Origin of the sequence: Halanaerobium saccharolyticum subsp. saccharolyticum DSM 6643, from assembly GCF_000350165.1 — a bacterium.
GTDB lineage: Bacteria > Bacillota > Halanaerobiia > Halanaerobiales > Halanaerobiaceae > Halanaerobium > Halanaerobium saccharolyticum.
The window spans coordinates 1-54,616 of the sequence record NZ_CAUI01000005.1; the positions used below are offsets into that span (position 1 = coordinate 1).

Annotated in this window: 75 protein-coding genes (1 of these 75 cut by a window edge); 74 read left to right on the plus strand and 1 reads right to left on the minus strand. The window is 33.6% G+C overall.

Annotated elements, in window-relative coordinates; genetic code table 11:
- From HSACCH_RS00380 to HSACCH_RS13970, 42 genes are all read left to right on the plus strand, one after another.
- Positions 1–424 (plus strand): EF-Tu C-terminal domain-related protein (locus HSACCH_RS00380; protein WP_040476891.1); only part of this gene is annotated, 424 nt, incomplete at its 5' end.
- 85 nt (positions 425–509) lie between these two features.
- Positions 510–821 carry a 30S ribosomal protein S10 gene (gene rpsJ / locus HSACCH_RS00385; RefSeq protein WP_005486996.1) on the plus strand — a complete coding sequence of 104 codons (312 nt, stop codon included), beginning with the start codon at positions 510–512 and terminating at the stop codon, positions 819–821.
- A gap of 21 nt (positions 822–842) precedes the next feature.
- Complete coding sequence (gene rplC, locus HSACCH_RS00390; protein ID WP_005486997.1) at positions 843–1,463, plus strand: 50S ribosomal protein L3; 621 nt, start codon at positions 843–845, stop codon at positions 1,461–1,463.
- Between the two features lie 25 nt (positions 1,464–1,488).
- A complete protein-coding gene (gene rplD, locus HSACCH_RS00395) occupies positions 1,489–2,118 on the plus strand; it encodes a 50S ribosomal protein L4 (protein ID WP_005486999.1) in 630 nt (209 codons plus the stop codon).
- The gene (gene rplW, locus HSACCH_RS00400; RefSeq protein ID WP_005487000.1) at positions 2,115–2,405 is read left to right on the plus strand and encodes a 50S ribosomal protein L23; all 291 of its coding nucleotides are present in this window, start codon (positions 2,115–2,117) and stop codon (positions 2,403–2,405) included. The genes rplD and rplW overlap by 4 nt, the downstream gene beginning before the upstream one ends.
- A 28-nt stretch (positions 2,406–2,433) precedes the next feature.
- Complete coding sequence (gene rplB / locus HSACCH_RS00405; protein ID WP_005487002.1) at positions 2,434–3,270, plus strand: 50S ribosomal protein L2; 837 nt, start codon at positions 2,434–2,436, stop codon at positions 3,268–3,270.
- An 18-nt stretch (positions 3,271–3,288) separates the two neighbouring features.
- Positions 3,289–3,573 carry a 30S ribosomal protein S19 gene (gene rpsS / locus HSACCH_RS00410; RefSeq protein WP_005487004.1) on the plus strand — a complete coding sequence of 95 codons (285 nt, stop codon included), beginning with the start codon at positions 3,289–3,291 and terminating at the stop codon, positions 3,571–3,573.
- Positions 3,574–3,604: 31 nt separating this feature from the next.
- Positions 3,605–3,946 (plus strand): 50S ribosomal protein L22, encoded by a 342-nt coding sequence (rplV, locus tag HSACCH_RS00415; RefSeq protein WP_005487006.1) that lies wholly within the window; start codon positions 3,605–3,607, stop codon positions 3,944–3,946.
- A 3-nt stretch (positions 3,947–3,949) separates the two neighbouring features.
- Positions 3,950–4,594: a 30S ribosomal protein S3 gene (gene rpsC / locus HSACCH_RS00420; RefSeq protein WP_005487008.1), complete on the plus strand. Its 645-nt coding sequence runs from the start codon at positions 3,950–3,952 to the stop codon at positions 4,592–4,594.
- A gap of 29 nt (positions 4,595–4,623) precedes the next feature.
- Entirely contained in the window at positions 4,624–5,058 is a 435-nt protein-coding gene (gene rplP, locus HSACCH_RS00425; RefSeq protein ID WP_005487011.1) for a 50S ribosomal protein L16, read from the plus strand.
- Positions 5,048–5,251 (plus strand): 50S ribosomal protein L29, encoded by a 204-nt coding sequence (gene rpmC, locus HSACCH_RS00430; protein WP_005487012.1) that lies wholly within the window; start codon positions 5,048–5,050, stop codon positions 5,249–5,251. Before rplP ends, rpmC begins: the two co-directional genes overlap by 11 nt.
- Before the next feature lie 24 nt (positions 5,252–5,275).
- Positions 5,276–5,530 carry a 30S ribosomal protein S17 gene (rpsQ, locus tag HSACCH_RS00435; protein WP_005487013.1) on the plus strand — a complete coding sequence of 85 codons (255 nt, stop codon included), beginning with the start codon at positions 5,276–5,278 and terminating at the stop codon, positions 5,528–5,530.
- A 29-nt stretch (positions 5,531–5,559) separates the two neighbouring features.
- A complete protein-coding gene (gene rplN / locus HSACCH_RS00440; protein ID WP_005487014.1) occupies positions 5,560–5,928 on the plus strand; it encodes a 50S ribosomal protein L14 in 369 nt (122 codons plus the stop codon).
- Positions 5,929–5,943: 15 nt separating this feature from the next.
- Positions 5,944–6,258 (plus strand): 50S ribosomal protein L24, encoded by a 315-nt coding sequence (gene rplX, locus HSACCH_RS00445; RefSeq protein WP_005487015.1) that lies wholly within the window; start codon positions 5,944–5,946, stop codon positions 6,256–6,258.
- A gap of 22 nt (positions 6,259–6,280) precedes the next feature.
- On the plus strand, positions 6,281–6,820 hold the full coding sequence (gene rplE / locus HSACCH_RS00450) for a 50S ribosomal protein L5 (RefSeq protein WP_005487016.1): 540 nt from the start codon (positions 6,281–6,283) through the stop codon (positions 6,818–6,820).
- A gap of 27 nt (positions 6,821–6,847) precedes the next feature.
- Positions 6,848–7,033, plus strand: coding sequence for a type Z 30S ribosomal protein S14 (locus tag HSACCH_RS00455; protein ID WP_005487017.1), 186 nt, complete (start codon positions 6,848–6,850; stop codon positions 7,031–7,033).
- A gap of 20 nt (positions 7,034–7,053) precedes the next feature.
- Positions 7,054–7,452: a 30S ribosomal protein S8 gene (gene rpsH, locus HSACCH_RS00460; RefSeq protein ID WP_005487018.1), complete on the plus strand. Its 399-nt coding sequence runs from the start codon at positions 7,054–7,056 to the stop codon at positions 7,450–7,452.
- Between the two features lie 41 nt (positions 7,453–7,493).
- A complete protein-coding gene (gene rplF / locus HSACCH_RS00465) occupies positions 7,494–8,027 on the plus strand; it encodes a 50S ribosomal protein L6 (protein WP_005487019.1) in 534 nt (177 codons plus the stop codon).
- An 18-nt stretch (positions 8,028–8,045) separates the two neighbouring features.
- Positions 8,046–8,402, plus strand: a complete 357-nt coding sequence (gene rplR, locus HSACCH_RS00470) for a 50S ribosomal protein L18 (protein ID WP_005487020.1) — start codon at positions 8,046–8,048, stop codon at positions 8,400–8,402.
- A 16-nt stretch (positions 8,403–8,418) separates the two neighbouring features.
- Entirely contained in the window at positions 8,419–8,919 is a 501-nt protein-coding gene (gene rpsE, locus HSACCH_RS00475) for a 30S ribosomal protein S5 (protein ID WP_005487021.1), read from the plus strand.
- A 19-nt stretch (positions 8,920–8,938) separates the two neighbouring features.
- Positions 8,939–9,382, plus strand: coding sequence for a 50S ribosomal protein L15 (rplO, locus tag HSACCH_RS00480; protein WP_005487022.1), 444 nt, complete (start codon positions 8,939–8,941; stop codon positions 9,380–9,382).
- A 1-nt stretch (position 9,383) separates the two neighbouring features.
- The gene (secY, locus tag HSACCH_RS00485; protein WP_005487023.1) at positions 9,384–10,652 is read left to right on the plus strand and encodes a preprotein translocase subunit SecY; all 1,269 of its coding nucleotides are present in this window, start codon (positions 9,384–9,386) and stop codon (positions 10,650–10,652) included.
- Between the two features lie 16 nt (positions 10,653–10,668).
- Positions 10,669–11,319 (plus strand): adenylate kinase, encoded by a 651-nt coding sequence (locus HSACCH_RS00490; RefSeq protein ID WP_005487024.1) that lies wholly within the window; start codon positions 10,669–10,671, stop codon positions 11,317–11,319.
- Complete coding sequence (gene map, locus HSACCH_RS00495; RefSeq protein ID WP_005487026.1) at positions 11,319–12,068, plus strand: type I methionyl aminopeptidase; 750 nt, start codon at positions 11,319–11,321, stop codon at positions 12,066–12,068. Before HSACCH_RS00490 ends, map begins: the two co-directional genes overlap by 1 nt.
- An 80-nt stretch (positions 12,069–12,148) precedes the next feature.
- Positions 12,149–12,433, plus strand: coding sequence for a KOW domain-containing RNA-binding protein (locus tag HSACCH_RS00500; RefSeq protein WP_005487028.1), 285 nt, complete (start codon positions 12,149–12,151; stop codon positions 12,431–12,433).
- A gap of 3 nt (positions 12,434–12,436) precedes the next feature.
- A complete protein-coding gene (infA, locus tag HSACCH_RS00505; RefSeq protein WP_005487029.1) occupies positions 12,437–12,661 on the plus strand; it encodes a translation initiation factor IF-1 in 225 nt (74 codons plus the stop codon).
- A gap of 23 nt (positions 12,662–12,684) precedes the next feature.
- Positions 12,685–12,798 carry a 50S ribosomal protein L36 gene (rpmJ, locus tag HSACCH_RS00510; RefSeq protein WP_005487032.1) on the plus strand — a complete coding sequence of 38 codons (114 nt, stop codon included), beginning with the start codon at positions 12,685–12,687 and terminating at the stop codon, positions 12,796–12,798.
- A 20-nt stretch (positions 12,799–12,818) separates the two neighbouring features.
- Positions 12,819–13,202, plus strand: coding sequence for a 30S ribosomal protein S13 (gene rpsM / locus HSACCH_RS00515; RefSeq protein ID WP_005487033.1), 384 nt, complete (start codon positions 12,819–12,821; stop codon positions 13,200–13,202).
- A 19-nt stretch (positions 13,203–13,221) separates the two neighbouring features.
- Positions 13,222–13,623, plus strand: a complete 402-nt coding sequence (gene rpsK / locus HSACCH_RS00520) for a 30S ribosomal protein S11 (protein WP_005487035.1) — start codon at positions 13,222–13,224, stop codon at positions 13,621–13,623.
- A gap of 28 nt (positions 13,624–13,651) precedes the next feature.
- Complete coding sequence (gene rpsD / locus HSACCH_RS00525) at positions 13,652–14,278, plus strand: 30S ribosomal protein S4 (protein WP_005487036.1); 627 nt, start codon at positions 13,652–13,654, stop codon at positions 14,276–14,278.
- A 52-nt stretch (positions 14,279–14,330) separates the two neighbouring features.
- Positions 14,331–15,281 carry a DNA-directed RNA polymerase subunit alpha gene (locus HSACCH_RS00530; RefSeq protein ID WP_005487038.1) on the plus strand — a complete coding sequence of 317 codons (951 nt, stop codon included), beginning with the start codon at positions 14,331–14,333 and terminating at the stop codon, positions 15,279–15,281.
- A 13-nt stretch (positions 15,282–15,294) separates the two neighbouring features.
- Complete coding sequence (rplQ, locus tag HSACCH_RS00535; protein WP_005487040.1) at positions 15,295–15,636, plus strand: 50S ribosomal protein L17; 342 nt, start codon at positions 15,295–15,297, stop codon at positions 15,634–15,636.
- Positions 15,637–15,656: 20 nt separating this feature from the next.
- Positions 15,657–16,478, plus strand: a complete 822-nt coding sequence (locus HSACCH_RS00540) for an energy-coupling factor transporter ATPase (protein ID WP_005487041.1) — start codon at positions 15,657–15,659, stop codon at positions 16,476–16,478.
- A complete protein-coding gene (locus HSACCH_RS00545; protein WP_005487042.1) occupies positions 16,472–17,320 on the plus strand; it encodes an energy-coupling factor transporter ATPase in 849 nt (282 codons plus the stop codon). The genes HSACCH_RS00540 and HSACCH_RS00545 overlap by 7 nt, the downstream gene beginning before the upstream one ends.
- Before the next feature lies 1 nt (position 17,321).
- Complete coding sequence (locus tag HSACCH_RS00550; RefSeq protein WP_005487043.1) at positions 17,322–18,113, plus strand: energy-coupling factor transporter transmembrane component T family protein; 792 nt, start codon at positions 17,322–17,324, stop codon at positions 18,111–18,113.
- Positions 18,114–18,125: 12 nt separating this feature from the next.
- Positions 18,126–18,872, plus strand: a complete 747-nt coding sequence (truA, locus tag HSACCH_RS00555) for a tRNA pseudouridine(38-40) synthase TruA (RefSeq protein ID WP_005487044.1) — start codon at positions 18,126–18,128, stop codon at positions 18,870–18,872.
- A 132-nt stretch (positions 18,873–19,004) separates the two neighbouring features.
- The gene (gene rplM, locus HSACCH_RS00560) at positions 19,005–19,433 is read left to right on the plus strand and encodes a 50S ribosomal protein L13 (protein WP_005487045.1); all 429 of its coding nucleotides are present in this window, start codon (positions 19,005–19,007) and stop codon (positions 19,431–19,433) included.
- 23 nt (positions 19,434–19,456) lie between these two features.
- Positions 19,457–19,852 carry a 30S ribosomal protein S9 gene (gene rpsI, locus HSACCH_RS00565; RefSeq protein ID WP_005487046.1) on the plus strand — a complete coding sequence of 132 codons (396 nt, stop codon included), beginning with the start codon at positions 19,457–19,459 and terminating at the stop codon, positions 19,850–19,852.
- Between the two features lie 325 nt (positions 19,853–20,177).
- Positions 20,178–21,005: an AmmeMemoRadiSam system protein B gene (amrB, locus tag HSACCH_RS00570; protein WP_005487047.1), complete on the plus strand. Its 828-nt coding sequence runs from the start codon at positions 20,178–20,180 to the stop codon at positions 21,003–21,005.
- A gap of 84 nt (positions 21,006–21,089) precedes the next feature.
- Positions 21,090–21,617, plus strand: coding sequence for an AmmeMemoRadiSam system protein A (gene amrA, locus HSACCH_RS00575; protein ID WP_005487048.1), 528 nt, complete (start codon positions 21,090–21,092; stop codon positions 21,615–21,617).
- On the plus strand, positions 21,604–22,602 hold the full coding sequence (amrS, locus tag HSACCH_RS00580; protein WP_235043972.1) for an AmmeMemoRadiSam system radical SAM enzyme: 999 nt from the start codon (positions 21,604–21,606) through the stop codon (positions 22,600–22,602). Before amrA ends, amrS begins: the two co-directional genes overlap by 14 nt.
- A 165-nt stretch (positions 22,603–22,767) precedes the next feature.
- Entirely contained in the window at positions 22,768–22,929 is a 162-nt protein-coding gene (locus HSACCH_RS13970; protein ID WP_005487051.1) for a hypothetical protein, read from the plus strand.
- Between the two features lie 116 nt (positions 22,930–23,045).
- Here HSACCH_RS13970 and HSACCH_RS00585 read toward each other — a convergent pair whose 3' ends face one another.
- On the minus strand, positions 23,046–23,771 hold the full coding sequence (locus tag HSACCH_RS00585; protein WP_005487053.1) for a hypothetical protein: 726 nt from the start codon (positions 23,769–23,771) through the stop codon (positions 23,046–23,048).
- Between the two features lie 125 nt (positions 23,772–23,896).
- On the opposite strand from HSACCH_RS00585, the gene cdaA reads away from it, so the two are divergent.
- The 32 genes from cdaA to tsaD all read left to right on the plus strand — a co-directional run.
- Entirely contained in the window at positions 23,897–24,682 is a 786-nt protein-coding gene (gene cdaA, locus HSACCH_RS00590; RefSeq protein ID WP_040476901.1) for a diadenylate cyclase CdaA, read from the plus strand.
- Entirely contained in the window at positions 24,683–25,072 is a 390-nt protein-coding gene (locus HSACCH_RS00595) for a YbbR-like domain-containing protein (protein WP_005487056.1), read from the plus strand.
- A gap of 30 nt (positions 25,073–25,102) precedes the next feature.
- Complete coding sequence (glmM, locus tag HSACCH_RS00600; RefSeq protein ID WP_005487058.1) at positions 25,103–26,455, plus strand: phosphoglucosamine mutase; 1,353 nt, start codon at positions 25,103–25,105, stop codon at positions 26,453–26,455.
- 345 nt (positions 26,456–26,800) lie between these two features.
- Positions 26,801–28,630, plus strand: a complete 1,830-nt coding sequence (glmS, locus tag HSACCH_RS00605) for a glutamine--fructose-6-phosphate transaminase (isomerizing) (protein ID WP_005487060.1) — start codon at positions 26,801–26,803, stop codon at positions 28,628–28,630.
- 136 nt (positions 28,631–28,766) lie between these two features.
- Positions 28,767–29,147: a holo-ACP synthase gene (gene acpS / locus HSACCH_RS00610; RefSeq protein ID WP_005487061.1), complete on the plus strand. Its 381-nt coding sequence runs from the start codon at positions 28,767–28,769 to the stop codon at positions 29,145–29,147.
- On the plus strand, positions 29,148–30,710 hold the full coding sequence (locus tag HSACCH_RS00615) for a bifunctional ADP-dependent NAD(P)H-hydrate dehydratase/NAD(P)H-hydrate epimerase (protein ID WP_005487063.1): 1,563 nt from the start codon (positions 29,148–29,150) through the stop codon (positions 30,708–30,710).
- A gap of 74 nt (positions 30,711–30,784) precedes the next feature.
- A complete protein-coding gene (gene dcd, locus HSACCH_RS00620; protein WP_005487064.1) occupies positions 30,785–31,327 on the plus strand; it encodes a dCTP deaminase in 543 nt (180 codons plus the stop codon).
- A gap of 16 nt (positions 31,328–31,343) precedes the next feature.
- The gene (locus tag HSACCH_RS00625; RefSeq protein ID WP_005487070.1) at positions 31,344–33,593 is read left to right on the plus strand and encodes an IGHMBP2 family helicase; all 2,250 of its coding nucleotides are present in this window, start codon (positions 31,344–31,346) and stop codon (positions 33,591–33,593) included.
- A gap of 195 nt (positions 33,594–33,788) precedes the next feature.
- Positions 33,789–33,935 (plus strand): hypothetical protein, encoded by a 147-nt coding sequence (locus tag HSACCH_RS13975; RefSeq protein ID WP_005487074.1) that lies wholly within the window; start codon positions 33,789–33,791, stop codon positions 33,933–33,935.
- Positions 33,936–34,030: 95 nt separating this feature from the next.
- The gene (locus HSACCH_RS00630; protein ID WP_235043974.1) at positions 34,031–34,336 is read left to right on the plus strand and encodes a CopG family transcriptional regulator; all 306 of its coding nucleotides are present in this window, start codon (positions 34,031–34,033) and stop codon (positions 34,334–34,336) included.
- Positions 34,317–34,667: a type II toxin-antitoxin system PemK/MazF family toxin gene (locus tag HSACCH_RS00635; RefSeq protein WP_005487077.1), complete on the plus strand. Its 351-nt coding sequence runs from the start codon at positions 34,317–34,319 to the stop codon at positions 34,665–34,667. Before HSACCH_RS00630 ends, HSACCH_RS00635 begins: the two co-directional genes overlap by 20 nt.
- 184 nt (positions 34,668–34,851) lie before the next feature.
- Positions 34,852–35,259 (plus strand): hypothetical protein, encoded by a 408-nt coding sequence (locus tag HSACCH_RS00640; protein WP_005487079.1) that lies wholly within the window; start codon positions 34,852–34,854, stop codon positions 35,257–35,259.
- A gap of 17 nt (positions 35,260–35,276) precedes the next feature.
- Positions 35,277–35,711: an ATP-binding protein gene (locus HSACCH_RS00645; RefSeq protein ID WP_005487081.1), complete on the plus strand. Its 435-nt coding sequence runs from the start codon at positions 35,277–35,279 to the stop codon at positions 35,709–35,711.
- Positions 35,712–35,739: 28 nt separating this feature from the next.
- Complete coding sequence (locus HSACCH_RS00650; protein WP_005487083.1) at positions 35,740–37,074, plus strand: [Fe-Fe] hydrogenase large subunit C-terminal domain-containing protein; 1,335 nt, start codon at positions 35,740–35,742, stop codon at positions 37,072–37,074.
- On the plus strand, positions 37,064–37,393 hold the full coding sequence (locus tag HSACCH_RS00655; protein WP_005487084.1) for a hypothetical protein: 330 nt from the start codon (positions 37,064–37,066) through the stop codon (positions 37,391–37,393). Before HSACCH_RS00650 ends, HSACCH_RS00655 begins: the two co-directional genes overlap by 11 nt.
- Positions 37,394–38,134 (plus strand): PHP domain-containing protein, encoded by a 741-nt coding sequence (locus tag HSACCH_RS00660; RefSeq protein WP_005487085.1) that lies wholly within the window; start codon positions 37,394–37,396, stop codon positions 38,132–38,134.
- Between the two features lie 21 nt (positions 38,135–38,155).
- Positions 38,156–38,638: an NADH-quinone oxidoreductase subunit NuoE gene (gene nuoE / locus HSACCH_RS00665; RefSeq protein WP_005487086.1), complete on the plus strand. Its 483-nt coding sequence runs from the start codon at positions 38,156–38,158 to the stop codon at positions 38,636–38,638.
- A 1-nt stretch (position 38,639) separates the two neighbouring features.
- Positions 38,640–39,197: an ATP-binding protein gene (locus HSACCH_RS00670; RefSeq protein ID WP_005487089.1), complete on the plus strand. Its 558-nt coding sequence runs from the start codon at positions 38,640–38,642 to the stop codon at positions 39,195–39,197.
- A complete protein-coding gene (locus HSACCH_RS00675) occupies positions 39,197–39,556 on the plus strand; it encodes a (2Fe-2S) ferredoxin domain-containing protein (RefSeq protein ID WP_005487091.1) in 360 nt (119 codons plus the stop codon). The genes HSACCH_RS00670 and HSACCH_RS00675 overlap by 1 nt, the downstream gene beginning before the upstream one ends.
- 27 nt (positions 39,557–39,583) lie before the next feature.
- Positions 39,584–41,386, plus strand: a complete 1,803-nt coding sequence (nuoF, locus tag HSACCH_RS00680) for an NADH-quinone oxidoreductase subunit NuoF (protein ID WP_005487093.1) — start codon at positions 39,584–39,586, stop codon at positions 41,384–41,386.
- 24 nt (positions 41,387–41,410) lie between these two features.
- Positions 41,411–43,132 (plus strand): NADH-dependent [FeFe] hydrogenase, group A6, encoded by a 1,722-nt coding sequence (locus tag HSACCH_RS00685; RefSeq protein WP_005487095.1) that lies wholly within the window; start codon positions 41,411–41,413, stop codon positions 43,130–43,132.
- A gap of 253 nt (positions 43,133–43,385) precedes the next feature.
- Positions 43,386–44,825 carry an N-acetylglucosamine-specific PTS transporter subunit IIBC gene (nagE, locus tag HSACCH_RS00690; protein WP_005487097.1) on the plus strand — a complete coding sequence of 480 codons (1,440 nt, stop codon included), beginning with the start codon at positions 43,386–43,388 and terminating at the stop codon, positions 44,823–44,825.
- 97 nt (positions 44,826–44,922) lie between these two features.
- Positions 44,923–45,828, plus strand: coding sequence for a DUF7916 family protein (locus HSACCH_RS00695; protein WP_005487099.1), 906 nt, complete (start codon positions 44,923–44,925; stop codon positions 45,826–45,828).
- A 279-nt stretch (positions 45,829–46,107) separates the two neighbouring features.
- Positions 46,108–46,965 carry a glucose PTS transporter transcription antiterminator GlcT gene (gene glcT, locus HSACCH_RS00700; protein ID WP_005487101.1) on the plus strand — a complete coding sequence of 286 codons (858 nt, stop codon included), beginning with the start codon at positions 46,108–46,110 and terminating at the stop codon, positions 46,963–46,965.
- A 159-nt stretch (positions 46,966–47,124) separates the two neighbouring features.
- Positions 47,125–48,546: a PTS transporter subunit EIIC gene (locus tag HSACCH_RS00705; protein WP_005487102.1), complete on the plus strand. Its 1,422-nt coding sequence runs from the start codon at positions 47,125–47,127 to the stop codon at positions 48,544–48,546.
- A 75-nt stretch (positions 48,547–48,621) separates the two neighbouring features.
- Positions 48,622–49,101, plus strand: a complete 480-nt coding sequence (locus HSACCH_RS00710) for a PTS sugar transporter subunit IIA (protein WP_005487104.1) — start codon at positions 48,622–48,624, stop codon at positions 49,099–49,101.
- A 126-nt stretch (positions 49,102–49,227) separates the two neighbouring features.
- Complete coding sequence (gene proB / locus HSACCH_RS00715) at positions 49,228–50,364, plus strand: glutamate 5-kinase (protein ID WP_005487106.1); 1,137 nt, start codon at positions 49,228–49,230, stop codon at positions 50,362–50,364.
- Positions 50,354–51,610, plus strand: coding sequence for a glutamate-5-semialdehyde dehydrogenase (locus tag HSACCH_RS00720; protein ID WP_005487108.1), 1,257 nt, complete (start codon positions 50,354–50,356; stop codon positions 51,608–51,610). The genes proB and HSACCH_RS00720 overlap by 11 nt, the downstream gene beginning before the upstream one ends.
- An 18-nt stretch (positions 51,611–51,628) precedes the next feature.
- A complete protein-coding gene (gene proC / locus HSACCH_RS00725; RefSeq protein ID WP_005487109.1) occupies positions 51,629–52,432 on the plus strand; it encodes a pyrroline-5-carboxylate reductase in 804 nt (267 codons plus the stop codon).
- The gene (locus HSACCH_RS00730; protein WP_005487110.1) at positions 52,433–52,903 is read left to right on the plus strand and encodes a bifunctional tRNA (adenosine(37)-N6)-threonylcarbamoyltransferase complex ATPase subunit type 1 TsaE/phosphotransferase; all 471 of its coding nucleotides are present in this window, start codon (positions 52,433–52,435) and stop codon (positions 52,901–52,903) included.
- The gene (gene tsaB / locus HSACCH_RS00735) at positions 52,897–53,610 is read left to right on the plus strand and encodes a tRNA (adenosine(37)-N6)-threonylcarbamoyltransferase complex dimerization subunit type 1 TsaB (protein ID WP_005487111.1); all 714 of its coding nucleotides are present in this window, start codon (positions 52,897–52,899) and stop codon (positions 53,608–53,610) included. The genes HSACCH_RS00730 and tsaB overlap by 7 nt, the downstream gene beginning before the upstream one ends.
- Position 53,611: 1 nt before the next feature.
- Positions 53,612–54,616: the 5' portion of a tRNA (adenosine(37)-N6)-threonylcarbamoyltransferase complex transferase subunit TsaD gene (tsaD, locus tag HSACCH_RS00740; protein ID WP_051056311.1), read on the plus strand. It continues 48 nt past the right edge of the window; only the first 1,005 of its 1,053 coding nucleotides appear in the window; its start codon is at positions 53,612–53,614; its stop codon lies off the right edge, out of view.

Below are 54,616 nucleotides of genomic sequence, written 5' to 3' on the forward strand. Positions count from 1 at the left end.
AGTAGTAACAGGAGTAGAAATGTTCCGTAAGATGTTAGACGAAGCAGTAGCAGGAGATAACATTGGAGCATTATTAAGAGGTGTAAAAAGAGAAGACATCGAAAGAGGTCAGGTACTGGCAAAGCCAGGAAGTATTACACCACATACAAAGTTTTATGCAGAGGTATATGTATTAAGTAAAGATGAGGGTGGAAGACACACACCATTCTTTGATGGATACAGACCACAGTTCTACTTCCGTACAACAGATGTAACAGGAAACATTCAGTTACCAGAAGGAGTAGACATGGTAATGCCTGGAGATAACATTGAGATGACAGGAGAACTAATCACTCCAATAGCAATGGAAGAAGGACTACGTTTTGCAATCCGTGAAGGTGGTCACACAGTAGGAGCTGGAGTTGTAACTGAAATTATTGAGTAATTATAAAAAAGCAGAGGAGGTCGTCTCCTCGCTTTTTCTATGCTCCTAACTGAGCTTAAATCGTAAAGATTAAGGAGGTAAGCAAATGGCAAAACATGAAAAAATTAGGATTCGCCTTAAAGCTTTTGAACATGAGCTCCTAGATCAATCAGCAGAAAAGATTGTTGCTACTGCTGAGAGAACTGGTGCAGATGTATCTGGTCCAGTACCTCTACCAACAGAGAAAGAGGTATTTACCGTACTTCGCTCACCTCATGTTCATAAAGATTCAAGAGAACAATTTGAAATGAGAACACATAAAAGGTTGATCGACATTCTCGATCCTACATCAAAAACTGTAGACTCACTGATGAGGCTAGATTTGCCCGCAGGAGTAAATATAGAAATTAAACTTTAATGTCAGGAGGTGTATTAGGCCATGGCGAAAGCTATATTAGGAAAAAAACTGGGTATGACTCAGTATTTTAAAGATAATGGAGAGCTGGTACCTGTAACTGTAGTTGAGGCCGGTCCCTGTGTTGTAACACAGATTAAGACTACAGAAAAAGATGGATATAATTCAGTCCAACTTGGATTTGGAGAAGTTAAAAAGCACAGACTTAACAAACCTGAACTTGGACAATTTGAAAGCCGTGATATAGAACCTAAGAAACATTTAAGAGAGTTCAAAGGTTTAGATATGGAACTAAGTGAAGGTAGTGAAATTAAAGCTGATCTTTTCGAAGTAGGAGAAAAAGTTAATGTTAGTGGTATCTCCAAAGGTAAAGGATTTGCTGGTAATATTAAAAGATGGAATCATCATAGCGGACCAATGACACACGGTTCTCACTTCCATCGTGCACCAGGTTCTATTGGTGCTGTTGATGCAAGAAGAGTATATAAAGGCTTTAAAATGCCAGGAAGAATGGGGCATGATAGAGTAACTGAAAGAAACTTAGAAATAGTGAAAGTTGATTTAGAGCGTAATGTTTTATTAATTGCTGGTCCAGTACCAGGAGCTAAAAAAGCAGTGCTTGAAATCAAATCTGTTAACAATTAAATAAGTTTAGAAAGGAGGATTTTTGATGCCGCAGGTAACAAAATTCAATCAGAGTGGAAAAGAACTCGAAAAAGTAGAATTAAACGATTCTGTTTTTAATGATAAAATCAATAAACATGTTGTACATCAGGTAGTTAATGCACAATTAGCTGCTAGAAGAGGCGGAAATGCTTCTACAAAAACAAGAGGTAAAGTTCGCGGTGGTGGCCGCAAACCCTGGAGACAGAAAGGTACTGGACGTGCTCGTCACGGAAGTATTAGATCTCCTTTATGGGTAGGTGGAGGAATCACTTTTGGACCTTCTCCTCGCAGTTATGATAAAAAACTAACTAAAAAAATGAGAAGATTAGCCTTAAGATCTGTTTTAACTGACAAAGTTGACAGAGATGAGTTAATCTTAGTTGATAAGATTGATCTTGATCAACCAAAAACAAAAGCAGTGGTTAATATTTTAGCTGATTTAAATTTAGAGGATAAAAAAGTTGTTTTAGTAATGCCTGAAAAGGATAAAAACTTATATCTTTCAGCTAGAAATATTCCTAATGTAAAAACTCTGCTGGCCGGTTCAATAAATGCATATGATCTTTTAGATAATGAAATGGTTATCTTCATCGAAGAAGCGGTTAAAATGGTTGAGGAGGTGCTGGGCGAATGAAAGATGCAAGAGATATTATCATAGCACCTATTATTTCTGAAAATACTATGGACCAAATGCAGGAGGCTAATACTTATACATTTAAGGTAGCCAAAAATGCAAATAAAGTTGAAATTAGAAATGCAGTAGAAGAAATTTTCTCTGTAAAGGTAGTAAATGTTAATACAATGAATGTTAGAGGTAAAAAAAGAAGACTCGGCTTCCATGTTGGTAAAAAACCAGACTGGAAAAAAGCTTTAGTTAAGCTGGCTGAGGACGATGAAATAGAAATTTATGAAGGCCTCTAAAAAATAATTAATAAAGGAGGGAAAAAAGATGGCGATTAAAAGTTTTAAACCGACCACACCTTCAAGGCGTTATATGACTGTTGCTAGTTTTGATGAAATTACTACAGATACGCCTGAAAAAAGCCTTTTGGCTCCAATTAAAAGAAAGGGTGGCCGTAACGCAAATGGTAGAATTACCAGCCGTCATCAGGGTGGTGGACATAAGCGCCGCTATCGTATAATAGATTTTAAGCGGGATAAAGATGGAATTCCTGCTAAAGTAAAGACTATAGAATATGATCCGAATCGTTCTGCAAGAATCGCTCTGCTGCAGTATGCAGATGGAGAAAAAAGATATATTCTTGCACCGAATAAAGTAGAAGTTGGTGACACTTTAGATACTGGTTTAGAGGCGGATATTACTGCCGGTAATGCACTTCGGTTAAAAGATATTCCTGTTGGTACAATTGTACACAATGTAGAAATGCAGGCAGGTAAAGGTGGACAAATTGCAAGATCTGCTGGAACAATGGCACAAATTCTTGCTAAAGAAGGTAAATTTGTACATTTAAAAATGCCTTCTGGTGAAGTTAGATTAATTCACAATGTATGTAAAGCTACTGTTGGACAGGTTGGTAATATTGATCACGAAAATATTACTGTTGGTAAAGCTGGACGCAGTCGTTGGAAAGGTAAAAGACCTCATGTACGTGGTGTAGTTATGAATCCTCATGACCACCCACACGGTGGTGGAGAAGGTAAATCACCTGCTGGTAGACATCCTGTAACTCCGTGGGGTAAACCTACTATGGGTAAAAAGACACGCAAACCAAAGCGCTCAGATAAGTATATTATCCGTTCACGTCACGATAAGAAGCGCAAATAGTAGAAAGGAGGATTATTGATGGCTAGATCTATAAAAAAGGGACCTTTCGTCTCAAAGAAACTAATTGCCAAAATCAGAGAAATGAATGAGAGTGGAAAAAAACAGGTTATTAAAACCTGGTCAAGAAGCTCAACCATTTTCCCTGAAATGGTTGGACATACAATTGCTGTTCATGATGGTCGTAAGCATGTACCAGTATATATATCTGAAGAAATGGTAGGGCATAAACTTGGAGAATTTGCTCCAACCAGAATCTTTAGAGGTCACAGCCGCCATACAGAACGTTCAACAGCACTTAAATAAGAAATTTTTTAGATAGTAAGGGGGTTTTAAAATGGAAGCAAAAGCAGTTGCAAAGCACCTGCGTATTACTGCCCGCAAAGCACGTCTAGTAACAGATTTAATTAAGGGTAAGGACGTTGATACCGCAGTTGCAATATTAAAAAGCACACCGAAAAAAGCTGCTAAGATGGTAGAAAAAGTATTAAATTCAGCTGCAGCTAATGCTGAAAATAATCATGATATGTTTGTAGATGACCTTTATGTAAAAAAAGCTTTTGTTGATGAGGGTCCTACTATGAAAAGATGGAAAGCACGTGCACAGGGATCGGCTAGCCCTATTAATAAAAGAACAAGTCATATTACAGTCGTTGTAAGCGACACAAAGGAGGGATAAAATTTGGGTAATAAAATAAATCCACATGGTCTCCGAGTTGGAGTTATAAAAGATTGGGATGCAAAATGGTATGCGGATAAAAAAGATTATTCCAAGCTTTTAAATGAAGATCGTGAGATCAGAAGTCATGTTAAGGAGAAAATGTTTGAAGCTGGAATTTCTAAAGTTGTAATCGAAAGAGCTGCTAATAGATTGAAATTAGATGTACACACTGCCAGACCAGGAATGGTTATTGGACGTGGTGGATCTGAAGTTGAAGCTTTGAGAAATGAAGTTGAAGCTTTAACTGGTAAAACTGTACAGATTAATGTTGTAGAAGTAAAAGATCCAGAAATGAATGCTCAATTAGTTGCTGAAAATATTGCTTCTCAGCTGGTTAGAAGAATTTCTTTCCGTAGAGCAATGAAACAGGCGATGAATCGTGCAATGCGTATGGGAGCTGAAGGTTTTAAAGTTCAAAGTAGTGGACGTCTTGGTGGAGCAGAAATGGCAAGACGTGAAGGCTACAGTGAAGGCAGTGTTCCAATGCATACATTAAGAGCTGATATTGATTACGGATTTGCAGAAGCTGACACAACATACGGAACAATTGGAGTTAAAGTTTGGATTAATAAGGGAGAAATACTTCCAGAATTGGATGATGAATAGATAGATTATGCAGGAAAGGAGGCTCTTTGATGTTAGTACCTAAAAGAGTAAAACATCGTAAGCAAATGAGAGGAAGAATGAAAGGTAAAGCCCATCGGGGAAATAAAATCACTTTTGGTGAATATGGCCTACAGGCCTTAGAACCGGTTTGGATTACCAATAGACAGATAGAGGCTGCTCGTGTTGCCCTTACTAGAAGCATTAAACGTGGAGGGAAAGTTTGGATCAAGATTTTTCCAGATAAGCCTGTAACCGCAAAACCTGCTGAGACACGTATGGGTAGTGGTAAAGGAGCACCTGAGAAATGGGTAGCTGTTGTAAAACCAGGTAGAATTATGTTTGAGTTGGCTGGTGTACCGGAAGAGGTTGCCAGAGAAGCGATGCGCCTTGCATCTCACAAACTGCCTATTAAAACTAAATTTGTAGCAAGAGAGGGAATGGATGGTGAGGCCGATGAGAGCTGATGAATTAAGAAATTTAACAGAAGCAGAGTTAGAACAAAAAGCCCGCGAATTTAAAGAAGAGTTATTTAACCTACGCTTTCAACATGCAACAGCGCAGTTGGATAATCCTATGAGGATTAAAGAGGTTAAAAGAATTATTGCCCGAATTAAAACAGTTTTGCGGGAAAGAGAACTAAATATAGAAAGGGCTTAATTCTTTTTTGAAAGGAGGTTTCTCATGGATAGAAATAATCGTAAAGAAAGAAAAGGTGTTGTAGTTAGTGACAAGATGGATAAAACTATTACAGTCGCTGTAGAACGTAGAACACAGCATCCTAAATATAAAAGAGTTGTAAAGAAAACAAAAAAGTATACAGCTCATGACGAAGATAATGTTTGTAATGAAGGTGACATTGTAAGAATTATGGAAACACGCCCATTAAGCAAGACTAAAAGATGGCGTCTAATCGAAATTATTGAAAAAGCAAAATAAGTCCTGGTAGTAGAAAGGAGGGCCTGAAAATGATACAATCTGAAAGCCGTTTAAAGGTAGCGGATAATTCAGGTGCCCGCGAACTTTTATGTATTAAGGTACTTGGAGGCTCCAAAAAGAAATATGCAAAAGTTGGAGACACTATAGTAGTCAGCGTCAAAGAGGCTATTCCAAACGGAATGGTTAAAAAAGGTGAGGTTGCTAAAGCAGTAGTTGTTAGAACCAAGAAATCCTTAAAGCGCAAAGACGGCACCTATATTAGATTTGATGAAAATGCAGCAGTAATAATAGATGACAATAATAATCCTAAGGGTACACGTATTTTTGGTCCTGTGACCCGTGAATTAAGGGAAAAGAATTATATGAAGATTATCTCCCTTGCACCGGAGGTATTATAGAAGGAGGGGATTGGATTGAGAATTAAAAAAGGTGACACTGTGGAAGTTATTTCTGGAAAAGATAAAGGTAAACGCGGTGAGATTTTAAAAGTTATTCCTAAAAAAGATCGCGTAATCGTGGAAGGTGTAAATATTGTAAACCGTCACGTAAGTCCTACTCAGGATATGCCACAGGGTGGAATTATAGAAAACGAAGCAGCAATTCATGCTTCAAATGTTCAACTCGTCTGCCCCCGTTGTGATGAAAAGACAAGGGTTGGCGCAGAACGTTTAGATGATGGAACTAAAGTAAGAAAATGCAAAAAATGTGATGAAGTAGTTGATAAATAAATAAGCGGAAGGAGGTCCAGAAATGTCAGTATTAGCTAATGAATATAAAGAAGAAATTCTACCTCAACTGATGGAGAAATTTAATTACAATAATGTAATGGAAGCTCCAAAATTAGAAAAAATAGTTGTTAATGTTGGGTTAGGAGATGCTAAAGAAGATACTAAACTTCTGGATACTGTTGTTGATGAGATCGCAAGAATAACTGGACAAAGTCCTACTGTAACTCGGGCAAAAAAATCTATCGCTAATTTTAAAATTAGAGAAGGTATGCCAGTTGGAGTAAAAGTTACTCTTCGCGGTGAGCAGATGTTTGAGTTTTTATATAAATTGATTAATGTTACAATGCCACGTATCCGAGATTTTAGAGGTGTATCTCCTAAATCATTTGATGGTCGCGGTAATTACAGTTTAGGAATAAGCGAACACACTGTTTTCCCTGAAATAAATATTGATGATGTTGATGATGTTCACGGTATGGAGATTACTATTGTAACTTCTGCTGAAACAGATGAAGAAGCATTTGAATTATTATCATTAATGGGAATGCCTTATAAGAAGTAAAGACCTATAAATTAAGGGGGGTTTAGTTTGGCACGTAAAGCTCTAATCGAAAAGGCTAATAAAGAGCCTAAATATGAGACACGTAAAGTGAATCGATGCAGTAGATGTGGACGTTCACGTGGATATATGAGAAAATTTGATTTATGCAGAATTTGTTTCCGAGAATTAGCCCATAAAGGCGAAATTCCTGGAGTTAAAAAAGCAAGCTGGTAAAACTGGAAGGAGGTTTGTAAATGAATTTAACAGATCCAATAGCAGATATGCTTACCCGGATTCGCAATGCTAATAGTGTTGGGAAAGATAGAGTTGATATTCCCGCTTCTAAGGTTAAAACCAGCATTGGTGAACTTTTAAAAGACGAAGGTTTCATTAATGATGTAAAATTAGTTGAAAGAAAACCTCAGAACATGATTCGGGTATATTTAAAATACGGAGATAATGACGAAAAAGTTATAAGTGGAATCAAGAGAATAAGTAAGCCTGGTTTAAGAGTATATGTGGGCAAAGATGAAGTTCCTAAGGTTCTAGGTGGTTTAGGAATCGCAGTGGTTTCTACTTCCCAGGGTGTTATGAGCGATAAAGAAGCAAGAGAAAAAGGAATTGGTGGAGAAGTTCTCTGTTATGTTTGGTAATTAGAGAGCTTCTTTAGATAAAATCTACGGAGGTGAAATTTATGTCACGTATTGGTGATCTACCTATTGAAATACCAGAAAAAGTAGAAGTAGCTGTTAATGATCAAACTATAAAAATTACAGGTCCATTAGGAGAATTAGAAAGAACTTTTAAAGCTGGTATTGATATCAAAGTTGACGATAATGAAATTGTTGTTGAACGCAATGGCGATGATATCGAATCACGCTCCATGCACGGTTTAGTTAGAAGCTTAATTGAAGGTATGGTTGAGGGTGTTAGCAAAGGCTTTGAAAAGAAATTAGAAATGGTAGGTGTAGGATATAACGCTCAGGTACAGGGAGATAAACTTAAACTTGAAGTTGGATATTCTCACCCGGTAATTATTGAAGCTGAAGGTGATATTTCTTTTGAAGTTGAAAAAAACACAAATATCACAGTTAAAGGTATAGATAAACAGCGTGTTGGTGATACAGCAGCTAAGATTCGTGAAGTAAGAAAACCAGAACCTTACAAAGGTAAAGGAATTAAATATGTTGGAGAACATATTAGACGTAAGGTCGGTAAAACTGGTTAATAGAAAGGAGTGAATGTGATGGGAAAAAGAGAAGCAAGACAAAAACGCCATCAGAGAATTAGAAATAAAGTTGTGGGAACACCTTCTCGTCCGAGAATGAATGTAACCCGCAGTTTAAAGCATATTTATGTGCAAATTATAGATGATTTATCTGGAGAAACTATTGCTTCTGCATCTACTTTAGATCCAGCTCTTCGCGATTCAATTGAAGTGGCAAGTAATGAAGAGGCTGCTAAAAAAGTAGGAGAGTTGGCTGCAAGTAGAGCACTGGAAAAAGGTGTGGATACAGTAGTATTTGATAGAAGTGGATATAAATATCATGGCCGAGTAAAAGCTCTGGCTGATGCTGCCCGCGAGGAAGGGCTAAAGTTTTAAATAAGGAGGTAAATTAATGAGTAAAATTAATGCTGATAAACTCGACCTTGACGAGCGCGTTGTTAATATTAACCGTGTTGCTAAGGTTGTAAAAGGTGGCCGTAGATTTAGCTTCAGTGCCCTTGTAGTTGTAGGGGATGGAGAAGGCCATGTTGGTGCAGGTATTGGTAAAGCAAATGAAGTACCTGAAGCCATCAGAAAAGGTATTGATGCAGCTAAAAAAGAATTAATCAAAGTTCCAATTGTAGAAACTACAATTCCCCATGAGAAAACTGGAGTTTTTGGTGCTGGAAGAGTATTACTTAAGCCAGCTGCTCCTGGTACTGGTGTTATTGCTGGTGGACCTGTTCGTGCGGTAATTGAGCTTGCAGGTATTAGTGATATTTTAACTAAGTCTCTGGGAACATCAAATCCAATTAATATGATCAATGCTACAATTACAGGTCTAAGTGAACTTAAGAGTGCAGAAGAAGTTGCCAAATTAAGAGGTAAATCTGTAGAAGAATTAATTGGATAATTATTAAGGAGGTGTAAGGATGAAATTAAATAATCTTAAGCCTGCTGCTGGATATAAGAAAAATCGCAAAAGAGTTGGTCGTGGTACTGGCTCTGGTCGCGGATATACTTCCGGTAGAGGTGCAAATGGACAGAACTCTCGTGCAGGAGGAGAAGTACGCCCAACATTTGAAGGTGGACAAACTCCACTGTTCAGACGTCTTCCAAAACGAGGATTTAATAATAAATTTAAAAAAGAATTTAATGAAGTTAATGTATACCAATTAAATAGATTTTCTGATGATGATACTGTAACACCTGAAATATTATTAGAACAGGGAATTATTGATGGTATTGCTAAAAATGGTGTTAAAATTTTGGGCAAAGGTGAAGTTAATATTGCCCTTGATGTAAAAGCACATGCATTTACTGCTTCTGCCAGAAAGAAAATAGAAGCTGCTGGCGGAAAGTCAGAGGTGATTTAAGTTGATTAAGGCTCTCGGTAATGTTTTTAAAGTAAAAGAACTTAGAAATAAAGTTTTATTCATGCTTGCTATGATGGCAGTTTACCGCCTGGGAGCACATATACCTGTTCCTGGAGTAGATGTGGCATTGCTTCAGGAAAGACTTTTTGGTGGAAACTTTGGCGGAGCACTTGACTTTTTAGACTTATTTGCAGGTGGTGCGTTAAGTAACTTTACAATTTTTGCGATGAGCATTACTCCCTACATTACTGCTTCGATTATTTTACAGTTATTAACTGTTGTTATACCTAAATTAGAAGAACTTTCTAAACAGGGTAATGAGGGCCGTAAAAAAATTGCTCAATATACTAGATATGGTACAATTGTACTTGCTGTAATTCAGGCGATTGGTATCACACTATATATTCAGCGTTTTGGAGCAGTACCTAATGCAACTGCATTTGATATTGCTTTGATAATTGTGAGTTTAACTGCAGGAACAGCCTTTTTGATGTGGTTAGGTGAGCAAATTACGGATAAAGGGATTGGAAATGGTATTTCAATTATCATTTTCACATCTATAATTTCTCGTTTTCCATCAGACATGTATAACACATATGAATTATTACAGGCAGGAACAATTTCAGTTTTAAACATCCTTATTTTTATTGTTTTAGCAATAATTATTGTTGCTGGTATTATCTTTGTGCAGCAGGGTGAAAGAAGAATTCCGGTTCAATATTCAAAAAGAATTGTGGGCCGTAGAGTTTATGGTGGTAGAAGCACTCATATTCCAATGAAGATCAATCAGGCTGGAGTAATTCCTGTAATTTTTGCTTCATCTGTGCTTTTGTTTCCAGGGATTATAGCTCAGGTATTACCTTATGATTGGGCAGCTGGTTTAGCAAGTGCAATTAGCCCTGGTTCAACACTTTATATGGTATTATATGGTCTGATGATTTTATTCTTTACCTATTTCTATACTGCTATTACATTTAATCCTGAAGAAGTAGCAGATAATATGAAAAAATATGGTGGTTTTATTCCTGGTATTAGACCTGGAAGACCAACTATCAATTATTTAGATAGAGTATTAATGAGAGTTACACTTGCAGGAGCTATTTTCTTAACAATAGTTGCATTACTTCCTTTTGCTATGCAGCCATTGACCGGTGTAACAATTAGTTTCGGAGGTACATCTCTAATTATTATGGTAGGTGTAGCTTTAAAAACTATGGAACAGATCGAATCCCATCTCCTGATGAGACATTATGAAGGTTTCATGAAGTAAATAAGGAGGAAATAAAATGGATATGATATTACTGGGTTTACCGGGTGTTGGTAAGGGAACTCAGGCAAAGAAATTAGAAGATAAGCTTGAAATTCCACACATTGCTACAGGTGATATTTTTAGAAAAGCAATTAAAAATAAAACTCCTTTGGGAAAAAAAGCTAAGTCATTTATTGATGCTGGTGAATTAGTACCAGATGAAGTTACAATCGGCATTGTTGAAGAGAGATTAAAAGAATCTGATTGTAAAGATGGATTTATCTTAGATGGTTTTCCACGCACAATTGCACAGGCTGAAGCTCTGGATGAAATTTTATCCGAGCAGAATAGAGAGCTTGATTTAGCTATTTATCTGCAGGCTGAGATTGATATTTTAGTTGAAAGGTTAGCTGGACGTAGAGTTTGTGTTGATTGTGGAGCTACTTATCATGTAAAAAATGATCCACCTGAAGTTGAAGGTGTATGTGATAAGTGTGGAGGAGAACTAATTCAGCGTAGTGATGATCAGGAAAAAACTGTAAAGAAAAGAATTGAAGTTAATAAAGAGAAAACTGCTAAACTTGCAGATTATTATCAAAATAAAGGAATACTGCATGAAGTTGAAAGTACTGGTGGAATTGATAAAGTACAGGCAAGACTTATGAAATTAATTGAGGCGAACAAATAATGATTATCTTGAAATCGAGTCGAGAAATTGATATAATGCGGGAAGCAAATCAGATAGTTGCTCAAACACATGCATATCTATCTGAAAAGATCAAACCTGGTATTTCAACAGCAGAGTTGGATAGACTTGCTGATGAATTTATTCGTAGTAAAGGGGCAGTGCCCTCTTTTAAAGGTTATCAGGGTTTTCCAGCTTCAGTTTGTATTTCAATTAATGAAGAAGTTGTACACGGTATTCCTGCAGAACATCGCTATTTAGAAGACGGTGATATAGTTAGTATTGACATTGGAACTTTTTACGAAGGATTTAATGGTGATGCTGCCAGAACACATGCGGTTGGATCAATTTCTGAAAATGCCAGTAAGTTATTAGAAATAACAGAAGGATCTCTTCTTAAAGGATTAGAAAAAGCAGTTATCGGCAACAGATTATTTGATATTTCTCATGCTGTACAAGAATATGTTGAAAAAAATGGGTTTTCTGTGGTTCGTGATTACGTAGGTCATGGCATAGGACGTGATATGCATGAAGATCCACAGATACCTAATTTTGGACCAGCAGGAAAGGGTCCAAAACTTAAAAAAGGTATGACCCTTGCTATAGAGCCAATGGTTAATATTGGTAGTTACGAAGTCGAAACATTAGAAGATGATTGGACAGTAGTAACAAAAGATAGAAGTTTATCTGCTCACTTTGAGCATACTATTGCAATAACTAAAAATGGAGTTGAAATATTAAGTAAACTTTAACTTTTATTGCAGAGCTCATCTTATCTATGGTATAATGAACAGTGCGTGTAAAAAGATGCACAGAGAAAAGAGTGATATTTTTGGATACTGCTTTTAAAGTTGGCGAAATTGTTAGGTCAACTGCCGGCAGAGATAAAGGAAGTTATTATTTAGTAATAGATAATAATTCTAAAAATAAATTAAAAGTTGTTGATGGTGTGAAGAGGAAATTTAATAATCCAAAATATAAAAACAGCAAACATATAGAAAGCACTGGAGAGATTTCAGAACAATTTTTGAGCTGGTTAAACAGTAAAAAAAGGGTGCGTAGTGAAGATGTTCGCTTAGTTTTAAAGGATTATCTCAGCAAAGAGGAGGTAAAATAATTTATGGCAAAAGAAGATCCTATTGAAGTCCAGGGTACAGTAGTTGAACCCCTGCCAAATGCAATGTTTAGAGTAGAATTGGAAAACGGACACAAAGTTCTGGCACATGTTTCAGGAAAAATGAGGATGAATTTTATACGAATCTTACCTGGTGACAAGGTAACAGTAGAACTTTCTCCCTATGACTTGAGTCGTGGCCGGATAACTTATCGACATAAAGCGAAATAAATTACCACAAGGGGTGATTGTTAATGAAAGTAAGACCATCAGTTAAGCCGATTTGTGATAAATGTAAAGTTATCAGACGCAATGGTAAAGTAATGGTTATTTGTGAAAATCCCAAGCATAAACAGCGTCAGGGATAAAAAATACTGGAGGTGAAATCATGGCTAGAATTGAAGGTGTTGATCTTCCTAGAAATAAAAGGGTAGAAATTGGATTGACATATATTTATGGTATTGGTAAAACTACTTCTCAAAAAATTATTGAAAGTACAGGTATTGATCCTGATACAAGAATTAAAGATTTAACTGAAGCTGAAATTTCAGATTTAAGAAGTGAAATTGATAATAATTATATGGTTGAAGGTGAATTACGAAGAGAAAAAAGAGCTGATATTAAAAGATTAAAGGATATTGGTTGTTACCGTGGTCTCCGTCATCGTAGAGGTTTACCTGTGCGCGGTCAGAGAACTAAAACAAATGCTCGTACACGAAAGGGACCTAAAAAGACTGTTGGTATCAAGTCCCGTTCAGTGACTCCAAAATAGTAAGGAGGGAATTTAATTAATGGCTAAATCTAAGAATAAGAAAAAAACTCGCAGAAGAAAAAAAGTAAAACGTAATATAGAAAAAGGTCAGGCGCATATTAAATCTACATTTAATAATACAATTATTTCAATTACTGATGAAGAAGGTAAAGTAGTTGCCTGGTCAAGTGCTGGAAAAGTTGGTTATAAAGGTTCAAGAAAAAGTACTCCTTTTGCTGCTCAGTTAGCTGCAGAAAATGCTGCTGAAGAAGCAAAAGATATGGGAATGAAGGATATTGAGATCTTTGTTAAAGGACCTGGTTCTGGTAGAGAATCAGCTATTAGAACTCTGCAGTCAGCAGGTTTAAATATTACTTTAATTAAAGATATTACTCCTATCCCACATAATGGATGTAGACCCCCAAAAAGAAGACGTATATAATTATATAATAGAAAGTTGAGGTGTAAAAATGGCAAGATATACAGGTTCAGTTTGTAAATTATGCAGGCGCGAAGGTGAAAAATTATATTTAAAAGGCGCTCGTTGTTATAGTGATAAATGTTCTTTTGATCGTAGACCTTATGTTCCTGGTGAACATGGTCAAGGTCGTCACAAAGTATCTGAATATGGTTCACAGTTAAGAGAAAAGCAGAAAGTTAGAAGAATTTATGGAATTATGGAAAAACAGTTCCGTAATTATTTCGAAAAAGCCGAAAACATTAATGGTGTTACAGGTGAGAACTTCCTTCAATTATTGGAAAGAAGATTAGATAATATTGTTTACAGAATGGGTTTTGCAAGTTCACGTAATGAAGCAAGACAGTTTGTATTACACGGACATATTAAAGTAAATGGCCGTAAAGTAGACATTCCTTCATATCAAGTTGATGTAGATGATGTTATCAGTGTTAAAGATTCAAGCCGCAAGTCTAAGCGCTTTAAAGAAGTCTTTGAATACAATGCAGATTTTGCAACACAAGAATGGGTTAATTCTGATCTTGAAAAAGCTGAAGGTACAGTTGTTGGATTACCAGAGAGGGAAGATATCGATTATCCGGTAGAAGAGCACCTGATTGTCGAGTATTATTCACGGTAAATGAATACCCTCAGTCATGAATTTATTATTATAAGGAGGGTAAGCTGATAATATGATAGAAATAGAAAAACCACGTGTGGAAAGACTTGGAGGCAATGAAAACAACTATGGTCGTTATGAAATTTCTCCTTTAGAAAGAGGTTATGGTACTACTCTTGGTAATTCTTTGCGTCGTATTTTACTTTCTTCTTTACCTGGAGCTGCACTTACTTCAGTTAAAGTAGAGGGAGTTAAACATGAGTTTTCAGCTATTCCAGGAGTAGTTGAAGATATGACCGATCTTATTTTGAATCTAAAAGAGGTAGTTGTTAAATATTCTGGTGAAGAAGAAACAACTATTAGATTAGAGGCAGAAGGAGAAGGAGAGGTAACAGCTGGTGACTTTGTTTCTTCAGGTGATGTTCAGGTAGTTAATAAAGATCATCATATAGCAACACTTGCTGAAGATGGCAGATTAGTTTTAGAAGCAACTGTTCATAAAGGTAGAGGTTATCATACCGCTGAAGAAAACAAAGATTTATTTGATGATAATGTTATTGGTTTAATTCCAATAGATGCTTCTTATAGCCCTATTGAAAGAGCTAATTTTAACATTGAAAACACCAGAGTTGGTCAGGTAACTGACTTTGACCGTTTAGTTTTAGAAGTTAATACTAATGGTAGTATTCATCCTGATGATGCTATCAGTCTTGCTGCTAAAATTATGGTTGAGCATCTTGAATTGTTTATCAATTTAACTGATGAAATAGAAGATGTAGAAATCATGGTTGAAGTAGAAGAAGAAGAAAAGGATAAAATTCTGGATACTACAATTGAAGAATTGGAACTATCAGTACGTTCTTCTAATTGTCTAAAACGAGCAGGTATCAATACTGTTGAAGAATTAGTTGACAAAACTGAAGATGATCTGATGAAAGTCCGTAATCTAGGAAAAAAATCCTTAAAAGAAATTAAAGATAAATTAGATGAACTTGAACTAGATTTAAAAGAGAATGAAATTTAAGGAGGGATTTTAGGTGGCTAAGCGTAAATTACAGAAAAGATCTTCTCACCGTCAAGCTATGTTTAGAAATATGGCAACATCATTATTTCGCGAGGGAAGAATCGAAACTACACTACCTAAGGCTAAGGAATTAAGATCTTATGCTGAGAAACTTATTACTACTGCGAAGACTAATGATTTAGCTTCAAGACGTAAAGTAATGAGCAAAATCAAAGATAAAGAAGTAGTTACTAAGTTATTTGATGAAATTGCACCTCAGTATTCAGAAAGACCTGGTGGTTATACAAGAATTTTGAAAATGTATCCCCGTAGAGGAGATGCAGCAAAGCAAGCGATTATTGAACTAGTAGAATAATACTGAATGTAGGTGTTAATATGAGCCTGATAGAAATTAATGGGGTAGATTTTCTTTATAAAAATGACAACAGTGCTAGACCGGCTCTGCAAAATATTGATCTGCAGATAGAAGCCGGTGATTTTGCTGTTATAATTGGTTCAAATGGTTCAGGTAAATCTACCCTGGCAAAATTATTAAATGTACTCTTAACTCCTTCCACAGGAGAAATCTTTGTGGATGGTTTAAATACTAATAATCCTGATAACACTTGGAAGATTAGACAGAAGGTTGGTATGGTTTTTCAAAATCCAGACAATCAACTAGTTGCTTCTATGGTAGAGGATGATGTAGCATTTGGACCAGAAAATCTTGGCATTCCCAGTCCGGAAATTCGTAAAAGAGTTGATCGGTCATTAGAAATGGTTGGAATGTCTGGTTTTCAAAAGTTTGCACCACATAAACTATCTGGTGGTCAAAAACAGAGAGTTGCTATTGCCGGGGTTATTGCCATGGAGCCAGACTGCATAGTTTTAGATGAGCCAACTGCAATGCTTGATCCACAAGGAAGAAAAGAGGTTATGGAAACAGTACAGTACTTAAATAAAGAAAAGGGAATTACTATTGTCCATATAACTCATTTCATGGAAGAAGCTGTAGATGCAGATAAAGTTATTGTTATGAACCAAGGTGAAATCATTCATAAAGGGAGTCCCAAAACCATTTTTAGATTAGTTGATCAGTTAAAGGATATAAACTTAGATATACCTGTTGCAGTTGAAGTTGCTGAATATCTGCGTCAGGAAAAGATTAATATTCCTGATATTTTGAGCATAGATGAGTTGGTGGAAGCGTTATGTTAATTGAATTAGAAAATGTAAGCCATATCTATCAGGATGAAAATAATGTTAAAGCATTAAAAAATATTAATTTAGAGATTAGCAAAGGCGAATTTATTGGAATTGTAGGACATACCGGTTCTGGAAAATCTACTTTGGTTCAGCTTTTCAATGGTTTAATTATTCCCAGTTCAGGGACTGTAAAGGTCAATGGGAAAAATATTACTAATCAAAAAAGTAACTTAAAAGAAACCAGACGCCATGTTGGTTTAGTCTTTCAATATCCGGAACATCAATTATTTGAAGAAAGTGTTTATCAGGATATTGCCTTTGGTCCAAAAAATATTGGTCTAAAAAAAGATGAGATTGAAGATAGAGTAAAAGAGGTTATGGGATTAGTTGGACTTGATTATAATCAATTTAAAGATCGTTCGCCCTTTAATTTAAGTGGAGGTCAACAGAGAAAAGTTGCTATTGCGGGAGTTTTAGCTTTAAAACCCGATGTTTTAGTACTTGATGAACCAAGTGCTGGGCTTGACCCACAGGGAAGAAAGCAGCTGGCAGAACTTTTGCAATATCTTTATCAAGAATTGAATATGACAATTATTTTAATCTCACACCGCATGGAAGAGATTGCTGAATTATCAAGTAGAGTTATTGTGATGCATCAGGGAGAAATTGTAATTGATGATAATCCTATAGAAGTTTTTTCAAAGGAGCAGAAGTTGCATAAACTATCATTGGATTTACCTCAAATCACTGAAATTTTACATCGACTAGATGAAAAAGGTTTGAAAGTAAATAAAAATTTATTTTCCATATCTGAAGCATCAACAGAAATTATCAAAGCATTGAGGAGCAATTAATATGCTAAAAGATATAACAATTGGTCAATATATAGCTCGCGATTCTATTATTCATGCTCTAGATGCTAGGATTAAAATTATAATAACTACACTTTTAATAATTGCTTTATTTACTATTGATACTTTTATGGGATTTGGATTTTTTGCTGCATTTGTTTTAATAGTTGTATTATTATCCAAAATCTCAGTTAAAAAAGTTTTAAGAGGTTTAAAACCAATACTAATTTTAGTTTTGTTTACTTTGTTTATTCATATATTTTTAACTAATGGTGGCCGTGTATTATGGTCCTGGAAGTTTATTTCTATAGAATCTGAAGGAGTATATACCGGTTTTTTTATGGTGAGTAGAATTTTTATTTTAATTTTATTTACTTCTCTTTTAACTTTAACTACTTCTCCGCTGCAGTTAACAGATGGTATCGAATATATTTTATCACCTTTGAAAAAGTTTGGTGTACCAGCAAGTGAGTTATCGATGATGATGACAATCGCCTTGCGTTTTATACCTACTTTATTAGAAGAAGCTGATAAAATTATGAAAGCTCAACAAGCTAGAGGTGCTGATTTTGAATCCGGTAATTTAATTCAGAGAGCTAAAAGTCTAATTCCTTTACTGGTTCCTCTGTTTATAAGTGCTTTTAGAAGAGCAGATGACCTTGCTTTAGCTATGGAATCTAGATGTTATCGAGGTGGAGAGGATCGAACAAGGCTTCATGAGCTAGAATTTAAATATTATGACTTTGTTGCTTTAGTATTGATAGTTATACTTGCAGTTGCTGTGTCATTTTACTAGGTGATATTTAAGATGAGACAAAATTACAAAATTATAGTTGAATATGATGGTAGTAATTATAGCGGCTGGCAGATCCAAAAAAATACTAGCGAGACAATACAGCAAAAACTTGAAAAAGCTTTAGAAGTCATAAATAAAGACAAAGTAATGGTTACAGGTGCAGGAAGAACAGATGCTGGGGTTCATGCGGCTGGTCAGACAGCAAATTTCTTTTTAGATGTTGATATACCTGCAAACAAAGTCCCACTTGCTTTAAATAGTGAGCTACCTGATGATATTATTTGTAAAAAAGCTGAAAAAGTGAATGCTGATTTTCATTCTCGTTACAATGCACGGGGCAAAAAATATAGATATAGAATTTTGAACAGTAATTTTAATTCAGTTTTTGTCCGCAATTTTGTATATAATGTTCATAAAAAACTTGATTTAAAGCTAATGCAGAGAGCTGCCAAGATTTTTGAAGGTTCTCATGATTTTGCTGCACTATGTGCTGCTGGTTCTTCTGTTGAATCGACTGTAAGAAATATTTATTCTTTAGAACTTTATGCAGTAGATAATGGTGAGATTTGGATCGATGTTATTGGAAATGGTTTTTTATATAATATGATAAGAATTTTAGCCGGTACACTAATTGAAACCGGTCTTAAAAAGAGAGCTCTGCCTGAATTAAAAAATATTTTGCAGAGTTGTGATCGAAACAATGCTGGTTTTACTGCTCCGGCTCAGGGTTTAACTTTAATGGAAGTATTTTATGATTAATTTATTTTCGTTTAACTTGACAAAAGCAGAAGATTGTATTAAAATTACTATGAATTATTCTGTTCAACAACAAGCCCCGTTGAGAATTAATTCATGTAATTATAGAGAGTATTTAACTAAGGAGGTATAGTTATGTCAACATATATGGCCAAAAATGAAAATGTAGAATGCAACTGGTATGTAGTTGATGCTGCAGATAAAACTTTAGGAAGACTTGCATCTGAAATTGCTCAGTATATTAGAGGAAAGCATAAGCCTACTTTTACTCCTCATGTAGATATGGGAGATTATGTAGTAGTAGTAAATGCTGAAAAAGTAAAATTAACAGGTAAAAAGTGGGATGACAAGAAACACTACAGTCATACCAATTATCCAGGTGGAATTAACGAAATCACTTATAAGGAACTACGTGATAAAAACCCTGAATTTATTATTGAAAAAGCTGTTAAGGGTATGTTACCACATAATAAATTAGGTAGAAAAATGTTTAAAAAATTAAAAGTATATAGTGGACCTAATCATCCACATCAGGCTCAACAACCAGAAAAATTAGAACTTTAATTTTGAGAGGAGGAATTTAATAGATGGCTTCTGAAGTACAATATAGAGGTACAGGTCGTAGAAAAACTTCTACAGCTCGTGTTCGCCTGCTGCCTGGAGATGGAAAATTTTTAGTAAATGATGTTGAAATCGATAATTATTTTAATAGAAAATCTTTAATTAAAGATATTATGTCACCTTTAGAATTAACTAATACTGATGGAACTTTTGATGTACTGGTAAATGTTAATGGTGGTGGACTTTCAGGTCAAGCTGGAGCAGTTCGTCATGGAATTGCTAGAGCATTACTTGAAGTTGACAAAGATTACCGTGGACCACTTAAGAAAGCTGGTTACTTAACCAGAGACTCCCGTATGGTTGAAAGAAAAAAATACGGCCGCAAAAAAGCGAGAAAAAGTCCACAGTTCTCAAAAAGATAATATTATTTTTGAAATTATTACAGGCAGAGCTCAGGCTCTGCTTTTTTCTTTTTTTATAATCTTAGTATTAGTTAATTATTTTAAAGATAACACTAAAATATCTATCCAGAAAAAATTATTACAATAACTAAGTTCTTTTATTCACCAAGCTATAATTAATAAAATGTATCAGCAAAAAGTAGGTTTAGAGGTGTTTTTTTATCAGTTAATTTGTTGTATAATATAAATGACAGAGGATTTAGTTTAGAATTATTTATTTTATAAACTGAATTATTTAAGCGATTTATATTGATTTTGTTTTTAACTTAAGCTGGAGGTGAAATTTATGGGAGTTAAATGTGCTGCTTTACTGCCTCATCCACCAATTGTTATTGAAGAGATTGGTGGCCCAAAATTAAAGAAGGCAGAAAAAACTGTTCAGGGATTTAAAAAGACTGCTGAAGAAATTGCTGAATTTAAAGATGAAATTGATTTAATTGTTATTATAACACCACACGGACCAGTTTTTCGTTCTACGGCTTCTGTAATTATCAAAGAAGAACTCAAAGGAAATTTTAGTGATTTTGGTTATCCAAAACTTAAATTTAGTGAAAAATCTGACATTGATTTTGCTGAAAAATTAGTCTCAAAAACTAAAGATAAAAAATTATCTTTACAGCCATTAAGGGATAATGATTTGAATAACTATGGTATTGAGCAAGAACTTGATCATGGAATTATGGTTCCACTACATTATTTACAAAAAGCTAATGTTAAATTACCAATTTTACCGATTTCTATAGGTTTTATAGATTATCAAGAGCTATATAAAATTGGTCAAGAAATTGTAAGAACAGCAAAAGAACTTAATTATAAGATTGCTGTTATTGCAAGTGGTGATTTATCACATCGCTTAAAAAAAGGAGCACCTGCAGGTTTCAATCCTGATGCGCATCTTTTTGATGAAAAGTTAATTCAGTATTTTCGAGATAATGATTTTCAATCTATCCTTAACTTTGATCCTGATTTGGTTGAAAAAGCTGGAGAATGCGGTTTAAGGCCAATTGTAACTATGCTGGGGACTATTGCGGAGTTAGATGTGGAAACTAAAGTTAATTCGTATGAGGGGCCTTTTGGAGTCGGCTATGGTACTATTTTTATTAGCAGAAAATAAATTTTATAAAAAACAAAGTGGATTACAAATAATTTGAATTTATTAGTTTCTAAATTTTAGAATAACACAAATGGAGTGATCACAATGAAAGAAGAAAAATTTATTACTGATTTGGCAAGAAAAGCAGTTACAGAATATATTATTAGCGGTAAAGAAGCAGAAATTAATGAAGAGGAACTCCCGGAAATACTAAAGGAAAAAGCTGGTGTATTTGTAACCTTGAAAAAAAATAATAAATTAAGGGGCTGTATGGGAACTTTTAGGCCTGTACAGAAAAATGCTGCTTATGAAATAGTAAATAATGCAATGACTGCTGCTGAAAATGATCCCAGATTTCCAGAAGTAAACAAAGAGGAAATTAATGATATTAAAATTTCAGTTGACATATTATCTGAGCCAGAACAAGTAAGGAATAAAACAGAACTTAATCCTGAAAAATATGGTATTCTAGTGAAAGGCGGACATCAAACTGGATTATTACTCCCAGATTTAGAAGGTATTGAAACAGCTGAAAAGCAGCTGAACATTGCCAAAAGGAAGGCTGGGTTAAAAGAAGATGCTGAGGTAGAAATTTATCGCTTTACAGTAAGTAGGTTTAATGAAAATGACTGATCAACATCTAGCCAAATTTTATCATTTAGCAGAAAATGAGTTAATAGAATGTGATTTATGTCCTCATAATTGTAAAATTTATAATAATAAAACAGGAATCTGTAAAGTTAGAAAAAATATTGATGGTAAATTATATACTTTAAATTATGGTAAAGTGTCTTCTTTAGGGGTTGATCCGATTGAAAAAAAACCCCTTTATCATTTTTATCCTCAGGCAAAGGTGCTTTCTCTTGGTAGTTGGGGTTGTAATATGAGTTGTAATTTTTGTCAAAACTGGCAGATTAGTCAGCAAAAACCTCAATTGAGAGAATTTAATCCAGCAGAGATTGTACAGACCGCTTTAAATAAGAATATTAATTTAATTGCTTACACTTATTCTGAGCCAACAGTATTTTATGAGTATATGCTTGAAATAGCAAAGGCTGCAGCTCAAAAAGATTTAAAGAATATTATGGTTAGTAATGGTTTTATTAATGAAAAACCTTTAAAAAAGCTGATTCCGTTTTTAGATGCAGCTAATATTGATTTAAAAGCATTTAACAATGATTTTTATAATAATTATTGTAATGGAGGTCTAGAAAATGTAAAAAAAACCATAAAAATTCTGGCTAAAGAAATACATCTGGAAGTTACAACTCTAATTGTGACTGATTTAAATGATGACTTATCTGAGCTAAAGGATCTATTTAAATGGCTTGCTAGTGTTAGTAGTGAAATCCCACTTCATTTAAGCAGATATCAACCAGCTTATAAACTCGATAATCAAGCAACAGATTTAGAATTTATGAAAAAAGCTTATCATGAAGCAGAAAAATATTTAAATAATGTTTATTTAGGAAATGCAATAATTGAAAATACAGCAGATACTTTTTGCAGTAATTGCGGAGAAAAATTAATTATGAGAAAAAGTTATAATGTTAAGAATAAACTGGATGGTAATAGATGTCCTAACTGCGGAGAAAAAATTTATGGAGAATTTTTTTAAAAATACAAAAGCAAAAAATCATTATTTGTTTTTTAACAACACAAAATTTATCAAATAATTTTAAATTTTATTATTTTAAAGTGCAGCTTGACAGTTAATATTAGTACTGCTATACTCTATTTAAGCTCGTATAATAATTATAAGACTAATAAGGAGGGCTTAATAATGAGAAACAAAAATGTAAAATGTAATGCTTGTGGAAGTCAGAATTGGTCTGGTGCGCTCTATTGTGAGAAGTGTAGTGGAGATTTATATCATAATCATAATGATGAAAAAATTGCAGCAAAGCTAGAGCAGACAAATAAAATTTTCAAATTGTGGGAATAATTAAATAATAAATAAAAGGTCGGCCTGAGGCCGGCCTTTTTATTTAGGGTGAACCTCTCCACCTAAAATATTTAATTGGAGTTTTATTTTGCAGATTTTTGATAAATAAAGGTAATTTAAATATAGATATATTTGAAACCATAAATAAAAGCTATGTATAAAGTAAGAAAATAACTATAAAAAATTATTGGAGTAAACAAATTATGATCACTAATTATATAAAGATAGTTACTGATAATTACAGATATAAAGATAATTAAAATAAAGGCTGGATTGAATTCTAAAAACAAAAGAGAAGCAAATAAAGCACTAAAAATTACAGCTAAAAAAGAAGGTAAATATAGATCAAATAGTGAAAAAATAACTTTATTGAATAAAAATTGTTCAACACCTGCTGTAAAAAGTAGCACGATAAAAGTAATTACAAGCAGTGGTAGATCACTATAAATTACCTGGAAAAAATTCTCCCCTAATTTAATGGGAAAAAAACTACTGTTAAAACCTAAGTTTAAATTGAGATTAATTAAGAGAACCCCAGCAGTTAAAATAGTAGATATTGTTAATAAAGCTTTAAAATTTATCTTCTCAAATTGAAATTTAAAACCTAAATCTGAAAAGCTAAAATCATAAAGTAGATTAAAATAAATATAGATAATAATTAAAAAAACAAAATGTGAAAGCACATTAATTGCGAAACTTAAAATTTCATTTATATATAATAATGAAGCAAAATCTTTTTCACTAATATAATAACTACTTAAAGTTATAAAGTACCAGCTTACAATAATTATTAAAAAATCTTTATAATTTAGACGTTGGTCAGAGAAAATATTGTTTTTCAAATTATCACCTCCTCTCTAATATTTCTATTAAAAATGGAGGAATCCTTTAAAATTTAATTTTTTTGAATAGATTAATAAAAATAAGCAGGTTTTGGCTAGTCTTTTGCCGAATATTTAAATAAGAGGTGATAAAATTGTCTTGGAAGCTTTTAACAAGTTTATTAGATATATTTATAATTGCATTTATTATTTATTATTTATTGAATATTATTTCAGGAACTAGGGCAGTTCAATTAATTAAAGGTTTGGGCTTAATCTTTGTAGTTGGATTATTTGCTCAACTTTTAGAATTAAATACTGTTAACTGGTTTTTAGATAGTTTTTTAACTATCATTATGGTTGCTTTACCAATTGTTTTTCAACCAGAATTAAGAAGAGCTTTAGAACAAATTGGTAGAGGTGGTTTTCTTAAAGACCAATTCTGGCAGAATTGGGGACCAAAAGAAATTAACGAGATTGTACTTTCTATGTCAGAAATGTCTGAGCAGCAGATAGGTGCTCTAATTGTTATTTCAAGAAAAGTTGGCTTAAAAAATTATATAGAGACAGGTATAGAACTTAATGCAGAAATCAGTAAACAATTATTATATAGTATTTTTCAGCATGAATCACCGCTGCATGATGGAGCCTTAATTATTGAAAATGGCAAAATTAAAGCGGCCAGCTGTTTTTTAAATCTTTCAACTCGTTCTGATATAAATCCTCGTCTAGGAACAAGACATAGAGCAGCAATTGGAATCACTGAAGAATCTGACGCACTTGCTTTGGTTGTATCTGAAGAAACAGGAGTTATTTCTGTTGCTGAGGATGGTCAATTGAGTCGTCATCTTGATAAAGCTGAGCTGCGAGAAAAACTGTCTCATAGTTTTGAAAAATCAAAAGAAAAATCTTTTATGAGGAGGCATCTGTAAATGTTTTCTCTAAGTGAAAATCAAAAAAAATTGCTTTTAGCTTTTTTCATTGCTGTGTTGCTCTGGGGTTATGCAAGTAATCAAACTGCAAATGTATTAAATTATGGTGAAGATCAAGCAGCTACATTTTTGATGGATATAGAAGCGAGAAATTTACCAGACAATTATCAGTTGGAATCAATGTCTGTGGATCGAGCAGTAGTAAGAATTGATTATGTATCTTATTTTTCTCGAGTCGACAGAGAAGAAATTAAAGCTTATGTTGATTTGCGTAATGTTGATCCAGGTGATAATATGAAAATAATTGAGGTTGAACTTCCAAGTTCTGCTAGATTGATGGGAGTTGACCCAGGTTATTTATTAGTAAATGTAACTAAGAAAGAAAATTAAGTTAAGTATAAATAAACCGAGGTGGATAATTTGAAAAAGAAGTTATTTGGAACTGATGGAGTAAGAGGTGTAGCTAACCATGAATTAAAAGGTGAGTTAGCTTTTAAATTAGGAAGAATTGGAGGTTATTTTTTAAGTAGAAATTCTGGACAGCAAAGACCAATTGTAATAATTGGTAAAGACACCAGGCTCTCTGGAGATATGCTTGAGGCTGCTTTAATGGCTGGATTGACCTCAGTCGGGATAGATGTTTATAGATTGGGAATTATTCCAACCCCAGGTGTATGTTATTTAAGTAGAACAAAAAATGTAGTGGGAGGAATTATGATTTCTGCATCCCATAATCCAACTGCTGATAATGGAATTAAATTTTTTGATCAAAATGGTATTAAGTTAAGTGATCAAGATGAATTAGAAATAGAGGATTTAATTTTTAATAACCATTCTGAAGAACTGCCTTATCCGATTGATAATGAAATTGGATTAGTAGATGAAAAATATGACTGGATAGATGAGTACATTAATTTTATTATAGATAGTTTTGAACAAAATTTAAAAGGTTTGAAAGTAGTTATTGATTGTGCAAATGGAGCTGCCTATCAGGCTTCACCTTATGTATTTGAAGCTTTAGGGGCTGAAATTATTGTGATTAATGATCATCCTAATGGTGAAGAAATAAATGTTAATTGTGGTTCAACAGCGCCAGAGTTGGCTGCAGAAAAAGTTATTGAAGTTGGAGCAGATTTAGGCATTGCTCATGATGGAGATGCTGATAGAGTCATTTTAATTGATGAAAAAGGTGAAATCGTCGAGGGTGACAACATAATGGCTGTTGCTGCTAGAGCTATGATTAAAGAAAATAACTTAAAAAATAAAACAGTTGTGACTACAAAATACAGTAATCTTGGTTTAAAAGAAAGTTTAGCAGAAGTTGGTGCCGAATTAGTTATCACCAAAAATGGGGATCGCTATGTTTTAGCAGAAATGCTTAAAAATGATTATAAATTAGGTGGTGAAAAATCAGGACATATTATTTTTAGTGAATATAATACAACAGGTGATGGTATTTTAACTGCAGCTAAAATTGCATCTATAATTAAAAAAGATAACGAACCACTGTCGGAATTAAAAAAAGTTATGAGTTACTGGCCCCAAATCCTTGCTAATGTAGAGGTCACTCAAAAAGATGGCTGGGAAAAAAATAATAAAGTTTCAACTGAAATTAAAGCAGCAAAGTCTGAAATAGATGGAGATGGGAGAGTTTTTGTACGAGCTTCAGGGACAGAGCCATTAATTAGAGTAATGTTAGAAGGAAAGGATAAAAAACTTCTACAGAAATGGGAAGAAAAGTTAACTAAAGTAATTAAAACTGAGCTAAACTAGTAGTCTAAATTCTTAATGATTTGCTATTATTAGTAGTTTATAATAAAATAAAAGTTGTGTTTGTTTAATTTTCATTATCAGACAAATTTAATATTTGACGTAACACCTAAAAATTAAGGAGGTGATTGTAAGATTAGATGTTAAAAGCGCCAGAACCTGATTGCAGCGGGTAATTTAATCAGGTGGACGAGGAAGAAGGTTATCGAATTTTCGGCGGATGCCTTCAGGCAGTAGCTGTTTTGCCTTAATTTTATTTCTCAAAATCAGTGGGTAATTGCTGAAACAAAGGGGATAAATTACAGCTGACAATTGAATATAAAATAAAAATGGAGGTTAAGAAAATATATGTGCGGAATTGTTGGTTATATTGGAGAAAAAAAAGCAGCACCGATTCTTCTTTCTGGATTAAAAAAATTGGAATACAGAGGTTATGATTCAGCTGGTATTGCAATTCAGGAAAAAGAAGCTGTTAAAATTATTAAAAAAGAAGGTAAATTAGATAAATTAAAGGCAAGTGCAGAATCAGAAGTTTTTTATGGTGGAACTGGAATTGGACATACTCGGTGGGCGACTCACGGCAGACCATCTGATATTAATTCACATCCACATACTGATTCTTTTTCTGAAATTGTAATAGTGCATAATGGTATTATTGAAAACTTTAGAGAATTAAAAGAGGAACTAATAGAACAGGGCCATCGATTTAAATCTGAAACTGATACTGAAGTTGTCGCTCATTTAATTTCAACGTATTATGATGATGATTTAAAAACTGCAGTTAGTAAAGCGGTAAAAAGCTTAGAAGGATCTTTTGCGTTAGCTGTTATGTCACATAATGAAAAAGATAGAATTATTGCAGTTCGCAAAGATAGCCCTTTAATTATTGGACTTGGCGAAAACGAGAATTTTTTAGCTTCCGATATTCCGGCATATCTTGAGCATACAGATAATTTTTATATCTTGGAAGATGGAGAAATAGCTGATATTAGAAAAAATGAAGTTGATATCTATAAATTCAATGGTGATTTAATAGCTAATAAAACCAAGACAAAAATTAACTGGGATGCAGAGATGGCTGAAAAACAAGGCTATGATCACTTTATGTTAAAAGAAATTCATGAGCAGCCGGAGTCATTAAAAAGATTATTGGAAGATAATTTAAAAGATGGGAAGATTGACTTAACTGCTAGTGGTCTGGCTGAAAATTGGTTGGATAATTACGATAAAATTCATATTGTTGCCTGTGGTACTGCTTATCATTCTGGAGCACTAGCTAAATATTTACTTGAAGATAAATTAAGAATTCCGGTCGAAGTGGAGGTTGCAAGTGAATATCGGTACCGTAATCCAATTGTTAATGACAGGACTCTAATGATTGTTGTCAGTCAATCCGGAGAAACAGCAGATACACTTGCTGCCTTAAGGTTGGCTAGAAGCAAGGGAGCATCAGTGCTCGCCCTAACTAATTCTAGGGATAGCAGTATAGCTAGGGAATCTGATATGCTAATTTATTTAAAAGCCGGTCCTGAAATTGCTGTTGCTTCAACTAAAGCTTATACCAATATGGTAGCAGCTTTTTACATTTTATTGATTGATGGTATGAGACAGCGTGATGATATTAGTGAAGAGCTTGTTGTTAATTATACTTCTGATTTAATTAAACTACCAGAGATGATTCGAAAGCTGAGTCAGCAGAGCAAAGAACAAATTGAAATTATTGCCAATAAGTATGCTCAAAAAGAAAATATTTTCTTTATTGGTCGTAATACTGATTATACCTTAGCTTTAGAAGGCGCCTTAAAATTAAAAGAAATTTCATATATTCATGCGGAAGCTTATCCAGCAGGAGAATTAAAACACGGTACACTTGCTTTAGTTGAAGAAAATGTGCCAGTAGTTGCACTTGGAAGTAGAGCTGATATCTTTGCAAAACTGTTTAGTAATTTAAAAGAAGTTAAGGCTAGAGGTGCTGAGACTCTTTTAATTACTGAAGAAAATCAAAAATTTGAAGCTGATAGTGTAGATTATTTAATAGAACTACCAGTTTTAAATAAGGATTTTGCAGGTCTACTAGCAATTATTCCTTTACAACTTTTAGCATATTATACTGCTTTAAATTGTGGTGAAGATATTGATCAACCAAGAAATCTTGCTAAAAGTGTAACAGTAGAATAAAGCTTAACAATTTGAAATATGAGAGTTAGCCGAGCCTTTTATTGGGCTCGGTTTTTTTGCATTTAAGTAATAATTTTAATATAATTATAAAGTAGAGTAAATTAAAGAGAATCAGGAAGTAGTAGAAAGGAAAATTATGATTATTGGAACTGGAGTAGATATAGTTAAAAATAAAAGAATTGAAAGATTAATTAATAAGTATGGAGAACATTTTTTAAAAAAGGTTTATACAGAAATAGAAATCGAATACTGTCAGGCAAAAAAGAAATCCATTTCATCTTTTGCTGCTCGCTTTGCAGCTAAAGAAGCGGTTTTAAAAGCTTTAGGAACAGGAATGAGAAATAATAATTGGCAGGAAATTGAAATTGCAAATAATGAGCTTGGCAAACCTGAAGTTTTATTGTTTAATAAAACGGCAAAAAAAGCTGAAGAACTTAAAGTGACTTCTATTTTTATTTCTATTTCTCATGAAAAAGAGTACAGTATTGCTCAGATCATTATGGAAGGAGAAAAATAAATGGAAGTTTTAACTCCAGCAATGATGACAAAATGTGACCAAGAAACAATTGAATCTGGTTATCCTGAAATATTATTAATGGAGGCTGCTGCTTCTGGGATAGCAAACTTAGCATTAGATATTATAGAAAAAGAAATATATTTTAAAGAAAAAAAAGATATTAAAATTAGTGTATTAGTAGGTAAAGGAAATAATGGTGGGGATGGATTAGCTGCTGCGCGTATTTTAAAAAATTTAGGATATCAACCTGAAATAATATTGAGCTCAGATAAAAAGCTATTAAAAGGAGTTAATGCAAAGAACTTTGAACTTGCATCTTTTAATAAAGTTAAATATTATCAATTTGAAAATTTAAAAGAAACAGAATTTTTGAATATAATAAATAAGAGTGATTTAATTATAGAATCACTTTTAGGAACAGGAATTGCTGGTGAACTCAGAGGAAATATAAAAAAAATTATCAATTTAATTAATCAAAAATTAGATGATCAACCTTTAACCCTTGCTGTGGACATTCCTTCAGGAATTATAGGGAAGACTGGTAAGAAAGCAGGTAAAGCTTTAAAAGCTGATTACACCGGTACGATGGCGGCTTATAAAAGGGGCTTGCTTTTATATCCAGGCAGAGATTATGCTGGTGAAATTAGGATTATAAATATTGGGATTCAGCAGGAGACAATTATAAAAAATGGTGATGGTTTAAAAATATTTAATAGTCAAGAAGCAAAAAAATTAATTCCAGCAAGAAAAAATTATGGACATAAAGGTGATTTTGGTAAAATAGCTGTGTTAGCAGGGTCTAAGGGAATGACAGGTGCACCGCTTTTAACTACTAAAGCTGCTTTAAAAAGTGGTTCAGGACTAGTTTATTTATTAATTGCGGAAGAAATTGAAGCTCTTACTACAGTTCAATTAGATGAATTAGTAGGTATTTCTCTTCCTTCTAAAAATGGAACAATTGCTGAAAATTCGTTTGAAAAAATTATGCAGTTTTCCAAAAAAATTGATTTGTTGGCTGCTGGCCCTGGTTTAGGAACAACTTCGGCAGTACAGAACACTATTATGAGTATTTTAGAAAAACTTAATATTCCTTTAATTCTGGATGCAGATGCTATCAATTCAATTAATGACTTAGATCTTCTAAAAAATTATTCGGGTGAATTAATATTAACTCCCCATCCGGGAGAAATGTCTAGGTTAACAGGATTAACTATTAAAGAAATTAATAATAATCGGATAAAAATTGCGCGAGATTTTGCTAAAGAAAACAAGCTCACTTTAATATTAAAGGGTGCTGCTACAATCACTGCCGCTTCAGATGGAAGAGCGTATATTAATGATAGTGGTTCAAATGGAATGGCAACAGCGGGTAGTGGTGATGTACTAACAGGGATTGTGGCTGCTTTAAGAGCACAAAACATGAAAAGTTTTGAAGCTGCAGCTTTAGCAGTATATATTCATGGTAGAGCAGGAGAATATGCAGCAGAAGCAGAAAGTAATTTTTCTTTAATGGCAGGAGATATTATTAATAATCTAGCAAAGGTTTGGAAAGAATTCAACTAAATTTATTGCTTAAATTGCAATTTTTAATTTATTTAAATATTTAAATACAATAAAATAATTTAAAGGAGCACACAATGATATTATCAGATAAAACTATTAAAAAAATGTTAGCAAATAAAGAACTTATTATAGATCCTATAGATGATGTACAAATTCAACCTGCTTCAGTTGATATGAGACTTGGTGATGATTTTTTGAAGGTAGATGAGAATTCTCTACCTGTGATGACTTTAAATGATCAGGTTAATTATGAAGAGGTAAGGGGATCTGAAATCATTATTCCGCCCCATTCATTTTTGTTGGCGACTACAAAAGAATATATAAAGCTGCCAGATAATTTAACTGCTTTTGTTGAGGGAAGAAGTTCCATTGGTAGAATGGGACTTTTTATACAGAATGCTGGCTGGGTTGATCCTGGCTTTGAAGGACAAATAACATTAGAGTTATATAATGCAAATCGATTACCAATTAAATTAGAAGCAGATCGCAGAATTTGTCAGCTTGTATTTGCTTCTATGGATAATAAAGCAGATAACCCTTATTGTGGAAAATATCAAGGACAAAAAAATACAGTAGGTACCAGAGTATTCAAAGATCCAGAAAATAAAAAAAGGTAGACCTGGAGGTGTCATTATGGTTACTTTAGTTATTACAGAAATAGATAAAAGTATTGGCCCAGGTGATATAGTAGGTGCTTTTATAAATGAAGCTGGGACAGGAAGCGACGATATTGGTAAAATTAATATAGATAAAAAAAGAAAGAAAGCGGAAGTAGAAGTTGATTGGGAATCTGCTGCTAAGATTATAGAAGTAATGGATAACAATCAGATTGGCGGAGTACAAGTTCATGTAGAAGCCAAAAACCCAGATGATTTAATTGATAAGGATATTATTAATTATTATAATAAATTTAAGGGGCTTGTTGAATTAGAAAGAAAGGAAGAAATTGACAGGCATAAATTAGAAATTAAATATTTATCACCAAGAGAAAGACAGGCTAAAGGGAGAAGCTTATTGAATTTACATGGTAAAGATAATGGTAATACATTTGGCCATCGACCTTTAGTTAAATTTACTTCAAAATATAAAGGGGAAAAATTAGCCGAAACTCAGATTACTCCTGGGGATTTAGTTATGATCAGTTTAAACAAACCTTTACATCCTGATAATCCTACGGGCACAGTAATAGAAAAAACTTCTTATTCAATTACAGTTGCATTTGAAAGTTATCCACCTGAATTTATATATAATAAGGGTGTCAGACTTGATTTATTTGTTAATGACACTAGTTTTCAGAGGATGTTTTCTGCTTTAGAAAAAATTAAGCACCCTGAAAATGAAATGCAGAAAAGAAAAAGAGATATTTTACTTGGTAGAAAAAAGGCTGAAATCAAAGATAGTTTAGATTTAGAACTAGAATATTTAAATGAATCTCAAATTAAAGCAGTAGAAAATGCATTAGCTGCTGAGGATATTTATTTAATTCAAGGCCCGCCGGGAACTGGCAAAACAGTAACAGCAGTAGAATTAATCAGTAAGGCTGTAGAACGTGGGGATAAGGTACTGGCAGCAGCAGATTCGAATACGGCAGTTGATAATCTATTAGAACTGCTGGCTGAAAAAGGTCTTAATGTAATTAGAATTGGTCATCCAATAAGAGTTAATAAAAAATTACGTGAGCATACTTTAGATGAAATTGTATTAGAACATCAGGATTATCTTGAAGCAGAGAAATTAAGAGATGAAGTTTCAGATTTAATTAATAAACAAGAATCATATATTTATCCTGGGGGTAAATACAGGAGAGGTCTTTCAGATCAAGAAATAAAAAATTATGCAGAAAAAGATTTGGAACATCATGTTAGAGGGATTAGCCCCGAAGTTATCGAAGAAATGGCAGAGTGGCTGGAACTTCAAGAAAAAATAGATAAATATTTTAAAGAAATTGAGAGGCTGGAGAATAAAGCAGTAAGAGAATTGCTGGATGAAGCTGATATTATTTGTACAACTAATATTACAGCAGGATCTGAACTTTTGGAAAATATAAAATTTGATTTAAGTGTAATTGATGAAGCTACTCAGGCAACTCAACCTGCAGCTTTAATTCCCTATTTAAAAGCTAATAAAACTATATTAATTGGTGATCACAAACAGCTACCTCCAACAGTAGTTAATCAAGAGGCAGCTAAAAATGGATTGAGTATTTCATTATTTGAAAAATTAATTGAAATTTATCCGGGAGAAATGAGTTCTTTGCTTGAAATTCAATATAGAATGAACCGGGAAATTATGGGCTTTTCTAGTATATATTTTTATAATAATAGTTTAAAGGCAGCTGAATCTGCAGCTGAGCAGAAGTTAAGCGATCTTGGTCTTAAAATAGATGAAGAAGATTGTTTTACAGCAAAGTCTTTGAAGTCAGAATATCCACTTGTTTTTTTAGATACTAAAGAAATGAGAGCTAATGAAAGATCTTTTGAAGGCTCTAATTCTTATGATAATCCAGTAGAATCAGAAATTGTCCTGGATATACTTGATCGAGCAATAAAATCGTCATTAAATGAAGATGACATTGCTGTAATTGCTGCTTATAAAGATCAAGTAGATTTAATTAATCAGCATAATAAATTTAAAGATGTTGAAATAGATACTGTTGATGCTTTTCAAGGAAGAGAAAAAGAGATGATTATTTTTTCTGCTGTCAGAAGCAATGATGAATGTAATATAGGATTTTTAAGAGATCTTCGCCGTTTGAATGTGGCTTTGAGTAGAGCCAAAAGAAAGATGATTTTTATTGGTGATAGCAGTACAATTTCCAAAAATGATGCTTATGATAAACTTTTAAAATATATTAAAAAAAGCGGTCTTTACTATAGTCTTTAGTTTTTATTTAATAAAATTAAAAAAATCCAAATATTATAATTAATTAAAGAGTTTTACAAAGCTATAAAAATTAAACTAAATCCTGTAATATCAGCAATCTAGAGTAATATTTAAATTGACACTTCATTGTATTTGAGATATAATTAGATTGTCTGAAATTGTTTCAAAATCATTTTAGAATGAGGTGTTCATAAAGTGGAGAGACTGCGCCGAAAGAAAACTTTTAGTAAAACTGAAAAAGAAGAAATTGCCAGAAGAATGGTCAGAGGCTATGAAAAAATGTCTGCAATAAATGATGATCTTATTCAAAATCTTTCTCTACTTAAGGATGGGGCTAATTAGTCTCATCTTTTTTCTTCTTTTTAAAGAATAACAATAATTACAATTGAATATTTTAAAGTAAATGGTATAATAAAGACAGTCTACAAACAGTGGAGGTGGGTCTGTTGACAGAAAAAAAGAAAGTAAGCATTGAAATTTCAGAATGTTTATTGGAAGAAATGGAGCGATATTGTAAAAATAATAATCAAAAGCAAAATGATTTTTTGAATCAGGCAATAAAATTTTATTTAAAAGAAATGAAAAAAGAAGAAGTTCGTAATCATCTACGTGATGGATATAAAAAAATGGCCGGTCTTAATCAGCAGTTAGCTGATGAAGGATTATCAAGTGAATGTTATTCTTATTTATGTTATGAGCAAAGACTGGTGGAGTGTGAAAAAATTGAAAGTAAAAAGGGGTGATGTTTTTTACGCAAATTTAAACCCAGTCGTAGGTTCTGAACAGGGTGGGGTTAGACCAGTACTTGTTATTCAAAACGATATTGGTAATAAATACAGTCCTACCGTTATTGTTGCAGCGATTACTTCTAGAATTAACAAAGCTAAGTTGCCCACTCATGTTGAAATACCTGCTGGTTATACTAATTTAGATAAAGATTCAGTTGTTCTATTAGAACAAATTAGAACACTTGATAAAAAAAGATTGCAGCGTCATATAGCACATTTGGGTGAAGATGTAATAGAAGATGTTAATCAGTCAATAGAAATCAGTTTAGGTTTAATAGATTTATAGTAATTATTATAAAATGAGAATTAGATATTTCTTTTCTTGACAGTGTGAAAATAATATCATATACTTTTAATATGTAATTTTTTATGAACTAAAGTGAATTTTATCACTATATTCTATTTGTGGGAATATTTAACAGATTGCAAAAATAGAAAGAATAAGTTATTATTAAGTATGGAGGTTAAAAATGAAACTTAAAACTGTGAAAACTCTTCTAAAAACAGAAACTATTTTTGAAGACTGTGGAATAATGGATGATCATGAGATTAAAAATGCCTGTGGAGAAGATCTTGAGATTAAAAATGCTTGTGGCGCAGATTTAATGAGTGATGTATTAGCATTTTCAAATCAAAAAACACTACTTCTTACTGGTTTAACAAACCCCCAAGTTGTTCGCACAGCTGAGATGGTTGAAATTAAAGTGATTGTATTTGTTAGAGGGAAAAAGCCTCAAGTTGAGACAATATCTTTAGCAAATCAATTAAATATTTGTCTTTATTCTACAGAAAAATCTTTATTTGAATCGTGTGGTCTTTTATATCAAAATGGAATTGGACCAGAAGCGATGAATTATATAGAAGAAACCTCCAAATAATTTTTCAGGAGTTGATTTTGCCTTTGCAAAAACAGCAAATATTAAATAAAGGAATTGAGAGTTTTGATTTTCAAAGTGGGGGAGAGGCCTCCAGCAATTTAAAAAATGTTTTACGCAAATTAGGAGTTTCAGCAAAGATTGTTCGTAAAACAGCAATTATTACCTATGAATTAGAAATGAATGTTGTAATTCACTCTCTTGGAGGGGAAATCACGGCTTTTATTTCTGAAGATGAACTTGAAATAAGAGTTGATGATGAAGGACCTGGTATAGAAGACCTTGATAAAGCTTTTACAGCAGGATTTTCTACTGCTAGTGATGAAATTCGAGAAATGGGATTTGGAGCTGGAATGGGTTTAGTCAATGTTAAAAGATATGCAGACCAGATTGATGTAAAATCTTCTTCAGAAAATGGAACACATGTTAAAGTAATTATAAAATTAGCAAGTTAATACTGATAAATTTTGTAGGAGGTTAATAATGACCAAAAAGCATTCTGTGCTGTTAAAAGAAGAAAAGTGTGAAGGATGTACAAATTGTGTTAAAGGTTGTCCTACAAAAGCAATAAGAGTACATCAGGGAAAAGCCTGGATTAAAGAAGATTTATGCATAGATTGTGCAGAATGTATAAGGGCTTGTGAGTATCATGCTAAGTATACTAAAACAGATGAACTGAAGGAAATTGTCAAATCTAACTATCCTATTTTATTAATACCTCCAAGTTTCTACAGCCAATTTAATGAAAATATATCTGCACAAAAAATTAAAAAGGCGATTTTAAACTTGGGTTTTGAAGCTGTATTTGATGTAGCAGATGCAGCAGCTGCTTTATCACGTAAAACACTTGATTTTTTAAATGAAAATTCTGGTAGTTATATCTCTACTTCCTGTCCAGTAATTGTAAGGTTAATTAAACTGCAATTCCCCGATTTAATTGAAATGTTAATACCACTAAAATCTCCAGTAGAATTAATAGCTGAAAGACTTGAAAGAAAATTTAAAGAAGAAAAAGATATAGAAGCTGACATCTTCTTTTTAACTCCATGTCCAGCTAAATTAACCACCGTAGAAAGAGCTATCGGTCAGGAAAAAAGTTTTTTAACTGGAGCAATCGGGGTTGAAAATATATACAAAAAAATTTATAATTCGCTATCCGATATTGAAATTGATGAAGACGAAAATGAATTAATAACATTAGCTACAGTTTGGGGAAGTGAAGGTGGAGAACAAAACATTTTAAAATCCTGGCAAGATATAAACACTTTAAGTGTTTCAGGGATTAGAGAAGTTAAAAAATTATTAAATGAAATTGAAAGAAATAATATTGCAGAATCAGTTAAATATTTTGAACTCACTTCTTGTGTTGAAGGCTGTATTGGTGGAGTATTAAATGTGATTAATCCTTTTCAGGCAAGATTTAATTTAGAACAGCGTCTAAAAAAGATTAAAGAAGTTTCTCAAAGTGAAAAATTAGATATAAATAAAACTGATGATGATTTTTATAATTTCGCTCTCCCAGATGAAATTATTGCTGATAATCTTTCCAAACTTGATGATGATTTCAAAAAAGCAATGGAAAAATTAGAACAGCTGCAGAAAGAAATTGGAATTTTACCTGGTTTGGATTGTGCAGCTTGTGGGGCGCCGGACTGTAAAACATTTGCAGAAGATATAGTTAATGGACGTGCCAATAGATCTGATTGTATTTTTATGTTAAGGCAGCAGTTAGGTAAAATGGCAGATGATCTTTCAAACTTGGCAAATGAACTTCCGCCTGTAATGGGATCTAAAAAGGAGGAATCAGATGACAGTTAAGGAATTAGTTGATTTATTTGATTTAGAAATAGTTGCTGGACCTAGTTTAGAGAAAGAAATTGATGGTGTTTATATTGGAGATTTATTAAGTAATGTGATGGCAAGAGCAGAAAAAGATAATCTTTGGTTAACAGTACAAGGGCATCAAAATGTTGTTGCAGTAGCTTTATTAGTAGAACTTTCAGCTGTTATATTAGTTGAGGATTTTGAATATGAAAAAAATGCTGTTCAGCGGGCCTGTCAAAAAGGAGTTAATCTTTTGAAAGCAAAAAAGAAAAGCTATGCTCTGGCCTGTAAATTTTGTGAAAGCAAAATATAAATGATTAAATTAAAAGCTGATCTTCATCTTCATTCTGTTTTATCTCCCTGTGGTGATTTGGTAATGACCCCGGCTGAGATAATAAAAAAAGCTAAAAAAGAAGGGATAGATGTATTAGCTCTGACAGATCATAATAGTGCTGAAAATGTAGAAGTTTTTAAGTATTTTGCTAAAAAAAATAATTTGGAGATTATTCCTGCTATGGAGGCTGAAACAAAAGAAGAAATTCATATTTTATGTTATTTTCCTGACATAAAAAGCCTTTTAAATTGGCAGGAAATTATATATAATAATCTTTCTGATCAAGAAAATGATGAAGATTTTTTTGGACCTCAAATCAAATGTGATTATAATGATGATTATCAATCTAAAATAAATACTCTGCTTGCAGCTTCTGTGGATTTAAGCTTAGAAAAATGTGTGGAGAAGGTTAAAAAATTGGGTGGTTTAGTTGTACCTTCTCATTTGGATAGAAAACATAGTATTATTTCTCAACTAGGATTTATACCACCTGAATTAGATTTTATTACAGTTGAGATATCCAAAAATACCAATCCAAAAGCTATTTTAAAAAAATTTCCTCAGTTTAAAGAATTCCAGTTTATGCAGAACTCGGATAGTCATTATCTTAAAGAGATTAAAGCATATCAAAATCTCATAGTTAAAAATTTTTCTTTTTCAGAATTCAAAAAAGCTGTAGAGAAAAAAGAAGGTAGAAAAATTGAACTTATTAAAACTTAATTTTCAAGGAGGTAATTATTGATGGCAGAAATGACAAAGGAAAAATTAGATGAATATTTAGAACCATTAAATGAAATTTTATCAAGGTATGAAAAAAAAGAAAGATATTTAATTCCTGTTTTACAGGAAGCTCAGGAAGAGTATGGTTATTTACCAGAAGAAGTAATGAAAGAAATAGCACTGGGCTTAAATCTATCGCTAAGTCAGGTTTATGGAGTTGTAACATTTTACAGCCAGTTCCATCAGGAACCAAGAGGTAATAATATAATTAGAGTTTGTATGGGAACCGCCTGTCATGTTCGTGGTGGAGGCGCAATCTTAGACGCAATTAAAGATGAATTAGGAATTGAAGCTGGCGAAACAACTGATGATTTAGAATTTACACTTGAATCGGTGGCTTGTATTGGAGCTTGTGGTTTGGCACCAGTTATTATGATTAATGATGATACTCATGGTCGATTGACTCCTGAAAAAATTCCAGAAATAATGGCAAAGTATCAGTAAAATGAGAGAACTATCTCTTCATATTTTAGATATTATTGAAAATTCTCGTCGAGCAAATTCCGATCTGATTAAAATAGAGATTTTGGAAAAGCCTGATTCTAATCTACTTAAAATTATTATTGAAGATAATGGTAGTGGAATAAGTAGAGAGAAATTAGAGAAAATCGATGATCCTTTTATAACTTCAAGAACAACTAGGGATGTAGGGCTTGGTATTTCTTTATTTAAATCAGCTGCTGAAAGTTGTGGTGGAGGTTTAGAAATAAAGTCCCAAATTGGAGAAGGAACAGAGGTTGAAGTAGATTTTGAATATAATCATATTGATCGAGCCCCATTAGGTGATATTACAACTACTTTAAGTAATTTTATAGCTGCAAATGGAGAAGAAGTAGATATTGTTTATCAACATCAATATAAAGATAATAGTTTTAATTTTGATAGCAGAGAAATTAAATCTGAATTAGATGATGTATCTATTCAGTCTAGACAGGTTACTGCCTGGATTAGGGAATATATTGGAGAAAATTTAGAAGAAATCCGTGGAGGTGAAGCTTTTTAATGAAATCTTTAAGCGAATTAAAAGAACTGAGAAATAAAGTTCAAAAGGAAATGAAAAAGCGTGATCAGGGAACAAGAGCTGAAATAATTGTAGGTATGGGAACCTGTGGTATTGCAGCGGGTGCTAGAGATATTTTGAAAGCAGTATTAGCAGAAGTTGAAAAACGTGATCTGGATGTTAGAGTTACTCAAACAGGATGTATTGGCATGTGTGAAAAAGAACCTTTAATTGATGTTAAACTTCCTGGTAAAGAGAAAATTACTTATGGAAACTTAAGTAAAGCTGACGTACAAAAAATAATTTCAGAACATGTAGTTAATGGTAATGTAGTTACAGATTTAGTAATAGCCAGACATTAATAACAATAATAAAGGAGGCACTTGTAAATGAAGGATACTATTTATCGTTCCCATGTCTTAATATGTACAGGAACAGGATGTGTATCATCTGGAGCTAAGACTATAAAAGAGTCTTTAGAAGAGGAATTAGCTGCAAATGATTTAAGTAATGAAATAAAAATTGTAGAAACTGGATGTCATGGATTTTGTGAAAAAGGTCCAATAATGATAGTATATCCAGAAGGTGTATTTTACTGTGAGTTAGAATCAGATGATGTTGCAGAGATAGTGGAAGAACACCTACTAAAAGGTAGAACTGTAGAAAGATTACTTTTTAAAGAGCCAATGACTGAAAAAAATATTCCATCTTATCAGGATATTGATTTTTACAAAAAACAGCAGCGGATTGCTTTAGCCAATTGTGGTCAAATTGATCCAGAAGATATTAACGAATATATTGCTCTTGGAGGATATGAAGCTGCAGGTAAAGCCCTAAGTGAAATGGAACCTCAAGAAGTAGTAGATACTGTAAAAGATTCTGGACTTCGCGGCCGCGGTGGTGGAGGTTTTCCAACTGGATTAAAATGGCAGTTTGCTAAAAACTCCGAAAGTGATAAAAAATATTTAATTTGTAATGCTGATGAGGGTGATCCGGGTGCTTTTATGGACCGTAGTATTTTAGAAGGAGATCCACATAGAATAATAGAAGGTATGCTGGTTGGAGCCTATGCTATTGGAGCAGATGAGGGATATGTATATGTACGAGCAGAATATCCACTTGCGATTAAACGTCTGCAAAAAGCAATAGAAGATGCTGAAGAATATGGTTTATTAGGTGAAGATATTTTCAGCAGCGGTTTTAATTTCAAACTACATATCAAAAAAGGAGCTGGAGCCTTTGTATGTGGTGAGGAAACTGCTTTAATGAACTCTATTGAAGGTAAAAGAGGTATGCCTACACCAAGACCTCCTTATCCAGCAGTAAGAGGTTTATGGGGTAAGCCAACCAATATTAATAATGTAGAGACATATGCCAACATACCATATATTATAACTGAGGGTGCAGAAAACTTTTCAGCTATTGGTACAGAAGGAAGTTCAGGTACAAAAGTTTTTGCTTTAACTGGAAAAATCAATAATACTGGTTTAGTTGAAGTACCTATGGGTACAACTCTAAATGAAGTTATTTTCGAAATTGGTGGTGGCTTAGGAGAAGGCAAAAAGTTTAAAGCTGTTCAAACTGGAGGCCCTTCAGGTGGCTGTCTACCAGAAGATTATTTAGATCTTCCAATTGATTATGATTCACTACTTGATGCTGGAACTATGATGGGTTCCGGTGGTATGGTTGTTATGGATGAGGATTCATGTATGGTAGATGTAGCTAAATTCTTCTTGAATTTTACCCAGAGTGAATCTTGTGGTAAATGTACACCCTGCCGTGAAGGTACAAAAAGAATGTTAGAAATATTAACAAGAATTACCGAAGGTGAAGGTAAAGACGGTGATATTGAATTATTATTAGAATTAGGAGAACACATAAAAAGTACTTCTCTTTGTGGTCTGGGTCAGTCAGCGCCTAATCCTGTAATAAGTACAATCAGATATTTCCGTGATGAATATGAAGCACATATCCATGATCATAACTGTCCCGCTGGTGCTTGTACTGATTTAGCCAGTGCTTATGTAATTGATGAAGAAGCCTGTATTGGTTGTAGTAAATGTGCTAAAGTGTGTCCTGTAGATGCAATTAGTGGAGAAATTAAGAATCCATTTACAATAGATCCTGATGTTTGTATTGCCTGTGGAGCTTGTGAACCAGAATGTCCTGTAGATGCAATTTCACAGGGATAAACTCTTATAATAGGAGGGAAATTAATGAGCAAAGTTAAATTAACAATAGATGAACAGACTGTAGAAGTTGAAGAAGATAGTACTTTATTAGAAGCAGCAAAAAAGATTGGTATAAACATTCCTATTTTATGTTATCATCCTGATTTAAGTCTGCATGGAGCCTGTAGGGTTTGTGTGGTTGAAGATGAAGAAAGTGGGAATTTATTGGCTTCCTGTGCTACACCTGTTAGGGATGGAATGTCAATTAATACCAGAAGTATGAAAGCCAGAAAGGCCAGAAGAAGAAATGTAGAATTACTGCTTGCAAATCACCCTAATGACTGTCTTGGTTGTGACCGTAATGGCCACTGTGAATTGCAGGATTTGACTTATGAACTGGGTATTAAATCTGAAGATGTGGCAAAATTTGCTGGAGAGCAAAGTGAATATGAATTAGATACAGTAGGCCCAGCTTTAAAGAGAGACCCAAATAAATGTATTCTTTGCGGCCGCTGTGTACGTATTTGTGAAGAAGTTCAGGGAGTTTCTGCTCTGCAGTTTACTGATCGAGGTTTTAATTCAATAGTAACTACTGCTTTTGATTTACCACAGGCAGAAATTAACTGTGTTAATTGTGGGCAGTGTGCAACAGTTTGTCCGGTTGGAGCAATTACTGAATTTAGTGAAATAGATAAAGTTTGGGCTGCTCTTGAAGATGATGATAAACATGTTTTAGTCCAGACCGCGCCTTCCATCCAGGCAACTTTAGGTGAAGAATTTGGTATGGAAACAGGAACAATTGTTACTGGTAAAATGGTTGCAGCATTAAGAAGATTTGGTTTTGATCAGGTATTTTCAACTGATTTTGCAGCCGATCTGACTATCTTAGAAGAAGGTAGTGAATTCTTAAAGAAATTGAATGGAGAAGGAGAATTACCGCATATTACTTCCTGCTGTCCAGGTTGGGTAAAAGGTGCTGAACATAATTTTCCTGATCTGCTTAAACATTTATCATCCGCGAAATCACCAATGCAGATGTTTTCTGCTTTAAGTAAAACTTATTATCCAGAACAGACTGGTGTTGACCCAGAAAAAATATATACAGTAGCGATAATGCCCTGTACAGCTAAAAAATTCGAAAAAGATAGGGAAGAAATTAATGGGTCTGATTTTAAAGATACAGATGCTGTTTTAACTACCAGAGAATTTGCTCGGATGATCAAAGAAATGGGTATAGACTTTACTTCGCTTCCAGATGAAGATTTTGATGAATTAATGGGGGTTTCAACTGGTGCAGGTTCTATTTTCGGTACTACTGGTGGAGTCGCAGAAGCTGCTGTTAGATCGGTAAAAGAAAAACTTACTGGTGAACCGTTAGAGAGACTTAATTTAGGCTTTAGAGGTATTAATCAGGCCGAGGTAAGAATTGGAGATAGAGTTGTCAAGGTTGGTATTGCTAATGGTTTTGCTAATGCACAAAAACTTTTAGAAAAAGTTAGAGCAGGTGAATCTGATTTAGATTTTATTGAAATCATGGCCTGTCCTCATGGTTGTGTTGGTGGTGGTGGTCAGCCCCGTCCAGCTACAGATGAAAAGAAGGATAAACGAGGCCAAGCATTAGCAAATATTGATAATGCAAGTAAGATTAGAAAATCACATGAAAATCCTCAAATCCTCAAATTATATGAGGAATTCTTAGGTGAACCTTTAGGTGGAGAATCACATCACCTTCTACACACAAAATATAAAGCAAGACCTAAAAATTAAGAAATAGATATAGTATAATAGCTTAAAATTAAATAATATTAGCTAAAGCCGTCCTGTTGCAATAGGACGGCTTTTCTTGATTTTGATAGAAATGACTGGATATTGTAGCTTATCTTGACAAAAAAACCTTAACTAAGTATAATTAAAGATAGACTAAATATTCAAAAAATTAAACAAGGAGGGATAAGTCGAAGATTGGAAGAGGCCATGAGAATATTTAAACTCAATTTTAAAAACAGGGAAGGTGATTTAATTGAAGAAAGTGTTTTCTCAATTACAGCGTATAGGTAAATCTTTGATGCTTCCAATAGCCGTTTTACCTGCGGCTGCCTTGTTACTTAGACTTGGTGCTGGTGATGTTTTTGATATTCCATTTGTAATGGCTGCTGGTTCTGCAATCTTTGATAATCTGGCTTTATTATTTGGTATTGGGGTTGCAGTTGGAATAGCTCATGATAGCTCAGGATCTGCTGGCTTAGCGGGTGCAGTAGGTTATCTTGTAATAACAAATGGAACTCAAGCAATTAATTCGGATATTAATATGGGAGTATTGGCTGGAATTATCGGTGGTTTAACAGCTGGTGCACTTTATAATCGATATCATGATATTCAATTACCAGATTTTTTAGGGTTTTTTGGTGGTCGCCGCTTTGTACCTATTGTTACTGGAGCAGCAGCAGTAGTTTTAGCCGGTATTTTTGGTTTTATTTGGCCTCCAATTCAAGATGCAATTCAGCTTGCAGGTCAGTGGATTATTGATGCCGGTGCTGTAGGAGTATTTGTATATGGAGTTTTAAACCGTCTATTAATTCCACTTGGACTTCATCATGTTATAAATAGTTTTATCTGGTTTGTATTTGGGGAGTTTACAACTGCGGCTGGAGAAGTTGTAACTGGTGATCTTTCCCGTTTCTTTGCCGGTGATCCATCTGCAGGATTTTTCATGTCAGGATTTTTCCCAATGATGATGTTTGGTTTACCAGCAGCAGCACTAGCAATGTATCATGCTGCAAAACCTGAAAATAAAGCATCAGTTTCTGGTATCTTTTTAAGTGTTGGACTAACTTCATTCTTAACTGGAATAACAGAGCCAATTGAATTTTCATTTATGTTTTTGGCCCCAGTATTATATGTAATTCATGCAATTTTAACTGGTTTATCATTGGTAGCAACTTATATTCTTGGGATTCAACATGGTTTTGGATTTTCAGCGGGGGCGATTGATTATTTCCTAAATTATGGACTTGCCACCCGGCCAATAATGATTATTCCGCTGGGAATTGCATTTTTTGCAGTTTATTATTTCTTATTCCGTTTTGCAATTGAGAAATTTGACATCCCAACTCCTGGTCGTTTAGAAGAAGAAGCGGCTGGCTCTGATCATAGTGTAATGCCTGATTCACAGCAAAAAAAGCAGAGTTCATCAAAAAGCAAAAGTTCTGGCAAAAATAAACCCAGAGCTTATATCGAGGCACTTGGTGGTAAAGATAATATTAAAAGTATAGAGTCCTGTATCACTAGATTAAGGCTTGAACTAGTAGATACAGCTGAAATTGATGAAAAGGCTCTTAAAGATCTTGGAGCTACTGGAGTTTTAACGGCAAATGAAAATAATGCTCAAGTTGTAGTTGGAACTAAAGCTGAAATGATTGCTGATGATATTAAGCAGGAATTAGAAGTGATGGAAGAATAGATAAAATTGGTGTTTTTATGAGTTAAATAAGCAGCCGGAGTTAAAACTCCGGCTTTTTTTGAATAAACTTTTTTAAAATAGAAAGTAGGGATAAATCATGGTCAAAAGGCTTTTAAGTTCTACTTCATCTGAACTTTTAAATTATGATAAGTCAGAATTACTGCAGTCAATAAAATTATCAGAAGGAAGAACTATTATTTCAGAAGTAATAGGAAAAGAATCGTTATTCAAAGATTTAAGTAATGCAGAAGTAGCAGCAGCTTTTGGAGCAGATATTCTACTATTAAACCTATTTGATCTTAAACAGCCTCAATTTAAAAATATAGAAAAGAAAAGTGCTGTTGAGATAGTAAAAGAGTTAAAAAGATTATGCGGCAGGCCATTAGGAATTAATTTAGAGCCAGTGACTAAAAATAATGATTTAGAAAAAGACTTTATAAAGTTAAGTTCTGGCCGCAAAGCAACTTTAGAAAACATTGAAAGAGCTGTTGGAGCAGGATTTAATATGATTAATTTTACTGGTAATCCTTCTGTTGGGGTTAGTAATCAGGCAATAATAGAGTCGGTTAAACTTGCAGATCAAAATTTTGGTGATCAAATCATTATAACTGCTGGTAAAATGCATATGGCAGGTATAGATGAAGATTATTTAGCGGCTAAATACATCGATTCTTTAATTACAGCTGGTACTGATATTATACTTTTGCCTGCACCGGGGACAGTACCTGGAATTGATTTAAATTCACTCAAAGAAATAATCAAGTTGATTCATAACCGGGGAAAATTAGCTTTAACTGCAATTGGAACATCACAGGAAAGCTCTGATTCGGAGACAATTAGAGAAATTGCTATGATGAGTAAAATGGCTGGAGCAGATATCCAACATATTGGAGATGCAGGTTATGGGGGGATAGCGTTGCCTGAAAACATTCTAAGCTTATCTAAAACAATTAGAGGCAGAAGACATAGCTATCGCCGAATGGCTCTTTCAATTAATAGGTAAAGTAAACTAGTTAGTAGATTTAATTAAACTTGATTTCTGAAAATTAATATTTTGAGTTTAAATCACCTAGTTGGAATTTTTATTTAAAAATACTTGAAATAGTTGATAAATACTGTTATTATAAAAGAAATGAATAATTTTTAGAGTGTAACTGTTAAATCAGGCATAATCTAGAGGGGGATATTTTTAATTAATTTATATATCTTTTTCTGGATTTTATTATTTTAAATTAATTTTGCCAGTAATATGTATCTCTTTTTTTCTTTGGAGGAGGCTTATATGGCTGAAGCTGAAAAATATGTTATAAAAAAAATATTTAATAATAATGTTATTCTGGCTGAAAAAAATTCTGCTGCCGGTGAATTAATCTTTGTTGGTAAAGGTATTGGTTTTTCTCGTAAAGCAGGAGATAAGGTTCTTAGAACTGAACTTAAAATAGATAAGGAGTTTTCTCCTATTAAAGGAGAAAAAAGAGAAAATTATATTCAACTATTAGAAGAGGTTGACAGTAAAGTAATTGGAGTAACTGAAGAAATAATAGCAATGGTTAGTTCAGAATTAGGAGAAGAATTGAATCAGCATATTCGAATTGGTCTTACCGATCATATTGCTTTTTCTTTAAAAAGGATTCAAGATGGTATAGAAGTAGCAAATCCTTTTCTGGCAGAAACAAGAACTCTTTATAATGAAGAATATAGATTGGCAGAAAAAGCTGTGCAAATGCTATCTGAACGATTTGAACTGGAAATTCCAGAAAGTGAAATAGGATTTATAACATTTCATATTCATGGAGCCAGAAATGAAAAAGGTATTTCAAAAACTTTAAAAAACACCACAGTAATTAAAGAATTGGTAACAGAGGTTGAAAATGAGTTAGGGCGGCAATTAAGTTATGAAAGCTTAAACTACGCACGTTTAGTCAATCATTTGCGTTTTGCTCTTGAAAGAATTGAAACAAATTCTTCAAATCCTAACCCGCTTTTAGAAAATATAAAAGAAAATTTTAGCTTTTCTTTTGAAATAGCAAAAAAACTTGCGAAAATAATTGAAGAGAAATTTGATTCTAAGGTTCCTGAAGCTGAAAAAGGATATTTAGCTTTACATCTTCAGCGGTTAAAAAGAGATTTAGAATTATAAAATTAAATACAAATAAATAGTTTAATTTGGCGTGTTACTGTTAGATCAGGCAAAAGCCGATTAGATAGAATGAGTAAAAATACATTTCTATCTAATCGGCTTTTTCTATTATATATATCTTTTATAATATCATTATAATAAACAAGGAGGAATTTTAAAATGAAAGGTTTTAAGAAATTACAAAAGGTTGGTAAGGCTTTAATGACACCAGTTTCAGTATTGCCTGCTGCTGGTATTTTAGTGGCAGTCGGAAGATTGCTGCAGGAACAAAGTGGTTTAATTTATGATGTCGGTGATGTAATGTTTAATAGTGGGATTGCAATTTTTGAGCAATTACCGCTTATTTTTGCCCTAGGTGTAGCAATTGGTTTTGCTGGAGATGCAGTTGCTGCTTTAGCTGCTGGAGTTGGTTTCACAGTATATGCAAAAGTACTTGATGTTATGGCAGGCATCATAAATATCTCTGAAAAGACCGGAGGTAGTGTTGAAGCAATTAACACAGGGGTTTTTGGAGGTATTATTGTCGGAATAATTGCTTCACAGATGTATAAGAAGTTTCATAGTACTGAACTTCCCCCATATTTAGGATTTTTTGCAGGAAAAAGATTAGTTCCTATAGTTACAGCTGCTAGTTCTGTTTTAGCAGGAGTTCTTTTATCTTTTATCTGGCCTCCAATTCAGATTCAAATTAATGAATTTGCTCGCTTTGCAATGAATTCATCTATTGGGCCAGCTTTATATGCTGCCGGAAAGAGAGCTTTAATACCTGTTGGTTTGCATCATGTTTACTATCCACCATTTTTATATGAATTCGGTCGTTTTACTACAGAAGCAGGTCAGGTTCTGAGAGGTGAAACTGCTAGATTTTTTGCTGGAGATCCAACTGCAGGACGTTTTATGGCAGCTGAATTTCCGCTAATGTTATTTGCGCTTCCATCTGCTTGTCTTGCAATGTATTTAAGAGCTAAAAACAAGGTTAAAGTTGCTGGTATGCTAACAACAGCTGCAATCACTTCATTTTTAACAGGAATCACTGAACCAATTGAATTTTTATTCATTTTTGTAGCGCCACCACTATATTTATTTCATGTGGTAGGTGGATTTATTTCCGGACTTTTAACAAATTACTTTAATATTAGAATTGGCTATACTTTTTCAGCTAGTGCTATTGATTATGTATTAAGTTTATCAAATTTAGGTAATCCAATGATGTTCTGGTTAGTTGTTGGTCCTATAATGGCAGTTTTATATTTTACAGTTTTCTATTTTACCATTCCACTTTTCAACTTTGAAACTCCTGGAAGAGGTAGTGATGCTCAAGAATCAGAGGCAGAAACACCTGTTAGTAAAGATCAGAGAGCAGCAAATGTTTTAGCTGCTTTAGGTGGTGCTGAAAACTTAGAAAGTGTAGATGCCTGTATAACAAGATTAAGATTAGAAGTTGTAGATAATACAGTTGTGGACGAAAAAGAGTTGAAAAAATTAGGGGCATCTGGAGTAATGAAATCTGGTAGTAGTGTACAGGTGGTTTTTGGCCCAGAATCTGATGCTCTCAAAGATAAAATCAAAAGTATAATGTAAATAAAGCACTCTTTATTTAATTAGGTTGTCAAAACTAAAGTAAATGTATTATAATAAATTAGAGGAGGAGATTTAATGTTTAATATTTTCAATAAAAAAGAAGAATATCTAGCAGCACCATTTGCTGGAGAAGTTACAGAGCTGAAGCAGGTGCCAGATGATGCTTTTGCTCAAAAAATGCTTGGAGATGGTTTTGCTATTACTCCAGAAGAAAATGTGGTTAAGTCACCATGTGCCGGAGAAATTGTACAGATTTTTTCTACAGGTCACGCAGTTGGTATCCAAACCAAAAAAGGGCTAGAAATTTTAGTTCATATTGGTATAGATACTGTGAAATTGGATGGAGAAGGATTTGAAAAATTAGTTAAAAATGGAGATAAAGTTGAGGTAGGTACTCCTCTTGTTGAAGTAGACTTAGATTTTATTAAGGAGAATTCACCATCTATTGCTACTCCAGTTATTATAACTAATATGGAGAAAGTTAAAAATTTAGAGCTTGTAAAAAAAGGTAAAGTAACAGCTGGAACTAAAGTACTTAAAGTAGAATTAGCATAAATTAATTAAATATATCATTAGGTAGGGGAAATAACTCATCGGTTATTTCCCTTTTTATATTTAACTAAATTTGATATAATGAATAAAAAGCTTTTTATTTTACTATTAAAGGCAGGATGATTAAAAATGAATTTTAAAAGAATTGTAGTTAAAGTCGGCAGCAGTACATTAAGCAATCAAAATGGGAAACTTAATTTTAGCCAAATCGATGCTTTGAGCAGACAGCTGGTTGATTTAAAAAATCAAGGTAGAGAGATAATATTAGTTAGTTCTGGAGCTATAGCAGCTGGCATGGGAGAGCTCGGTTATGCTAATAAACCTGCATCTATCCCTGAACAGCAAGCTTGTGCAGCTGTTGGCCAGGGGCTTTTAGTTGGTATTTATAACAAATTTTTCAGAGAATATGGAGCTAAAAGTGCACAAATTTTAATAACTTCAAGCGATTTAGAAAATAGAAACCGTTATTTAAATGCTTTTAATACATTAAAGACTCTAATTGATCATGGTGTTATTCCGGTAATTAACGAAAATGACACAGTAGTTACTAATGAGATTAAAGTTGGAGATAATGATACTCTAGCAGCTAGAGTGTCTGGTTTGGTAGAAGCTGATTTATTGGTAAATCTTTCGGATGTTTCTGGTCTTTATAATGGAAATCCAAATGCTGAAAACAAAAATTTAAAATTGATTTCAAAAGTTGAAAATATAACAGAAGAAATTGAGAAGATGGCTGGTGGCAGAGGGAGTAAAGTTGGTACAGGTGGTATGGAAACAAAAATAGAAGCTGCTAAAATTGCTGTGAATTCTGGAGTTGTAATGATAATTGGTCCTGGGAAAGAAAAAAATTCATTATTGAAAATAGTCGAAATGGCTGAAAATGAAAAATTTGATTTGGGAACAACTTTTCTAACGGCAAAAGAAAGACTTTCTAAAAGAAAACAGTGGCTAAATTTCAATTTACCACCCCTTGGGAAAATAATAGTAGATCAGGGAGCAGCCGATGCTTTGCTTAAAAGAGGTAAGAGTTTACTGCCGGGTGGAATTGTTGAGGTTGAAGGAGAATTTAATAGTGGAGACCCGGTAACTATTAGTGATGGAACTTTGGAAATTGGAAAAGGAATTGTTAATTATAGTTCTGATGAGATAGAAAAGATTAAAGGTGCTCATTCAAATGAGATTAAAAAAATTCTTGGATATTTTAATAAGACTGAGGTTATTCACAGAGATAATATGGTTATAGGAGGAGATAAAGATGAGTATTAGAGAAGAACTGATTTCACAGGCGGATGCAGCTAAAAAAGCAGCCCGAAAATTAGCAAAGGCTGGTACAAATGAAAAAAATAAAGCCTTAAATTTGATTGCTGACAAACTGCTTGAAAGAAAGGACGAAATATTAAAAAGCAATGAAAAGGATATGCATCAGGGTAGAGAAAATGATTTGAGTCGCGCTTTATTAGATAGGCTTCAACTAACGGAAGCAAGGATTAAAGGGATGGCCCAGGGACTAAGAGAAGTTGCCTCTCAAGATGATCCAATTGGTGAAGTACCTGAGATGTGGAAGAGACCTAATGGTTTACAGATAGGCAAAATTAGAGTTCCGCTTGGGGTTATTGGGATTATTTATGAAGCTAGACCAAATGTTACAGTTGATGTTGCTGGTTTATGCTTAAAGTCTGGAAATACTGTTATTTTACGTGGTGGCTCAAATGCTTTCAATTCAAATCAAATTTTAACTAACATTATTCAAGATGGCCTTCGAGAATCTGGACTCCCCATAGAATGTGTGCAGTTGATCTCTACAACTGATCGTAAAGCTGTAGACATCTTGTTTACTCTAAATGATTATCTAGATGTTTTAATTCCTCGAGGTGGAGCAGGATTGATTCAAAAAGTGGTTAACGAATCTAAAGTGCCTGTAATCGAAACAGGTGTTGGCAATTGTCATGTTTATGTAAACAAAGATGCAGATTTAACTAAAGCTAAAAAAATAACTTTTAACGCAAAATATTCTAGACCTGCAGTCTGTAATTCAGCTGAAAGTCTTTTAGTTGATCAAGAAATTGCAGAAGAATTCTTACCTGAAATGGCTCGAATCTTTGCTGAAAGCAATGTAGAGTTAAGAGGCTGTGAACGGACGAGAAAAATTGTGCCTAAGATTAAAGAAGCTGTAGAGGAAGATTATTCAGCGGAGTATTTAGATTATATTATGTCAGTCAAAATTGTGGAAGATTATCAAGAAGCGGTAGAGCATATCTATAAATATGGAACAAAACATTCGGAAGCAATAGTTACTGAAAATTACACAACTGCTAGATCATTTTTGGATGATATTGATGCAGCTGCAGTTTATGTTAATGCCTCAACTCGTTTTACTGATGGTGGAGAGTTTGGCTTAGGAGCAGAAACTGGAATCAGTACTCAGAAACTGCATGCTCGAGGACCAATGGGGCTTAAAGAGTTAACTACTACTAAATATATTATAATGGGTGATGGACAGATTAGAGAATAAGTTGAGGAGGCACTATAAATGAAATTAGCAATTATAGGTCTGGGTAACATGGGCCAAGCTATTTTAAGTGGTATATTAAAGAATAATATTCTTGAAGCTGAGCAGATTATAGCTGCAGATAAAAAATTTGCAAATGCTGACTTTGAAATAGAAGAAAAATTTAAAGAAATAAATATTACTGATGATAACAAAGAAGCTGTACAAAAAGCAGATTATATTATTCTGGCAGTTAAACCACAAATAATAGAGCTTGTTTTAGAAGATATTCAAAATTCTGCTGCTTCTAAAGTAATAATTTCAATTGCAGCTGGTGTAAATACTAGAACTTTATCGCAATATTTTACTGCTAATACAAAAATTATTAGAGTTATGCCTAATACCCCAGCTTTAGTTGCTGAAGGGATGAGTGCTCTTTATTATTCAAATTTGGTTGAAGCGGATGAAAGGGCATTTGTAGAGAAAATATTTAATTCTTTAGGTGAAACCGCAGAGGTTAAAGAAAGTGATATGGATGCAGTAACTGGACTCAGCGGTAGTGGGCCAGCTTTTGTATATATTTTTATAGAAGCGCTGGCTGATGCTGGTGTTTTAAAAGGTCTTGCTCGAGATACTGCTTTAAAACTGGCAGCTCAAACCGTAAAAGGTGGAGCAGAGATGGTTTTAAGTTCTGACATTCATCCTGCAGCATTAAAGGATATGGTTTGTTCACCTGCTGGAACTACTATTGCTGGTGTTGCAGAACTTGAAAATAAAGCTTTTAGATCTGCTGTAATTAATGCTGTTCAAAAAGCAGCTGAGCGTTCTGAGGAGCTGGGGCGATAGATGGATAAAAAATATTCGATTATTTCAAACTCACCAGCTGAGACTATTGCTTTTGGCAAGAAATTAGCAGAGCTTATCAATGTTCCTGCTTTAATATTATTAAATGGTGATCTCGGTACGGGTAAAACATTAATTACCAAAGCAGCAGTTTCTGCTTTAGGTTATCAAGGGGACGTAACAAGTCCTACTTTTAATCTAGTTCAGGAATATCAGGCTCAAGTAGAAATTATCCATATGGATCTTTATCGTTTGGATCGAAGTGAAGAACTATTAGAAATAGGTTTTGAAGATTATTTAAATAGAGAAGCAGTTATCTTTATAGAATGGCCGGAACTGGCTTTATCTTTAATTCCGGCTGATTTTATTTTTATAAATATAGAAAAACTATCAGATAATCAAAGGGAAATAACTGTTCGCGGTGAAGGAAAGATGAGCAGCTTATTGATAGAAAGGTTGAATCAAGAATGTTAATTTTAGGGATTGATACTTCTACCGATAATTTAGGACTGGCATTAATGGAAGATGATCAACTTAAAGGTGAATATAATTTAAGTCTAAAAAGAAAGCACAGTGAAAAATTACTACCCTTGATAGAACAAATATTTTCTCTGTTAGAAATTAAGCCAACAGACTTAGAAGCTGCTGCAGTTTCAATTGGACCGGGGTCTTTTACTGGCTTAAGAATCGGAATCACTACAGCAAAAATATTGGGTAGAATTTTTCAGATACCTGTTAAAGGAATATCTACTTTAGAAATAATGGCAGCCGGAGTTGAATCAAACTATATACTCTCGATGTTGGATGCCAGACGTCAAAGAATATATTATTCTTTTTATAAATCTAACTTTGAAAATAATAATTATTTACCAGAAAAGATATTAGGGGCAGCCAGTGCCCAAATTTCTGAAATGCCAGATTTATTAAATAATTTTAAGAAAGAAGAAATTACTGTTATCGGTGAAAAAACAACAGAGGTTAGTGAAGTTTTAAAAGAAAATAAATTCATTATAAATAAATGTGCGTCGGAAAAAAATATACCAAGAGCAGCTGTTTTAGCTCGTCTTGGCAGAGATTATATAAGTTTAGGTCAGGAAGATAATATTTATGAGTTAAAACCAGCTTATCTAAAAAAGCCACAGGCAGAAATAGATTGGCAGCAAAAATATAGCAATAATTGATATGGGAGTGGAAAAAGTGGAGTTTGAAGATAGAATTAAAGATGAAAAAGAAGATATTTATATATTGGCACTTGAAAGTTCCTGTGATGAGACAGCTGCTTCAATTAATAAAAATGGACTAGAGGTATTGTCAAATGTTGTGTCTTCACAGGTAGATCTTCATAAAAAATTTGGTGGGGTAGTACCAGAAATAGCTTCTCGAAAGCATCTGGAATTATTATTGCCGGTAATTGATCAGGCTTTAGAGGAAGCAGGAATTGGCTTTGAAGACTTAGATGCTGTAGCGTCTACTTATGGCCCAGGACTAGTTGGAGGGCTTTTAGTTACTTTAACCGCTGCTAAGACTATTTCTTTATCATTAAACATTCCTCTAATTGGTGTTAATCATATTGCTGGTCATATTTATGCAAACTTTATTGAAAATCCCGATATTAAAAAACCTCTGCTTTGTTTAACAATTTCAGGTGGACATACAGATTTATTATATTTTGAAAATCTAAGAGGTTATAAAATTTTAGGGAGAACAATCGATGATGCTGCAGGTGAGGCTTTTGATAAAATATCTAGATTTATGGGGCTTGGTTATCCAGGTGGACCTGCTATAGAAAAAGCAGCTCTTGCTGGTAATAAAGAGGCAATAGATTTTCCCCGAGCTGATTTAGGAGATAGTTATAATTTTAGTTTCAGTGGCCTAAAAACTGCCGTTATGAATCATGTAAATAATGAAGAACAGCGTGGAAATGAAATTGACAAAAATGACTTAGCTGCAAGTTTTCAAGAAGCAGTTGTTGATAGTCTAGCTTCTAATCTGATTAAAGCCGTAAAAGAATATCAAGTTCAGAGTGTTGTTCTTTCAGGTGGAGTAGCAGCTAATCAACGCCTTAGAGAGGTGATAGGCCAAAGACTTGCCAAACACAAGCTCAAATTATATTATCCTCCTCTGGAGTTATGTACTGATAATGCTGCAATGATTGGCGCAGTTGCCTATTATCAATATCTTGATCGG

What these genes read in the sequence shown, in the direction of transcription:
- rplM (WP_005487045.1), top strand. Translation starts at nt 19,005, where the DNA reads ATGTCAACATATATGGCCAAAAATGAAAATGTAGAATGCAACTGGTAT.
- rplN (WP_005487014.1), top strand. Translation starts at nt 5,560, where the DNA reads ATGATACAATCTGAAAGCCGTTTAAAGGTAGCGGATAATTCAGGTGCC.
- rplW (WP_005487000.1), top strand. Translation starts at nt 2,115, where the DNA reads ATGAAAGATGCAAGAGATATTATCATAGCACCTATTATTTCTGAAAAT.
- dcd (WP_005487064.1), top strand. Translation starts at nt 30,785, where the DNA reads ATGATATTATCAGATAAAACTATTAAAAAAATGTTAGCAAATAAAGAA.
- rpsH (WP_005487018.1), top strand. Translation starts at nt 7,054, where the DNA reads ATGAATTTAACAGATCCAATAGCAGATATGCTTACCCGGATTCGCAAT.
- HSACCH_RS00545 (WP_005487042.1), top strand. Translation starts at nt 16,472, where the DNA reads ATGTTAATTGAATTAGAAAATGTAAGCCATATCTATCAGGATGAAAAT.
- rpsI (WP_005487046.1), top strand. Translation starts at nt 19,457, where the DNA reads ATGGCTTCTGAAGTACAATATAGAGGTACAGGTCGTAGAAAAACTTCT.
- rpmJ (WP_005487032.1), top strand. Translation starts at nt 12,685, where the DNA reads ATGAAAGTAAGACCATCAGTTAAGCCGATTTGTGATAAATGTAAAGTT.
- truA (WP_005487044.1), top strand. Translation starts at nt 18,126, where the DNA reads ATGAGACAAAATTACAAAATTATAGTTGAATATGATGGTAGTAATTAT.
- acpS (WP_005487061.1), top strand. Translation starts at nt 28,767, where the DNA reads ATGATTATTGGAACTGGAGTAGATATAGTTAAAAATAAAAGAATTGAA.
- rplF (WP_005487019.1), top strand. Translation starts at nt 7,494, where the DNA reads ATGTCACGTATTGGTGATCTACCTATTGAAATACCAGAAAAAGTAGAA.
- HSACCH_RS00540 (WP_005487041.1), top strand. Translation starts at nt 15,657, where the DNA reads ATGAGCCTGATAGAAATTAATGGGGTAGATTTTCTTTATAAAAATGAC.
- rplP (WP_005487011.1), top strand. Translation starts at nt 4,624, where the DNA reads ATGTTAGTACCTAAAAGAGTAAAACATCGTAAGCAAATGAGAGGAAGA.
- HSACCH_RS00550 (WP_005487043.1), top strand. Translation starts at nt 17,322, where the DNA reads ATGCTAAAAGATATAACAATTGGTCAATATATAGCTCGCGATTCTATT.
- HSACCH_RS00655 (WP_005487084.1), top strand. Translation starts at nt 37,064, where the DNA reads ATGACAGTTAAGGAATTAGTTGATTTATTTGATTTAGAAATAGTTGCT.
- nuoF (WP_005487093.1), top strand. Translation starts at nt 39,584, where the DNA reads ATGAAGGATACTATTTATCGTTCCCATGTCTTAATATGTACAGGAACA.
- tsaB (WP_005487111.1), top strand. Translation starts at nt 52,897, where the DNA reads ATGTTAATTTTAGGGATTGATACTTCTACCGATAATTTAGGACTGGCA.
- rplC (WP_005486997.1), top strand. Translation starts at nt 843, where the DNA reads ATGGCGAAAGCTATATTAGGAAAAAAACTGGGTATGACTCAGTATTTT.
- glmS (WP_005487060.1), top strand. Translation starts at nt 26,801, where the DNA reads ATGTGCGGAATTGTTGGTTATATTGGAGAAAAAAAAGCAGCACCGATT.
- amrA (WP_005487048.1), top strand. Translation starts at nt 21,090, where the DNA reads ATGAAAGAAGAAAAATTTATTACTGATTTGGCAAGAAAAGCAGTTACA.
- proC (WP_005487109.1), top strand. Translation starts at nt 51,629, where the DNA reads ATGAAATTAGCAATTATAGGTCTGGGTAACATGGGCCAAGCTATTTTA.
- HSACCH_RS00685 (WP_005487095.1), top strand. Translation starts at nt 41,411, where the DNA reads ATGAGCAAAGTTAAATTAACAATAGATGAACAGACTGTAGAAGTTGAA.
- HSACCH_RS00615 (WP_005487063.1), top strand. Translation starts at nt 29,148, where the DNA reads ATGGAAGTTTTAACTCCAGCAATGATGACAAAATGTGACCAAGAAACA.
- amrB (WP_005487047.1), top strand. Translation starts at nt 20,178, where the DNA reads ATGGGAGTTAAATGTGCTGCTTTACTGCCTCATCCACCAATTGTTATT.
- rpsJ (WP_005486996.1), top strand. Translation starts at nt 510, where the DNA reads ATGGCAAAACATGAAAAAATTAGGATTCGCCTTAAAGCTTTTGAACAT.
- HSACCH_RS00595 (WP_005487056.1), top strand. Translation starts at nt 24,683, where the DNA reads ATGTTTTCTCTAAGTGAAAATCAAAAAAAATTGCTTTTAGCTTTTTTC.
- rpsQ (WP_005487013.1), top strand. Translation starts at nt 5,276, where the DNA reads ATGGATAGAAATAATCGTAAAGAAAGAAAAGGTGTTGTAGTTAGTGAC.
- HSACCH_RS00530 (WP_005487038.1), top strand. Translation starts at nt 14,331, where the DNA reads ATGATAGAAATAGAAAAACCACGTGTGGAAAGACTTGGAGGCAATGAA.
- amrS (WP_235043972.1), top strand. Translation starts at nt 21,604, where the DNA reads ATGAAAATGACTGATCAACATCTAGCCAAATTTTATCATTTAGCAGAA.
- rpsM (WP_005487033.1), top strand. Translation starts at nt 12,819, where the DNA reads ATGGCTAGAATTGAAGGTGTTGATCTTCCTAGAAATAAAAGGGTAGAA.
- rplR (WP_005487020.1), top strand. Translation starts at nt 8,046, where the DNA reads ATGGGAAAAAGAGAAGCAAGACAAAAACGCCATCAGAGAATTAGAAAT.
- HSACCH_RS00490 (WP_005487024.1), top strand. Translation starts at nt 10,669, where the DNA reads ATGGATATGATATTACTGGGTTTACCGGGTGTTGGTAAGGGAACTCAG.
- rpmC (WP_005487012.1), top strand. Translation starts at nt 5,048, where the DNA reads ATGAGAGCTGATGAATTAAGAAATTTAACAGAAGCAGAGTTAGAACAA.
- rplO (WP_005487022.1), top strand. Translation starts at nt 8,939, where the DNA reads ATGAAATTAAATAATCTTAAGCCTGCTGCTGGATATAAGAAAAATCGC.
- rplV (WP_005487006.1), top strand. Translation starts at nt 3,605, where the DNA reads ATGGAAGCAAAAGCAGTTGCAAAGCACCTGCGTATTACTGCCCGCAAA.
- nuoE (WP_005487086.1), top strand. Translation starts at nt 38,156, where the DNA reads ATGGCAGAAATGACAAAGGAAAAATTAGATGAATATTTAGAACCATTA.
- glcT (WP_005487101.1), top strand. Translation starts at nt 46,108, where the DNA reads ATGGCTGAAGCTGAAAAATATGTTATAAAAAAAATATTTAATAATAAT.
- HSACCH_RS00695 (WP_005487099.1), top strand. Translation starts at nt 44,923, where the DNA reads ATGGTCAAAAGGCTTTTAAGTTCTACTTCATCTGAACTTTTAAATTAT.
- HSACCH_RS00675 (WP_005487091.1), top strand. Translation starts at nt 39,197, where the DNA reads ATGAAATCTTTAAGCGAATTAAAAGAACTGAGAAATAAAGTTCAAAAG.
- rplB (WP_005487002.1), top strand. Translation starts at nt 2,434, where the DNA reads ATGGCGATTAAAAGTTTTAAACCGACCACACCTTCAAGGCGTTATATG.
- map (WP_005487026.1), top strand. Translation starts at nt 11,319, where the DNA reads ATGATTATCTTGAAATCGAGTCGAGAAATTGATATAATGCGGGAAGCA.
- HSACCH_RS00710 (WP_005487104.1), top strand. Translation starts at nt 48,622, where the DNA reads ATGTTTAATATTTTCAATAAAAAAGAAGAATATCTAGCAGCACCATTT.
- HSACCH_RS00660 (WP_005487085.1), top strand. Translation starts at nt 37,394, where the DNA reads ATGATTAAATTAAAAGCTGATCTTCATCTTCATTCTGTTTTATCTCCC.
- HSACCH_RS00705 (WP_005487102.1), top strand. Translation starts at nt 47,125, where the DNA reads ATGAAAGGTTTTAAGAAATTACAAAAGGTTGGTAAGGCTTTAATGACA.
- rpsE (WP_005487021.1), top strand. Translation starts at nt 8,419, where the DNA reads ATGAGTAAAATTAATGCTGATAAACTCGACCTTGACGAGCGCGTTGTT.
- HSACCH_RS00650 (WP_005487083.1), top strand. Translation starts at nt 35,740, where the DNA reads ATGACCAAAAAGCATTCTGTGCTGTTAAAAGAAGAAAAGTGTGAAGGA.
- HSACCH_RS00720 (WP_005487108.1), top strand. Translation starts at nt 50,354, where the DNA reads ATGAGTATTAGAGAAGAACTGATTTCACAGGCGGATGCAGCTAAAAAA.
- HSACCH_RS13970 (WP_005487051.1), top strand. Translation starts at nt 22,768, where the DNA reads ATGAGAAACAAAAATGTAAAATGTAATGCTTGTGGAAGTCAGAATTGG.
- rplE (WP_005487016.1), top strand. Translation starts at nt 6,281, where the DNA reads ATGTCAGTATTAGCTAATGAATATAAAGAAGAAATTCTACCTCAACTG.
- rpsD (WP_005487036.1), top strand. Translation starts at nt 13,652, where the DNA reads ATGGCAAGATATACAGGTTCAGTTTGTAAATTATGCAGGCGCGAAGGT.
- HSACCH_RS00625 (WP_005487070.1), top strand. Translation starts at nt 31,344, where the DNA reads ATGGTTACTTTAGTTATTACAGAAATAGATAAAAGTATTGGCCCAGGT.
- infA (WP_005487029.1), top strand. Translation starts at nt 12,437, where the DNA reads ATGGCAAAAGAAGATCCTATTGAAGTCCAGGGTACAGTAGTTGAACCC.
- rplD (WP_005486999.1), top strand. Translation starts at nt 1,489, where the DNA reads ATGCCGCAGGTAACAAAATTCAATCAGAGTGGAAAAGAACTCGAAAAA.
- rpsS (WP_005487004.1), top strand. Translation starts at nt 3,289, where the DNA reads ATGGCTAGATCTATAAAAAAGGGACCTTTCGTCTCAAAGAAACTAATT.
- HSACCH_RS00640 (WP_005487079.1), top strand. Translation starts at nt 34,852, where the DNA reads ATGAAACTTAAAACTGTGAAAACTCTTCTAAAAACAGAAACTATTTTT.
- proB (WP_005487106.1), top strand. Translation starts at nt 49,228, where the DNA reads ATGAATTTTAAAAGAATTGTAGTTAAAGTCGGCAGCAGTACATTAAGC.
- rpsK (WP_005487035.1), top strand. Translation starts at nt 13,222, where the DNA reads ATGGCTAAATCTAAGAATAAGAAAAAAACTCGCAGAAGAAAAAAAGTA.
- HSACCH_RS00670 (WP_005487089.1), top strand. Translation starts at nt 38,640, where the DNA reads ATGAGAGAACTATCTCTTCATATTTTAGATATTATTGAAAATTCTCGT.
- HSACCH_RS00730 (WP_005487110.1), top strand. Translation starts at nt 52,433, where the DNA reads ATGGATAAAAAATATTCGATTATTTCAAACTCACCAGCTGAGACTATT.